This window comes from Bradyrhizobium sp. SZCCT0148, assembly GCF_018129985.1.
Lineage (GTDB): Bacteria > Pseudomonadota > Alphaproteobacteria > Rhizobiales > Xanthobacteraceae > Bradyrhizobium > Bradyrhizobium japonicum_H.
This window is the reverse complement of sequence record NZ_JAFCKT010000004.1, coordinates 171,985-227,860: the sequence shown is the minus strand read 5'-3', so window position 1 is coordinate 227,860 and position 55,876 is coordinate 171,985. Positions and strand designations below refer to the sequence as shown.

The following is a 55,876-nucleotide window of genomic DNA, read 5'->3' as shown; positions in this document are numbered from 1 at the left end:
GCCACGGACCAGGGCTCGCCAGGGATGTTGAACAGGATCGAGGTGATGGCACCGCCGAACAAAGCGCCCCAATAGATGCAGGACAGCATGATGATCGCGGATGTCGGCGGCATGCTGAAGGTCAGCGGAAGCAGGATCGCCACGCCGTTGGCACCGCCTAAGCCAGGCAGCACGCCGATGATGACCCCGAGCGTAATGCCGACGATCATCAGCATGATGTTGTAGGGCTGCAGGGCGACCGCAAAGCCGTGAAACAGATTGGCCAACTCTTCCATACGATACGTCCTGAAGCAGGAATGATAAGGGGACGGCGCCTACAAGCCGAGCCATTCTTCGAACGGGCCCTTGGGAAGCGGGACCAGGAACCAGCGCTCGAACACGAGATAGGTCACCACCGGCATGCCGACCGCGACCGCGATGGTCGTCAGCCAGCGATAGCCGCCGAGCCAGCGCATGAACCAGGCGATGAACACCGTCGAGGCCACGTAGAGGCCGACGAACGGCATCGAGGCAACATAGATCGCGGTGGGCACGAGGACGCTCATCACCTGGCGAAGCTGTCCCCAGTCCGCGAAGACCCGGCCATCGTCGTCGCGTTGCGCGTTCCAGAGGTTGATGGCGCTCGCGCCGACGATGGCGGCACCGACATAGAAGGGGAAGAAGCCGGCGCGCGGGCCCTCCGCGCCCCAGTTGATGCCGGCCTTTACGCTGCCGAAGATCACGACCAGTCCAAAGGCGCCGATCAGCAGCGCCATGCCGAATTCGAGCGTCTTGTGCGCCGGGCCAGATTCGGAGCCGGATCGTTCTGTCATCGGGGTCTCCAGGTGGAATCGCGGTCGTTTGCGGTCGCGGCCAAGGCGAGGACCGCTATCGTCCTTGGCCGTCGTCGGCGTCGGGGATCAATTCGCCGTTGCGATGAAGCCGGCTTCCTTCATCAAGCCCTCGTGGCGCTTTTCCTCCGCCTCGATCCACTTGGCATAGTCGGCCCCGGCCAGGAAGGTCGTGTTGAAGGCGCCGCTCTTCATGAAGTCCTGCCATTCAGGCGTGGCACGGACCTTCTTGAACAGCTCGACATAATATTCGACCTGATCCTTCGTGGCCTTGGGCGACATAAAGATGCCGCGCAGCATGAGATATTCCATCGCGAGGCCCTGCGACGCGCAGGTCGGGATATCCTTCCACGCCTTGCCGTCGGCGATCGGTTCGTCATAGGCCATCGGCTGGGTGTCGAAGACGCAGAGCGGGCGGAGTTTGCCGCCACGCCATTGCGCGACGGCCTCGATCGGATTGTTGACGGTTGAATCGACGTGATTGCCGACGAGCTGAACGGCGACCTCGCCGCCGCCCTTGTAGGGAATGTAGGTGAACTTCGCATCGGTCGCCTTCTCGATGCCGACCGTAATGATCTGGTCTTCCTGCTTCGAGCCGGTACCGCCCATCTTGAATGAGCCGCTCGGAGCTTTCTTCGCGGCGTCGACGTAGTCCTTGACGCTATTGTACGGTTTCTCGGCGTTCACCCAGAGCACGAATTCGTCGAGCGCCAGCATCGCTACCGGGCTCAAGTCTTTCCAGTTGAACGGAATGCCCGTTGCGAGCGGCGTCGTGAACAGGTTCGAGAGCGTGATGATGATCTTGTGAGGATTGCCCGCCGATGTCTTCAGGTCGAGGAAGCCTTCGCCGCCCGCGCCGCCGGCCTTGTTGATGACGACCATCGGCTGCTTCATGAGATTGTGCTTGGTGACGATGCCCTGGATGGTGCGGGCCATCTGATCGGCGCCGCCGCCGGTGCCAGCGGGCACGATGAACTCGACCGGACGGACGGGCTCCCAGGCCGCACGGCTGGCGGCGCTGTTGGCGCACGACATCACGATTGCCGCCAGCGCGACATTCAGAACGAATGGCTTCATCTTGCTTCTCTCCCTGTCGAATCCATGACGCCGCCGCTCTTTGTCGGCTGGTGTCAGCCCATCCCGGTTCACATGCGTGGGGTCACCTTTTGCGGTCGATCTCCCATCGTAGTCCGCGCCTTGCACCTTCGGTTGTGCAATCGTTCCGTTGCAGATGGTATGCGAGATGCCAGCCGCCGAACAATTGGTCAGCGGGATACGCCGACGGACGAATCGTCGCAGTTGCGTCGCGAGCGAGACGAGGATTCTGAAGAAGTGCAGGCGCGAAAAGAAAAGGCCCCGACGAGCGGGGCCATTTGATCAAACTCTGTCATACGTTCTGTCAGCAATTTGCCGACCGGTGCGCCGTTTCCCGCGCGGGTAAAGACTTCTTACAAGCCGAAACGCGGCAGGTCGCCATTGTGATTCGAGATCTCGGCGCTCGCCATCAGGAAACGATCGACAGCGGCCATGAAGCGCGCGAACAGCGAGGCGGAGGGGGCGAGAGCGATGGTGGCGGTCTTGGACATCTGAATTCCCTTTCTCAAGACAGTCAGTAGTGCTGTCTCATCTCGAAGGGCAATCTACGTATACCAGATGCCAGTGTCCATGCATGCCATCGCATGGCAGCATGCGCGCTGCCGCATTGCAGCATAATGAGCCGCTAAAAGGGCCGTATCGGGCTTAAAGTTGCTAACAGGACGCTGAAACCGCTACGGCTGCGAAAATGCCTCAGACAACGTCTCGGGAAAGCATCGAAACAGATGTGCTTCGTCACGTGCGGGCAGGCAGATTCTGACGCGGTGCAGCAAAACCAGCCTTGGCAGGCCAGACCAAAGCCGTTAGTGGTTCGCCCCCTTTCCAGTCAATGATCAGAGTGGTTCATGTCGAGCGCCTCGCCCGCCGTCTCGATCGGCATCGATTTCGGGACGAGCAACACCGTCGTCGCAATTGCTGCGGACGATCGCCGGGTCGAGGCCATCCGCTTCGACCACGGCGGACAGCGCCACAGCGTCTACGTGTCAGCTCTGTGTTTCTGGGAGGACCGGCCGGGCGCCGGCGCCCAGGCCGAGGGCGGCCCCTGGGCGATCGAGACATTCCTCGAAGGACGCCACGTCTACCGCTTCCTGCAATCGTTCAAGACCTTTGCCGCGAGTTCCAGCTTCCAGACCACGCAAGTGTTCCGGCAGCGGTTCAAGTTCGAGGATATCCTGGCGGCATTCCTGCGGACATTGGCGCGCCATGGCGGCGAGAAGTTCGGTTTCGAGACATCCAACATTACGGTCGGCCGCCCGGTGCGCTTTGCCGGCGGCAATCCCGACGAGGCGCTGGCGATGCAGCGCTACCGCGCCGCGTTCGAGCGGCTGGGCGCCGGCCACGCGCGCTATGTCTACGAGCCCGTCGGCGCGGCGTTCTCCTTTGCCCGCCGGCTGGAGCGTGATGCCACCGTGCTGGTTGCGGATTTCGGCGGGGGCACCAGCGATTTCTCGGTGATGCGCTTCTCGCGGTCAGGCGGAGCCCTCCGCGCCGATCCGCTCGGACACGCCGGCATCGGCATCGCCGGCGACACGTTCGACTATCGCATCGTCGACCACGTCGTCTCGCCGAGACTCGGCAAGGGCTCCAGCTTCCGCTCGTTCGACAAGGTGCTGCCGATCCCCAGCGGCCACTACACCAACCTCGCGCGCTGGCATCAACTGGCGATGATGAAGAGCAACGGCGATCTGCGCGAGCTCAGGGAGCTCGCGCGCACCGCCTTGAAGCCGAAGCTGCTCGAGGACTTCATCACCATCGTCGATTTCGACCTCGGCTTTTCGCTGTACCGCGCGGTGTCTGATGCCAAGGTCGCACTGTCGGCGCAAGACAAGGTGGATTTTCGCTTCAAGGGCGGTGGTGTCGATATCGGCTCGGCCATCACGCGGAAGAGTTTCGAAGCCTGGATTGCCGACGACATCGCCCGCTTGGGAGCCACCGTCGACAAGGTGCTGGCCGAGGCCGGCGTCACTGCGCGCGAGATCGAAAAGGTGTTCCTGACCGGCGGCACGTCCTTCGTGCCGGCCGTCCGAAAGCTGTTCGCCGAGCGGTTCGGCAACGAACGGCTGATGTCGGGCGACCAGTTCGAGTCGATCGCCTATGGCCTCGCGCTGATCGGACACAGTCCCGACCCGGACCGCTGGACGGCCAGCGGCGGGATCGCGCCGAAGGCGGGCGTGTAGGGCCTTTCGCGCGATCTGAGTGCGCGCCTCGTCCTTCGAGACGACCGCTTCGCGGTCTCCTCAGGATCAGGCTAAGCGGCATCGGCGCTCGTTGAAACTGGTGCCGCGCACTCGGTCCTCATCCTGAACGCCCGCCAACGGCGGGCGTCTCGAAGGATGGCCACAAACATGGTGCCCGCCCGATCCGCACGCTACTGATTGATCTCGGGCTCGACCAGTTTCGCCAGATTGCGCAGGGATTCCTGCCAGCCGAGATAGCAGGCCTCCGGCGGAATCACGTCGGGGATGCCGGCCTGCGTGATGTCCACTTCGGTGCCGACCGAAACCTTCTTGAGGATCACGGCGACCTCGATCTCACCGGGCAGGTTGGGATCGTCGAACCTGTCGGTGTAGCGCAGGCGTTCGCCGGGAACGAGCTCGAGATATTCACCACCGAACGAATGGCTGTTGCCTGTGGTGAAGTTCCGGAACGACATCTTGAATGTGCCGCCGACCTTGGGCTCAAACTGATGCACGGTGCAGGTGAAGCCGTTCGGCGGCAGCCATTTCGCCATCGCATCGGCCTCCAGGAAGGCGCGATAGACTTTTTGCGGGCTGGTGGCGAGAACGCGGTGCAAACGGATCGTGCTGGGCATGGTTGTTATCCTCAGTAATTGATGGGCCCAATGGTATCTCAAGATTGGCGTCTCAAGATTGGCGTCTGGGGCCCCTTCATGTCACGAGGACGACCGCGGAGCCGCCGATCCGACAGGCGTCCTGGATTTTTTTGGGGGGGCGTCCGGCCGGTTCTAGCTGGCCGCGACATCCTGCGGCGTCATCGTGAATGACAGCCTGAAGCGGCCAACCAGGATATCCTCGCGAGCGCCGGCTGCGCGAAGTGATGACGGCGAGAACTGACCGGCGGTCATGTTCTCGACCACATCCGCATCGTAACCCGACAGCAGCACAATCCAGTCGGCGGCGCCGTCCTTGCCGCGGATCTGCTGCTCCGTCGTGGGCGCGCTCGTGCGAGGCGTGTCGGTGAGGAGGAGATGGCCGCCTGTCAGCCCAGGCTGCTGCGCCAATGCGCCGAGCGTTTCCGAAAGGCGCGACTGCAACTCCGCATCCCGTCCGGCTTCCGGTGACAACCTGATGGTCGCGAGCGAGCTCGCAACGCCGCCGCCGAAGCTCGCCGCCACCCGGCACTGGCTGCGGACCATGCCGAGATGATGCGGCATCATCTTGGTCGACCATGGCGTCGGCGCGTTTAGCCGGTCGAGATATCCAGTCGAGGTGAGGACCTCGTACTTTTCGAGTTCGTAGAGCACGAAGAAGCCTTCCGCGTCCGTCGTGCTGGTCCAGCGCGAGCCGCGCCGGAAGCCTAAAATGCTCATCCGCTCCGGAAAGTGCTCATGCGAGTGCCAGTCGCCGAACTCCGCGCGCTGGTCGGGACGGATACTCCACCACATTGCGACGGCAGCCTTGCCCAATAGTGACATCGTGACCTCATTCCGGCTGCAAGATCAGCCCCAGCATTCAGCCCATCAACAAGAGCCACAATTCCGCTGCCGTTCCTCGTTCAATTCCGGCGTGAAAGAGAGGGCTCCGTTGCGCAGGGCATTTTGGACTTTTGCCACCATTCTCTGCTGTCTTGCTTCGTCTGCCAAGGCTGCGGGCATTCAACTGCTCCAATCCGATCCGGCGCTGTCAGGCGCGATCTGGTATCCATGCGCGGCCGAGCCGACGCATGTGGCGCTGGGCAATCTTTCAGTCGGCGCCGATTTCGATTTGAAAGGCGTGAAGGATTGCCCCGTCATGGGTGCGAGGCTGCCGCTCGTGATCTACTCGCACGGTAGGGGTGGGTTCTTCGGCCAGCAGCACGATACCGCCGGGGCACTGGCCGATGCCGGCTTCGTCGTCGCCGCCATCAATCATCCCGGTGACACCGCCAACGACTCCTCGCGGCGCAACACCTTGTCCGTGTGGCAATCGCGCCCGGCAGATATCGTGCGCCTGCTCGATTTCATGCTGAAGGAGTGGAAGGATCGTGCAGTGATCGATCCCGCCAAAGTTGGCTTCGCCGGCTTCTCGCTGGGCGGTGCTACCGGCTTCGTGCTGATGGGGATCAGGCCGGATTTTGCGCGGATCGCGGGCCTCTGCAAGGAGACCACCGGCGCCTGCGCTGAGTTGCACAATGGTGTGACGCCGCCAGAGCCGATCCACGATGCGCGTATCCGCGCGGCCGTGATCATTGATCCCGCGCCGGGCCTCCTGACGCGGGAGAACCTCGCAGTGGTCAAGGTGCCTTTCCAGTTTTGGCGGTCGCAGTTCGGCGGCCCCGGTGTCGGCGACGGTTCAGGAACCGAGCGCGTTGCCGAAGGCTTGCCCGGCAAGCCGGAGATTCATGTCGTGCCGGCTGGCCACTTTGCGTTTCTCGCTCCGTGTTCTCCTGAACTCGCGGCGGCCGTCCCGCGCATCTGCACGGATGTGCCGGCGGGGTTCGACAGAGCGGGGTTTCACCGCGAGTTCAACGGCGGTCGTGACATTCTTCCGTGAGCAGCTTGATCACTGAGCGTTTCGCCAGGAGCGGACTCGGGTCGTTACCCCAACCTGAGACCGTCCCGCCAGTCCCTGGTGCAAATAAGCTTGGCGAAGCCTTGCAAATGGTGATGGTGAGGTATACCGTGAATCTGTTCGTTCAGCCGCTGTGCCTTGTTGAATGCGCCCGCGGGCTCCTTTTCCAGAGACATCGACGAGTTGAATTGGTTCTGCGTGAACGTCACGTGGGCTTTTGCGCTTGTGCGCTTTGGAGAAGAAAATGACGACAGGTACCGTGAAGTGGTTCAACGGCCAGAAAGGCTTTGGATTCATTCAGCCCGACGACGGCGGCAACGATGTGTTCGTTCACATCAGCGCTGTCGAGCGTGCTGGTCTTGCGGGTCTCGCTGAGGGCCAAAAGGTCAACTTCGAGGCCAAGACCGACAAGATGCGGGGCAAAGTCAGCGCTGAGAACCTCTCGCTGGCTTGAGCTCTCTGGTGCCGTTTCACGGATGTACTGAAACGGTGACGCTGCCCGCTCGATCGTAAGGATTGAGCGGGTTTTGTCTGTTGTGGAGCAGGGCGAAGGATGAGCGCCAAGAAATCGGCCGAACCGTCACCTGAGGGTATCGCGCGTTCCAACCGTCAGCGCCTGGCGGCTGAAGAAGGAGCGCGGGCGATGGCGGATGCCGGAAAGCAGGCGGTCGACGTTCGCAAGAACATGGCGCGGCTTCGGGAATTGCGCGAAGCCAAGGAAGCGGCCGAAGCGACCCTTCGCGCATCGTTGCCGGCACCGACCCCGACGAAGCGCAAGAAGAAGCCGCCGCAATAGTCGACTTCAGCAGCGCTCCTGACGAAACTCTGGAGGGGACCGGTCACATGCTAGAGAGTGCTGGTCGTGCGTAGAGCCAAGTCGGACGCTGGTGGCACGATCACCTTTTTCCTCGCGCTTGGTGCCGGCCGACAGATGTGCCGGCTCGCGACGACGTATCAAACGCAGAAACAGGCTTTCAGCTATCTGCAGAAGCACCGCACCGAGTTCGAGCGGATCGCGCGGACCCGGCTGGCATCCGGGGAGTTCGAGGACGGCATCGTCGTTCTCTCGATGCTGTAGGTCGAAAAGGATATCGGCAGCTTTCAGTCAGCCGGATGTCAGACCGTCATCAGCGACAGGGCGCTTCCCTATTTGGGGAGCTCCTTCGACTCTGCCTCGCGCGCCAATCTCTCGGCTTTGAGCCGCTCGCGATTCTCACTTTGAGAGTGCTGGTCCTTCGCATAATCATTCATCGGCTTCTGCGTCGTGACAGGCTTGAATGCCTTGTCTGCTTCGCGCTTGGCCCGATCAGAGGATTGGTCTTTCGGCATTTCAACCTCGCGTCGATCAATGGGCATGGATCGATGGACATGGACCGCTAGCGCCTGAGACGACGCCTCCAGCTTATAAGCTGATATGGACTGACCAGTCACCGTCAGAAGGAGTGTGGATCGTTCTTCAGTGTTGGCGGGGCAGGTGCGAGGTTTGTCAACTCGCCGGGGCCGCACCTTTCCCACTTGGCGAACATTCAGGTCGAAGCATTAACGGCTCTGGCCGCGCTCGGTTCCATCTGCCCCAAACAAAAGGCCGCCGAAACCGGCGGCCTTCGTCGCTTGCTGTTACTGTCCGCTTACTCAGCGGCCTGCTTCTGCGGCGGGTCGAGCGCGCCGGACTTGTGGATGTCGGCGACCTGATGGTCGCTGAAGCCGAGCACCGAGCGCAGGATTTCGTCGGTGTGCTCGCCGAGCAGCGGCGAGCGCTCCACGTCGCTCGGTGAATCCGACAGCTTGATCGGGTTGCCGACCGAGAGGTACTTGCCGCGGGTCGGGTGGTCGACCTCGACCACGGTGCCGGTCGCGCGCAGCGATTGGTCCTCGGCGAGTTCCTTCATCGACAAAATCGGACCGCAGGGAATGTCGTCCTTGTTGAGGATTTCCATCGCCTCGAACTTGGTCTTGGTCATCGTCCACTGCTCGATGCGGGCGAAGATCTCGTTGAGGCGCGGCAGGCGCGCCGCCGGCTTGGCGTAGTTGGGATCGGTCTTCCAGTTGGGCTCGCCGATCACGTCGCAGATCTTCTCCCAGACCGGGGCCTGGGTGATGAAATAGATGTAGGCGTTGGGGTCGGTTTCCCAGCCCTTGCACTTCAGGATGCGGCCGGGCTGGCCACCGCCGGAATCGTTGCCGGCGCGCGGCACGGCATCGCCGAACGGAATGCCTTCGCCGAACTGGCTGTATTCCTTGAGCGGGCCGTGGGCGAGGCGCTGCTGGTCACGCAGCTTGACGCGGGCGAGGTTGAGCACACCGTCCTGCATGGCGGCGGTGACGCGCTGGCCCTTGCCCGAATGCGTGCGCTGATAGAGCGCGGTGACGATCCCGAGCGCCAGATGCAGGCCGGTGCCGGAATCGCCGATCTGCGCGCCGGTGACGAGCGGAAGGCCGTCCCGGAAGCCGGTGGTGGAGGCGGCGCCGCCGGTGCACTGCGCGACGTTCTCATAGACCTTGCAGTCTTCGTACGGTCCCGGGCCAAAACCCTTGATCGAGGCGACGATCATCTTCGGGTTGATCTGCTGGATCTTCTCCCAGGGGAAGCCCATGCGGTCGAGTACGCCGGGGCCGAAGTTTTCCACCAGCACGTCGCACTTCTTGATGAGCTCGGTGAGAACTTCCTTGCCCTTGGGGTTCTTGGTGTCGAGCGTGATCGAACGCTTGTTGTGGTTGAGCATGGTGAAATACAGGCTGTCCACGTTCGGGATATCCTGCAGCTGGCCGCGGGTGATGTCACCCACGCCCGGACGTTCCACCTTGATCACGTCGGCGCCGAACCAGGCGAGCAGCTGCGTGCAGGTCGGTCCGGACTGGACGTGGGTGAAGTCGAGAATGCGAACGCCCGTGAGCGCTTTGGTCATGCTGTTGCTCCTGTTACCACTTTGTTTTCGTCATGCCCGCGAAGGCAGGCATCCAAATTCGCTGTCGTTTCAGTTGGGGCTCAGTGCTCGCTACCAATGTGGTCCGGCGATGACTGGATTCCCCGCCTTCGCGGGGAATGACCCGGGCCTTACTTCTTCTTCTGCAGAACGCTCTGCGGATTGAGGTTGCCGATGCGGCCGCTTTCCGAGCCGGCGGCCGGATCAATCACCGCGTTGATGAGTGTCGGCTTGCCGGACTTCATGGCCTCGTTGACGGCGCGCTTGAGTTCGTCGGGCGAGGTGGCGTTGACGCCGACGCCGCCGAAGGCTTCCATCATCTTGTCGTAGCGCGCGCCCTTGACGAACACCGTCGTCGCGGGGTCGGAATTGGCGCCGTTGACGTCGGTGCCGCGATAGATGCCGTCGTTGTTGAAGATGACGACGCAGATCGGAAGGTTGTAGCGGCAGATGGTCTCGACCTCCATGCCGGAGAAGCCGAACGCCGAGTCGCCTTCGACCGCGAGCACGGGGTGACCGGTCTCGAGCGCTGCGGCGATCGCCTGGCCCATGCCGATGCCCATCACGCCCCAGGTGCCGACGTCGAGACGTTTGCGCGGCCGGTACATGTCGATCACGCCACGGGCGAGGTCGAGCGTGTTGGCGCCCTCGTTGACGAGGATCGCCTCGGGATGATCCTTGATGACATTCTTCAAGACCCCGAGCGCGCCGTGATAGTCCATCGGTGATTTGTTGTTCATGAGCTTCGGCGCCATCTTGGCGACGTTCTCTTCGCGCTTGGACGAAATCGCCTTGGTCCATTCGGCGGGCGGGGCGGTCCAGCCCGAAGCCATGGCCTGGTTGAACGCGGACACGACCGATCCGATGTCGCCGACCACGGGGGCGGCGATCTCGACGTTGGAGTCCATTTCGCGCGGCTCGATGTCGACCTGGATGAACTTCTTGGGCGCTTCGCCCCAGTTCTTGCCCTTGCCGTGCGAGAGCAGCCAGTTCAGCCGTGCGCCGATCAGCAGCACGACGTCGGACTCTTTCAGCACCGTCGAGCGGGCAGCGCCTGCGCATTGCGGATGGGTGTCGGAGAGGAGGCCCTTGGCCATGCTCATCGGCAGGAAGGGGATGCCGCTCTTCTCGACGAAGGTCTTGATCTCCTCGTCGGCCTGGGCGTAGGCCGCGCCCTTGCCGAGGATGATGAGCGGGCGCTTGGCACCCTTGAGCACGTCGAGCGCGCGCTTGATCGAAGCCGGCGAGGGGATCTGCGCAGGTGCTGCGTCGATCACCTTGACCAGCGATTTCCGGCCGGCATCGGCGTCCATCACCTGGCCGAACAGCTTGGCCGGCAGGTCGAGATAGACGCCGCCCGGACGGCCCGAGACCGCAGCGCGGATCGCGCGGGCGAGACCGATGCCGATGTCCTGGGCGTGCAGCACGCGATAGGCCGCCTTGCACAGCGGCTTGGCAATCGCGAGCTGGTCCATTTCCTCGTAGTCGCCTTGCTGGAGGTCGACGATCTCGCGCTCGGACGAGCCGGAGATCAGGATCATCGGATAACAGTTGGTGGTGGCGTGGGCGAGCGCGGTGAGACCATTGAGGAAGCCGGGCGCGGAGACGGTGAGGCAGATGCCGGGCTTCTTGGTGAGATAGCCGGCGATGCCCGCCGCATAACCGGCGTTCTGCTCGTGACGGAAAGAGATCATGCGAATGCCGGCTGCCTGCGCCATGCGGCCCAAGTCCGTGATCGGGATGCCCGGCACATTGTAGATGGTGGTGATGCCGTTCAGTTTGAGCGCGTCGATGACGAGATGAAAGCCATCCGTCAGTTCCTGCTCGGTGCCCGGTGCTTCGGACTTGGTCGCGGTGTTCAGCATGGGCCTTTGTCTCCCTGGTCTCAATACTGGGGCGAGTTGTTCGCCCTTCTGGTGAACGTTGCTAGAAGAGTTCCTGGCCGTGCGCTTCGACGTAAGCGGCAAGGCCGAGGGTGTGATCGCGGGCGCGCTTTTCGGCGAGCTCGGTGTCGCGCGCCTCCAGCGCTTCGATCATGCCCATATGTTCGGGCAGCGAAGTCGCGGTGCGGTCCTTGCGTCCGATGGTCAGCTGGCGATAGCCGCGCACGTGCAGCAGGAGGTCGTTGGTGAGGTCGACCAGCACCGGCGATTCCGACAGGGAGATCAGCGCCTGGTGGAAGGCGATGTTGGCACGCGAATATTCCTCGACGTGATCCTCGGGCAGGCGGTCCTTGCCGAAATCCTTGAAGTAGTCGCGCAGCGCCGTGATGTCCTTCTTGCGCGCGGTGGTGGTGATGAGGCGCGCGGCCATGCTCTCCAGCGCCGCCCAGGCGCGAATCATGTCGACGATCTCGCTCTTGGTTCGGCGCACCACCATGATGCCGCGTCGCGGAACCGTCTTCACGAAACCGTCCTGCTCGAGCATCGCGATGGCTTCGCGGATCGGGGTGCGGCTGACACCCAGGCGTTCGGACAGCGCGCGCTCGTCCAGCATCACCGGCTCGGGCGTCGAATAGATGTCCATCTTGAGGATGGCTTCCTTCAAGGCGTCATACGCCTTGTTCTTGAAGCTCGACTCCGGGGCAATACGAACGATTGCGATATCTGCCTCGGCCATGTTCGGCAACGCCTTGGTTGGTTTCCGCAGTGACACGACGAATCTCCTCCAGTGGGAGTCGTCTTTTACAGGATTATTAACGGGAAGGTTTTTGGCATACCAAATGCCAGAATGTCAAGCTGGCGATTTTTTGCAGTATTCTAATAAGCGTCGCGGCTTGACAAGTTGGCTTCTGGCATACCAAATGCCATCGCCAGCCATTTTTGATCCAAGGCGGCGGAGTCTTGTTGCGCTTTATGCCGCTCCGTCCGCGACATGGAACAGAGCGCGGCGCATGGCAAGCATCACGGAGCCGCTATCGACGCGCGCGCTTTGAAAAGAACGAAACTGAGGTCAAGGGAGAAGCCACATGTCCAATTCCAAAGATGCCGTCCGCAAGGTGCTTGACCAGGTCAAGGCGGACAACCGCACCAGCCTGACGGCCCCGGAAGGCAAGCTGGTCTGCGACGCCTACGGCATTCCGGTTCCGAAGGAGGGCGTGGCGAAGTCGGCCGGTGAGGCCGGCAAGATGGCTTCCTCGATGGGCTTCCCGGTGGTGATGAAGATCGTCTCGCCGGACATTCTCCACAAGACCGAAGCCGGCGGCGTCATCGTCGGCCTCAAGACCGCCGAAGACGCCGAGAAGGCTTACGAGACCATTCTGTCCAACGCCAGGAAGTACAAGGCCGACGCCAAGATCGACGGCGTCCAGGTGCAGCAGATGCTGGCCGGCGGCACGGAAGTGATCGTCGGCTCGATCACCGACGGCTCGTTCGGCAAGCTGGTCGCCTTCGGCCTCGGCGGCGTGCTGGTTGAAGTGCTGAAGGACATCACCTTCCGCCTGGCGCCCGCGACCAGGGAAGACGCGCTTTCGATGCTCGACGGTATCCAGGCGCACGAGATCCTCAAGGGCGTCCGCGGCGGCGAGGCGGTCAACCGCAACGCGCTTGCTGACGTCATCGTCAAGGTCTCGCAACTCGTTACCGACTTCCCTGAAATCGTCGAGCTCGACCTCAACCCGGTGTTCGCGACGGCGAAGGGCGCAACCGCCGCCGACGTGCGCATTGTCGTCGACTTCGCCTATGTGCCGAAGCCGAAGCCGCGTCCGACCGACGAGATCGTCGCTGCCATGAACCGCATCATGCAGCCTAAGGCGGTGGCTGTGGTCGGCGCTTCGGCCGAGGACGGCAAGATCGGCAACTCCGTGATGAAGAACCTCATCAACGGCGGCTACAAGGGCGACATTTATCCGATCCATCCCAAGGCGGCCGAGATCCTCGGCTACAAGGCCTACAAGAGCGTCAAGGACGTGCCAGGTGTGATCGACACGGCGGTGTTCGCGATCCCCGCGAAGTTCGTTGCCGGCGCGCTCGTCGAATGCGGCGAGAAGAAGATCCCTGGCGCGGTGCTGATCCCGTCGGGCTTCGCGGAGGCCGGCGCGCCGGAATTGCAGGCCGAGATCGTCGAGATCGGTCAGAAGTACAATGTCCGCCTGATGGGGCCGAACATCTACGGCTTCTACTATACGCCGGCCAATCTCTGCGCGACCTTCTGCACGGCCTACGACGTCAAGGGCCACGCGGCGCTGTCGTCGCAGTCGGGCGGCATTGGCATGGCCATCATCGGCTTTTCGCGCTCAGCCAAGATGGGCGTGTCCGCGATCGTCGGCCTCGGCAACAAGTCCGATATCGACGAGGACGATCTGCTCGCCTTCTTCGAGCAGGACCCCAACACCAACCTGATCGCGCAGCACTGTGAAGACCTCAAGGACGGCCGTGCCTTTGCGGAGGCCGCAAAGCGCGTCTCCAAGAAGAAGCCCGTCATCGTGCTCAAGGCCGGGCGTACCTCGGCCGGCGCCAAGGCGGCCTCGTCGCACACCGGAGCGCTCGCCGGCAACGACAAGATCTACGAGGACGTGCTGGCGCAGTCCGGCGTGATCCGGGCCCGGTCCTTGCGTCAGTTGCTCGAATTCGCCCGTGGCGTGCCGGTGCTGCCGACGCCGAAGGGCGAGAATGTGCTGATCATCACCGGTGCCGGCGGTTCCGGCGTGCTGCTGTCGGACTCCTGCGTCGACAACGGCCTGTCGTTGATGTCGATGCCCGCGGATCTGGACGCGGCCTTCCGCAAGTTCATCCCGCCGTTTGGCGCGGCCGGAAATCCTGTGGATATCACCGGCGGCGAGCCGCCGATCACCTACGTCAACACGGTGAAGCTCGGCCTCTCCGACGAGCGCATCCATTCGCTGATCCTCGGCTATTGGCACACCATCGTCACGCCGCCGATGGTGTTTGCCCGCAACATGGTCGAGGTGAAGAAGGAGATGGAGGCCAAGGGCTTCGTGAAGCCGATCGTCGCCTCGCTCGCGGGCGACGTCGAGGTCGAGGAAGCCGCCGAATATCTCTACCAGAACGGCATCCCGGCCTACGCCTATTCGACCGAGCTGCCGGTCGAAGTGCTCGGCGCCAAGTACAAATGGGCACGCGGGGCAGGGCTGCTCTGAGACGAAGACTTCACCTCTCCTCGCATCCGCCTTCGCCGAGGCTTTGGCGGGCAAGCGCGGGGAGAGGTGACAACTGTCAGGTCGCGATGAGCAAGAACGTGATCCGGCGCAAATCGCTCGAGCCTCGATCATCGGAGGCCGACAACGACACGCGCGACGGCGGCGTGCAGTCCGTCGATCGCGCGCTGTCGATCCTGGAAACGCTGGCCGAGGACGACGAAGGTTATCGCCTCAGCGATCTCGCGGTGCGCACCGGCCTGTCGGCGTCCACTGTGCACCGTCTGCTGGCAACGCTGGAGAGCCGCCGCTTCGTGCAGCTCGACCGCACGCAGTCCAAATGGCATGTCGGCTCGCGCGCCTTCACGGTGGGCGCGAGCTTTGCGCGGCGGCGCAATTTCTCTGCGCAGGCGATTCCTTACTTGCGCAGGCTGCGCGATCTCACCCGCGAGACCGCCAACCTCGCCGTGGTCGACGATGAGTTCATCATCGTCCTGACGCGCATGGAAAGTCGCGAGATCATGCGCTCGCTGACCCTGGTCGGCGGCCGCGTTCCCATGGTGACGTCGGGCGTCGGCAAGGCCGTCCTCGCGACCTATTCCGACGAGGACGTCGGCGCCGTCATCCGTCATCACGGCATGCCCCGGTTGACCGAGAAGTCGATCGTGCGACCGAGCGACCTGTTCAAGGAGCTCGACAAGATCCGCAAGCAGGGTTTTGCGCTCGACGACGAAGAAGCCTGCATGGGGCTGCGCTGCGTTGCGGCGGTGGTCTACAACGATTGCGCCGATCCGCTCGCGGCGATTTCAGTCTCCGGCATGACCAGCCGGATGACCGACCAGAGGTTGCCGGACATCGGGCAAATCGTCCGGGATGTCGCGGCCGAACTGACGGCCGCCCTCGGTGGGGTGATCCCGCCGCCCCGCTGACCCCGCGTGTCGTCCAGGGGATGTCGCTGGACAGGCCCGGCCGTTTTGGTTGATATGCGACCAAACGACACAATGCGGCAAACGTCCGCATGAGCCTGGAGAGCGTCCTCATGTTCCATGTTTCCGCGCGCCTTGCCGGCGCAGCCATCGCGCTGACCCTCGCTGCGACGGCGCCCGCTTTTGCCCAGCAGCTCGAGCTCAAGCTGATGGCGCCGGCCGCTCCCGGCGGAGGCTGGGACCAGACCGCGCGCTCCATGCAGCAGGCGCTGGTCGCCGCGGGCGTCGCGCGCAGCGTGCAGGTCGTCAACGTTCCCGGCGCTGGCGGCAGCGTCGGCATCGCGCAATTCGTCAACGGTGCGAAGGGCGATGGCAACCAGCTGATGGTCAACGGTTTCGTCATGGTCGGCGCGCTCGCCATGAACAAGTCGCCGGTGACGCTCGAGCAGGTGACGCCGATCGCGCGCCTCACCGAGGAAATCCAGGTGATCGTGGTGCCCGCGAATTCGCCGATCAAGACCGCGCAGGATCTCGCCGCCGCGGTGAAGGCCGACATCGCCAAGGTCACTTTCGCCGGCGGCTCGGCCGGCGGCGTCGACCATGTGATGGCGGCCCTTTTCGCCGGCGCGGTCGGGGCCGACGCCAAGAAAATCAACTACATCCCGTTCTCCGGCGGCGGCGAGTCGCTGGCGGCGATCCTCGGCGGCAAGGTCACTGCGGGCATCTCGGGCCTCAGCGAATATGAGGGGCAGATCAAGTCCGGCAAGCTGCGCGCGATCGGCGTGACCTCGGAGAAGCGCATCGCGGGCAGCGACATCCCGACCTTCAAAGAGCAAGGCATCGACCTCGTGATCGCCAACTGGCGTTCGGTGGTGGCGCCTCCCGGCATCACGCCCGAGCAGAAGAAGACGCTGAGCGATGCGGTCGAGAAGATGGTGAAGTCGGACGCCTGGAAGGAAATCCTCAAGCAGAAGGGCTGGGAAGACGCCTATCTCGGCGGTGACGCCTTCGCCGACTTCCTGAAGAAGGAAACCGTGCGCGTCACCGACGTGCTGAAATCGGTCGGCCTGGTCAAATCATGACCCGAGATAACGCGTCTGGCGATCCCGCCCAGCCGCCGCGGCGCGTCGATCGCGCCGGCATCGTCATCGCGGCCTTGCTCGCAGGTCTTGCCGCGGTGCTGGTCTTTGACGCGCGCGGCCTGTCATCCACCACGATGTATGGGATGGGGCCGGAGGCGATGCCGGTCGTGGTCGCCTGTGGCCTTGCGCTGCTCGCGATCGGCAATTTCATCGACGCACTGCGCGGCAATCTGCCGGCGCGCGAGAGCGCCGATCCGGTGCCGGTGGTTCTCATCCTCATCGGCCTGGCGCTGCTGATCGCCATCATCGGCTTCGGCGGCGGCTTCATCCTGGCGACCTCGGCGCTGTTCGTGACGACCTCGGCGGCATTCGGCCGCCGAGCCATTCTCGTTGACAGCATCATCGCCGTCGTCATGTCGACCCTGATCTATCTCGCGTTCGACCGGCTGCTCACGCTCAGCCTTCCGACCGGCCCGCTGGAGCGACTGCTGTGATGGACACCTTTGCCGCGCTGGCCCACGGCATGGCGGTCGCCGTTCAGCCGATGAACCTGCTTTACGCGCTGATCGGCGTCTTCCTCGGCACCGCCGTGGGCGTGCTGCCTGGCATCGGCCCGGCGCTGACGGTCGCGCTATTGCTGCCGGTGACCTACAAGCTCGACCCCGGCGGTTCGCTGATCATGTTCGCCGGCATTTACTATGGCGGCATGTATGGCGGCTCGACCACCGCGATCCTGATCAACACGCCCGGCGAGAGCGCTTCGATGGCGACCGCGCTCGAAGGCAACAAGATGGCCAAGGCCGGCCGCGGCGGGCCGGCGCTTGCGACCTCGGCGATCGGCTCCTTTGTCGCTGGCACCATCGCTACCGTCGGGCTCGCCTTCCTCGCGCCGTGGCTGGTCGATTTCGCCGTGCGCTTCGGTCCTGAGGATTATTTCGCGCTGATGTGCGTCGCCTTCGTCACGGTGTCGGCGACCTTCGGCGATTCCCCGGTCCGCGGCTTGACCAGCCTGTTCATCGGCCTGACGCTGGGCCTCGTCGGCATCGACAAGCTCACGGGACAGGCGCGGCTGGCGTTCGGCGTTCCTGAATTGCTCGACGGCGTCGAGGTGACGACGCTTGCGGTCGGTTTGTTCGCGGTCGGCGAGGCGCTCTACGTCGCATCGCGCCGCCACCACAGCGAGGAAAAGCTCGAGCCGGTGCGCGGCTCGCTGTGGATGACGAAGGAAGACTGGAAGCGGTCGTGGAAGCCGTGGCTGCGCGGCACGATGTTCGGCTTCCCGATCGGCGCGCTGCCGGCGGGCGGTGCGGAGATTCCGACCTTCCTGTCCTATTCGACCGAGAAGCGTCTCACAAAATATCCCGAAGAATTCGGCAAGGGCGCGATCGAAGGCGTCGCGGGGCCGGAGGCCGCCAACAACGCCTCCGCCGCCGGCACGCTTGTGCCGCTGTTGACGCTGGGGCTGCCGACCTCGGCCACCGCCGCGATGATGCTGGCAGGCTTCCAGCAATACGGCCTCAACCCGGGACCGCTGCTGTTCGCCGAGCGGCCCGACCTCGTGTGGGGCCTGATCGCGAGCCTGTTCATCGCCAACTGCATGCTGCTGGTGCTCAACCTGCCGCTCGTTGGCCTGTGGGTGCGGCTGCTCGCGATCCCGCAGCCATGGCTCTATGCCGGCATCCTCGCCTTCGCAACCATGGGCACCATTGCCGCCAAGCCGTCGGTGGTTGAATTGTCGATGCTGGCAGGCTTCGGCGTGCTCGGCTTCCTGATGCGCCGGTACGACTTTCCGATCGCGCCCGTTGTTGTCGGCCTGATCCTCGGCCCGATCGCCGAAAGCCAGTTGCGCAGAGCGCTCGCCATCAGCCTCGGCGATCCCATGACGCTGCTGCAGAGCCCGATCTCGGCGACGCTGCTGGCGCTGGCACTGATCGCGCTGCTGGCGCCCTTCGTGCTGAAGGGGCTCGGACGGTTCAAGGCGACCGAGGATTAGTCATCCAGGCGCACGCATTTTTGGATGCTGCGTTCATCTCGTGGGGAAACGTCATGCCGTCAGAACTTCGTTCGCCCCGTCTCGCCGTCCTGATCGACGCCGACAACGCGTCGGCGAAAATCGCCGATGGATTGTTTGAGGAGATCGCCAAGATCGGCGAGGCCAGCGTTCGCCGCATCTACGGCGATTTCTCCAATGCCAGGTCCAGGGGATGGGCCGACATCCTGTCGAAGCACGCCATCATTCCGCAGCAGCAATTCGCTTACACGACGGGAAAGAATGCGTCCGACATCACCCTGGTCATCGACGCCATGGACCTGCTGCACAGCGGCCGGTTCGACGGCTTTTGCCTGGTATCGTCCGACAGTGACTTTACCCGTCTGGCCGCCCGCATCCGGGAGCAGGGCATCGACGTCTTCGGGTTCGGTGAGCAGAAGACGCCGGAGAGCTTCCGGCAGGCCTGCCGCAGGTTTGTCTACACGGAGAACCTGCTGGTCGCCCCGGCGAATACCCAGGAGGCCGCCTCGAGATCGGCGTCGCTTCAGCCGCTTGATGCAGCGACCCCCATCATCAAGAAGGTCATTACCCAGATGGAGAGCGAGGACGGCTGGGTCACGCTCGGGGAGGTCGGTCGCCAGCTGGCCAATCTCGCTTCCGATTTCGATCCAAGAACGTTCGGTTTCCGCAAGTTGAGCGACCTCGTGCGCAAGACGAATTCCTTCGAGATCGACGAGCAGAATGGCAGGTCGATGCGGATCCGGGTCAAGCCCGCTGCCGCACCAGCCCCGAGACGGCGGAACTCGCGCAGACCTGCGAGGTCAGGGACGCCAGGCGGTTCGCCGCCCAAGGCGTAAGCAGGACCCGCCGATACATTTGCGCTTGCCCGGTTTGGTCCAAGGCGTAACCATCGCGTGGTCATAACGCCACGCGAGGGTCCCGATGACCAGACTCAACCGCTTCGCCGTCGACCCGCTACATGCGATGACCCGGCGCCTCGCCGATGTCGCCTCGGCGCGCCTCGCGCCGGATCTGGTCATCACTGGCGGGCGGGTGCTCTCGACCTATTCGGAGCGCATCCATGCGGACCGCGAGGTCTGGATGACCGGTGGCCGCATCGCTGCGGTGAAGCCGGCCGGAACGGCAAAGAAAGTCTGGAGTGATGTCGCGACCTACGATGCGGCCGGCGGCATTATCGCGCCGGGCCTGGTCGATCCACACATCCACATCGAATCCTCGATGGTGACGGCCTGCGCCTACGCGGAGGCGGCGCTGCTCAACGGAACCACGACGATCTTCTGCGATAGCCACGAGATCGGCAACGTCATGGACGTCGCCGGCGTCGAGGCGATGCTGGAGGACGCGCGCGAGGCGCCGCTTTCGATCTTTTTGACGGTGCCGAGCACCGTGCCGGCAACGTCGGCCGAATTGGAGACGGCGGGCGGCGATCTCACGCCGGACAAGATCGCCGGGCTGTTCGACCGCTGGCCCGAAGCCGTGGCGCTCGGCGAGAAGATGGATTTTGTCCCGGTCACGATGGGTGACGAGCGCAGCCACGCCATCCTCGCGGCCGCCTTGAAGCGTGGTCATCCCGTGTCCGGCCACGTTTACGGCCGCGAATTCGTCGCGGCCTACGCGGCGTCGGGCGTCACCGATACCCATGAGGCGATCGACCGCGACATCGCCGACGATCTGCTCGATGCCGGCGTCTGGGTGTTCCTGCGCGGCGGCCCGCCGACGACGCCCTGGCACTCGCTGCCGCAGGCGATCCGGACGATCACCGAGCTTGGCGCCTCGCACAAGCGTACCGCGGTGTGCACCGATGACCGCGATGCCGATGATCTGCTGTTGTTCGGCCTCGACTGGGTGGTGAGAGAGGCCGTGAAGGCGGGCATGTCGCCGGAGCAGGCCTGGTCGATGGGCTCGTTGCACGGTGCTACGCGCTTCAACATGGACGGCGACATTGGCGGGCTCGGCGGCGGCCGCCGCGCCGATCTCGTGCTGATGGACGATCAGCTCAGGCCGCAATGCACCTGGTATGGCGGCGAACTCGTGGTCGAGAACCGCAAGATCACGCCGCGTCTCGATCAGGCGCTGTCGCAGCGCTATCAATATCCCAAAGCGGCCTATGCGACGGTGAAGCTACCGGCGGCGATGAATCTGACGCCGGAGCTGCCGGCGAAGGCGTGCACCGTCAACGCCATCAAGACCTCGCTCCCGGGCATCACGCTGGTGCACGAGAAGGTCGCGATCGAGGCTGCCAGGGATTGGCCGTCCTTGTTCGAGCGCTACGGCCTCTGCTTCGTTACGGTCGTCGAGCGCCACGGCAAATCCGCCGGCAATCTTGCCCATGGCCTGCTCAAGGACTTTGGCCTGAAGCGCGGCGCGGTCGCCTCCAGCGTCGGACACGACAGCCACAACATCATCGTCGCCGGCACCAACGACGCCGATATGCAAGTCGCGGTCGCCGCCATCAAGGACCAGCAGGGCGGCGTCTGCGTCGTCGCCGATGGCAAGGTGAGGGCACTGGTCCCGCTACCGATCGCGGGCCTGCTTTCCGACAAGCGCGTCTCCGAGGTGGCCGAAGAAGTGAGGGCGCTGAAGAAGGAATGGGCGGAGGCCGGCTGCACCATCCCCTACATGGGCTTCAATTTGATTCCCCTATCGGTCATTCCGGAAATTCGCATCACCGACAAAGGCCTCGTGCTGGTGCCGCAGATGGAGCTGGCGCCGCTGTTCGAGTAAGGCGCTTTCACGCATTGCTTCAACTAACCGATTGAGGCTGCCGCAATTTTTCTGCGGCTGCCGCATCGTGGAAAATAAAATCGATCTCGTTGAGACCGTATCTCGCACCTCTAATGATCTCGCTCGCTAACTCAACCTGAGCGAGGTCAGATATGGCGAAGATGCGAGCTATCGATGCGGCCGTGCGAATTCTGGAGAAGGAAGGCATCTCCACCGCCTTCGGTGTGCCCGGCGCCGCGATCAATCCGCTTTACTCAGCGCTGAAGAAACGCGGCTCGATCCGGCACATCCTGGCCCGCCACGTCGAGGGCGCCTCGCACATGGCCGAGGGCTATACGCGTGCCAAGGCCGGCAATATCGGCGTCTGCATCGGGACCTCGGGGCCGGCGGGCACCGACATGATCACCGGGCTATATTCCGCGATCGCCGATTCCATTCCGATCCTCTGCATCACCGGGCAGGCGCCGCGGGCGCGGCTCTACAAGGAAGATTTTCAGGCCGTCGACATCGAGTCGATCGCAAAGCCCGTGACCAAATGGGCCGTCACCGTGCGCGAGCCGGCGCTGGTGCCGCGTGTGTTCAGCCAGGCCTTTCACGTCATGCGCTCGGGCCGGCCGGGGCCGGTGCTGATCGACATACCGCTCGATGTTCAACTGGCCGAGATCGAGTTCGACGATGACACCTATGAGCCGCTGCCCGTCTACAAGCCCGCCGCCACGCGCAAGCAAATCGAGAAAGCGCTGGAGATGCTCAACGTTGCGGAGCGTCCGCTGATCGTCGCGGGCGGCGGCATTATCAATGCCGATGCTTCGGACCTGCTGGTCGAGTTCGCCGAGATCGCCAACGTGCCCGTGGTGCCGACACTGATGGGGTGGGGCGCGATCCCGGACGACCACGTGCTGATGGCCGGCATGGTCGGCCTGCAGACCAGCCACCGCTATGGCAATGCGACCATGCTCGAAGCTGACTTCGTGCTCGGCATCGGCAACCGCTGGGCCAACCGTCACACCGGCTCCGTAGAGACCTACACCAAGGGTCGCACCTTCGTGCATGTCGACATTGAGCCGACCCAGATCGGGCGGGTGTTCAATCCCGATCTCGGCATCGTCTCGGACGCGAAGGCCGCGCTCGAGCTGTTCGTTACCGTCGCCAGGGAGTGGCGTCGGGCCGGCAGGCTCCGCGAGCGCCAGGCGTGGCCCGCGTCTTGCCGCGATCGCAAGAAGACCATGCTGCGCAAGAGCCATTTCGACAACGTCCCGATCAAGCCGCAGCGCGTCTACGAGGAAATGACCAAGGCCTTTGGCCGCGACACCTGCTATGTCACCGTGATCGGCCTGTCGCAGATCGCCGGCGCGCAGTTTTTGGGCGTCTACAAGCCGCGCAACTGGATCAATGCCGGGCAGGCCGGGCCGCTCGGCTGGACGCTGCCTGCCGCGCTTGGCGTGCGCGCGGCGTGCCCGGATCGGGACATCGTTGCGCTCTCGGGCGACTACGACTTCCAATTCCTGATCGAGGAGCTCGCGGTCGGGGCGCAGTTCAATCTGCCCTATATCCACGTCGTCGTGAACAATTCCTATCTCGGCCTGATCCGCCAGGCCCAGCGCGGCTTCGACATGGACTATCACGTCCAGCTGTCCTTCGAGAACGTCAACGCGCCCGAGCTCGGCGGTTACGGTGTCGACCACGTCGCGGTCGCTGAAGGCCTCGGCTGCAAGGCGATCCGCGTCACCGATCCGAAGGACGCACAGGCCGCGTTCGCGACCGCGCGCGAGCTGATAGCCAAGCACCGCGTGCCCGTGGTGGTCGAGTTCATCCTCGAACGCGTCACCAACATCGCGATGGGCACCGAGATCGACAACATCGTCGAGTTCGAGGAGGTGCTGGATCTGCCAATCGACGAGGTCGGCACCACACGCGTGCTGCAGCCGGCGGAATAGGGGGACAAGCACCATGCCGAAATTCGCCGCCAACCTCACCATGCTCTTCAACGAGATGCCGTTACTCGACCGTTTCGCCGCGGCAAAGGCGGCAGGCTTCGCTGGGGTCGAATATCTCTTCCCTTATGATTTCGACAAGGCGCAGCTGCGCGAACAGCTCGAGGCTCACGGGCTGACGCAGGTGCTGCACAATCTGCCGGCAGGGAATTGGGCCGGCGGCGAGCGCGGCATCGCGATCCTGCCCGGTCGCAGCGCCGAATTCCGCGACGGCGTGTTCCGCGCCATCGACTATGCCGGGCCGGAGCGGGCGTTCAACACCATGAAGCCGGTCTCCGACAAGCTGGGCAAGAACGTCACCCGCGTCGGCGCCAATGGCGACGGGCAAACCACGAAGGTCGCCAACCAGATCATCGTCGCGCTGACGATCGAGGCGGTGAGCGGGGCGCTGCTGTTCGCCTCCAAGGCTGGCGCGAACCCAGCGCTGGTGCGACAGGCCCTGATGGGCGGATTTGCCTCCTCGCTCACATTCTCGAAGTTCACGGCGAGCGGATGGTGACGCGCAATTTCGAACCGGGCTTCTACATCGAGCTGCATCAGAAGGATCTCAATCTGGCGCTCGAAGGCGCGCGCACGCTCGGCCTGTCGTTGCCGAGCTCGGCGGTGGCACAGCAATTGTGCTCGGCCTGCAGCGGCGTATGGCGGCAAGAGCTGGGATCATTCCGCGATGGTGCGGGCTCTGGAACTGTTGGCGGGGCCACGAAATTGCGGCAGCCTCAACTGTTACGCCGTAACAGTCTGCAGTTTGTGGCGTTATCGGCACGCGGGAACCGGAACAATGCTGCCGCCGCGCGGTTGAAGGCGCACAACAATCACTGGAGGCTTTCGATGAAGACCCGTCTTGCGATTTCGTTGGTTGCCGCTTCGCTTCTGGCGTCGGGTGCAGCCTTTGCCCAGTCGACGACCGAACAGGGCGCCAGGGACGGCGCGCGTGCGGGTGGCGACATCGGCGGCCCGATCGGCGCGATGGTCGGCGGCACCGTTGGTGCGGCCGTCGGCGCCGGCCTCGAGATTCCGAACGCGATCCTGGGCGGTATCCCGCGCAGCGACTCCGTGGTGGTCGAGGAGCGTGTCGTGGTGGGCGAGCCGCTGCCGCCGACCGTGGTGCTCCGCCCCGTCCCGAACTACACCGAGTATCGCTATGCGGTCGTGAACGATCGCCGTGTGATCGTCGAGCCGCGCACGCGTCGCGTGGTCAAGATTATCGACTGATCAACGTCAAGCCAAGGCGAGAAGAGAAAAGGGCCCTGCGGAGTTTACTCCGCGGGGCCTTCGCTTGCTGCCGAGGGGCTGGCGCGAAAGCGTGACATGACCCATTCAGTGATCGCCGCGAGCGCAAAACCGAGGCAGGCGGTGAATGCATCGACCAGGAAATCCTCCAGCCGGGCGTGGCGTCCGGGTGCCCAAAACTGCATCAGCTCGAGCACGCCAATCAGGACCACCGCGGCTCCCGCGCCCAGCAGGCGCCGCCGCGGATAGGCCAAGCCGAAGGCCAGTCCCACCAGGATGAAGGCGAGCGCATGCTCGCCGTCCTGGCCGAGGTCGGAGTGGGGCCGCAGGCCGGGGGGACCGAGGGTCGCGAAAGTCACGGCGGCGGCGAGGAACCAGGCAAAGGAACGTATCAAAATGGACATACCGTTCGCTTAGCACGGATCGGCAGCGGACCGGTACCGTCCTTACATCAGATCGACGTGTAGTTAATGACGAAAATTAAAGCTGATCGCGCACGCCGAGCCCTTGCATGAAGCGTTCCCGGATCTGCACGGGATCGCGCCGTGTGGCGCCGACGCCAGGCTTGTCGTCGATGCGGACCGCAATCAGGCTAGGCTCGGCGGCGGACATTGCCACTTCGACCAGGCGCTCGAAATCCTCCTCGTCCGCTGCCCAGGCGCTCTTGGCAAGGCCGGAGCCTGCGGCGATGGCAACGATGTCCGCCACGCTGGCCGCGGGCGTCGGCTGTGCTCCGGTAATCTGGTAGATGCCGTTGTCCATCACGATCATGATGAGGTTCTTCGGCTTCAACGTCGCAATTGTCGAGAGCACGCCGAGCTGCATCAACAGCGAGCCGTCGCCTTCGAGCGCGAAGACGCGGCGGTCGGGCTGCGCCAGCGCGACGCCGAGCGCGATCGGGAAGGCGAGGCCCATGCTGCCCAGCATGTAGAAATTCTGCGGGCGGTGGCCGGCGGCCCAGAGATCGAAATTGGTGTTGCCGATGCCGCCGATGATGGCCTCCTCATGCCTGAGCTTGCCGATCAGGCGCGAGGTCACGTCGAAGCGGTTCATCACCTTCGTGTTGCGATTGTCCATCGCTCGCCTCACTTGTCGAAGACCTTGCCGCCTGTGAGCAGCGGGTTGAGGATCAGGGCCACCGGCGCCTGCGTGGTGACGGCCTGCTTGATCGAGCGGTCGGCGATGAATTCGAGCTCGTCGAGCCGGGTGATGGTGTGGTGCTCCAGCGCCAGCGAATCCAGCACCGGACGCATGGTGCGGCAGACCAGCGACTGGCCGTAGTTGAACTCGCCGAGCGTTCCGCGCTCGGAGACGAACATGATCAGCGGGATCTGGTAGGGCACGGCGAGCGAGGCGAGCACGTTGGCGAGCGTGGCAAAGCCGGAGGTCTGCATCAACACCGCACCGCGCCGGCCACCCATCCAGGCGCCGGAGACGATGCCGACGGCTTCCTCCTCGCGCGCGGTGGCGAAGGTGGTGAAGAACGGATCGGTGTGCAGGTTCTTGATCAGCGGCGTCAGCACGCGGTCGGGCACGTAAGGGACGAGGCTGATCTCGTTCCGCTTCAGGGTTTGCAGGACGATGCCGTGCCAGCTGTTGTCGCCCGCCGGCGGCGTCACTTGCCGTTCCGCAATCGCCATCGCGTCCTCCCTTGGCGCATTTTCTTGAGCCGCGCATGCTTCTTGGCTCTGGCGTCGCGGCGATCGGTCGAACTTGACGGAGCGGGCGGGATTGTCAACATGTCCGGGCCGCACCGTGATCTGCACGGAACGGCCTGCCGTGGCCGGCATCGCCGTGCCATAACGGCGGCAATGAGAAAACGGGAGGGGGCACGGACGAGCGCGTATCGCGCTGACCTTGCGGATCTCCACCGATAGCCGGAAGGGTCCTGATGTCCGTCAACAGCAAGCGCGTCTTCTACGTCAAATATCTGGCCAATCCGGTCTATATCGATATCCTGAAGGCGCGGCCTGACGTCCGGCTCGATCGCATCGAGAACGAGAGTCCCGAAGACTTCTACGCGCCGATCATGAGCGCGGCGCATGTCTACCAGATCGGCGCCGCACGGGACGAACTCGCCCCGCATTTCCATGTCGATGCCGCCCTGCTGAAGCGCACGCCGAACCTGCTGCTGGTCTCCAGCAATGGTGCGGGCTTCGACCCTGTCGATGTCGAGGCCTGCACCGACGCGGGCGTGCTGGTCGTCAACCAGTCCGGCGGCAATGCCCATTCGGTTGCCGAGCACGCGCTGGCGATGATGCTGACGCTGTCCAAGCGCATCATCCAGTCCGACCGTCGCCTCCGCCGCGAGCGCGACGTCAACCGTAACGATCTGGTCGGCAACGAGGTCGAACAGAAGACCGTCGGCATCATCGGCCTCGGCAATGTCGGCCGCCGCATCGCCGCGCTGTGCAAGGGCCTGCTCGGCATGAAGGTGCTGGCCTACGACCCATATTTGTCGGCCGACGTGATGGCCGAGCGCGGGGGCGAGAAGGTCGAGCTCGACGATCTGTTGCGCCGTGCCGATTTCGTCTCGATCTCCTGCCCGCTCGACAAGGGAAGCCGCAACATGATCAGCACGCGCGAGTTCGCGCTGATGCAGCCGCATGCGTATTTCATCACCACGGCGCGCGGTTTCATCCACGACGAGGATGCACTGCTCCAGGCACTGCGCGACGAGCGTATCGCCGGTGCCGGCCTCGACGTCTGGTCCAAGGAACCGCCGCCGCCGGATCATCCGCTGCTCCAGTTCGACAACGTGCTGGCGAGCCCCCATACCGCAGGGGTGACCATTGAGGCGCGCCAGAACATGGGCCGTATCGCCGCCGAGCAGGTCCTGGACACGCTCGACGGCAAACGCCCGCCGCGCATCATCAATCCCGAGGTCTGGCCGCGCTATGCAGAGCGCTTCAAGCAAGCGTTCGGCGTGATGCCGGGGTAGGGGCAGCCAGATGGCCATTCCGGGGACAACGACGCGGCGAGGATCGTCCGACCTTGATCCGCGTCAAAATCTCCTTTCCCGGTTCGGCCTAAATGGGACTAGAATGTCGCCGGGGGGCGCAGGAGGTCCCATGTCTATCTATGTGGTCAGGTTCATGAAGAACGTGCTCGGCGAGTACGGCCGGCAGAGCGAGGTTTGCCAGGGGACGCTGGAGATCGACGCCGCCGATGAGGACGAGGCCAGGGAGCAGGCGAAGGCCAGGTTCTGCAAGGACCAGGCGCTTCATCACTGGTCCCTGCATGCCGACCGCATCCATGTGAAGCCGGCTGATTTTCCGTCGTGAGGTCTGTGTTTCGAGCATGATCTTTCGGAAAACCACTGCAATTTTCCGGATCATGGTCTAGCGGCCCGGCGCCGTCACCGGCGGAGGCGCCGTCGATCCGGCACCGAGCGATCGCTGCACCATGACGGTGTCGGACCAGCGGCCATGGCGATAAGCCACGCCGCAGAGCAGGCCGGCGCGCGCGAAGCCGAACCGCTCGTGCAGCGCCAGTGAGGGCGCGTTGTCGGCATCGATATAGCCGATCATCTGGCGGAAGCCGGCAGCCGCACAAGCATCGATCAATTCCAGCAGCAGCAGCCGTCCGATCCCACGGCCGAGCTGCTCGTGGTGAACGTAGATCGAATGCTTGGCGGTGTAGCGATAGGCCGGACGCTTGCGGAACAGCACCGCGTAGGCATACCCGACGACTTCACCGCGAAAGGTCGCGACCAGATGCGGCAGGCGGGTCTGCTTGAGGTTCTTGCGCCGGTCGCGCAAATCGTCCGGCTCGGGTGCGCCGTATCCCTCGACCTCGCGCGCCACGCCATTGCGGACGTGATGGCGGTAGATCGCCAGCATCGCCTCGACATCGCTCTCGCGCGAGGGGCGGACCCGAACCTGTTCGTCGCTTGCGCGCGCAACTGTTTCGTTCATCGGCACCTACTCGGCAACGACGTAAGTGTAGAGCCCGATGCGGCCCTGGGCATCGATTTCCTTGTAGACGCCCTGGATTTCCACATCGAAGCCTGGGAAACTGTTGAAGCAGGCTTCGAACATCTTGAGATAATCCACCATGGGCTTCGCCCGTTCCGTCAGGCGCTCGCCGGGCACGATGGTGGCGATACCGGGGGGATAGACCACGAAGGGTGTGGTCGCGATGCGGCCGGCGATCGCCTCGATCGGGAGGTAGTCGACATCATTCTTGAACAGATAGCGCGCGGCATCGCGCGGCGACATCGCGATCTCCGGCATGTGCTCCGGCATGAACTGTCGCGCCTGGAGCGTGCTGACATCGGCCGCGCGAAAGAAGCGGTGCATCTCGCCGCAGAGATCGCGCAAGCGCACGCCGGCGTAGCGTGACTGCCGTCTCTGGTAAAATTCCGGGATGGCGTCTGCCAGCAGTGCATTGTCGTCGTGCAGCCTCTTGAACGCGACGAGGCCTGAGATCAGCGTGCCGGCCTTGCTCGCCTCGACGCCGGGGGTGAGCAGGAAGAGCAGGGAGTTGAGGTCGTTCTTCTCCGGCACGATGCGGTTCTCGCGCAGATATTGCGCCACGACCGGCGCGGGAATGCCGTGCTCGGCATAGGCGCCGGTGGTGCGGTCGAATCCGGGCGTCAGCAGTGTCAGCTTGTTCGGATCGGTCATGGCGAAGCCCTCGGTGAGGCCGGGGAAGCCATGCCAATTGCTGTCCGGCGAGAGCTGCCACAGCGCGGCATTGGTGGCGAGCTCATCGGTGGAGAGGGTTTCCCAGGCGACGTTATGCGCGGCACCGGGGCGGCCGACATCGGGAATCGCGACGCGGTCGGGAACGAAGGGTTCGAAGAACCAGCGCCGGTCCGGGTTCTGCTCCTTCTCCTCGAACTCCCGGCGCATCGCGCGGATCTTCTTGCGAAGCTCGATGCCGAGGCGGATCGTGTCGTCCCACAGCACCTCTCCGGAGCGGCCCTTCATCATCTGGGCGCCGACGTCGAGCGAGGCGAACAGCGGATAGAATGGTGAAGTGGAGGCGTGTTGCATGAAGCTTTCGTTGAAGCGTCGGTGCTCGACGCGCCGCTTCTGGCCGCGGATGTGGCGGTCCTTGATGTGGATCTGCGAGGCCTGCGAGAAGCTCGCGAGCTGTTTGTGGGTCGACTGCGTCGCGATGATGCCTGGTGCATCCGGCGGAAGGTTCGCCAGCCCCATGGCAAAGCGGCCGGCATAGAGCGGGTGGAACTTCATGAATCCGGCCCAGGCCTCGTCGAACAGGATGTATTCGCAGAGATGGCCGATGCGCTTCAGGATCATCTCGGCGCTGTGGATCGTCCCGTCATAGGTGCACTGTTCGACGACCGCGACGCGGAAGGGGCGCTCCTTGCGCCAGGCCTCCTTGTCGATGACCAGCGGGTGGTTGCGGATAGCCTCGCGCAGCGCTTTCTCGTCGAGCGCGTCCCATCGCATCGGGCCGATCAGGCCCCAGGAATTGCGGATGGTCGGCACGTAAACCGGAACGCCGCCGTTGATCATCAGGGCGCCATGATGGGCGGCCTTGTGATTGTTGCGGTCGAACAGCACGAGGTCACCGTCGGTGACGAGCGCGCCGAGCGCGACCTTGTTCGAGGTCGAGGTGCCGTTCAGCACGAAATAGGTCTTCTCCGCGCCGAAGATCTGTGCGGCTTCCTTCTGGGCCTTCAGCGCCGGTCCTTCATGGGTGAGGAGGTCGCCGAGATCGAGCACGGAATTGTCGAGGTCGTCGCGGAACACGGATTCGCCGAGATGCTCGACGAAGACCCGGCCGATCGGGCTGCGATTGTAGAACACGCCGCCATTGTGGCCCGGGCAGGTCCAGAGCTGATTTCCTTCCTCGGCATAGTCGACCAGGGCGCCGAAGAACGGCGTCTTCAGCGTCTCGGCATATTGCTTGAGCCGGCTGATCAGATTCTTGGCGATGAAGGGCGGGGTTTCCTCCGAGAGGAAGACATAGCCGTCGATGAAGTCGAGCACTTCGACCGGCAGGTCCTCGAAGCGCTTGCGCCGGATCAGGAGGATGATCGGGAAGTCGAGGCCGCGGCGCCGCATCAGGTTGATCAGGGCCGACGTCTTGCCTTCCAGCCCCTTCTTGCCCCAGTCCACCACCATGCAGCCGATCGCGGCATCGGTCTGCACGGCCATCTCGGCATATTCAAGCTTGCGGGCCCGGACCACCTCGAAACCGGAGCGCTGGATCTCCTCGATGATCTGGTTGAAGCGAATGCCCTCGAGGTCATCGGTATCGAACGCAGGTGCGGCGAACAGGAAGTTGAAGCGCTTGAAATAGTCCATGGTCTGTCCCGAATGTGCAGAAGGAAAAGCTCTGTGCACATTCGATGACACCTGGATGACAGGCCTCGAGTGCCGCGGCAAGTCTGGACTGCCGCTTCACTCCAGCAGCTTGTCCAGCGTGATCGGGAAGCGCCGGATGCGCTTGCCGGTGGCATGATAGACCGCATTCGCGATCGCTGCAGGCACGCCGACGATGCCGATCTCTCCGATACCTTTGATGCCCAGCTTATTGATTCGTTCGTCTGGTTCGTCGACGAAGATGACGTCAATATCGTGAACGTCGGCGTTCACCGGGATGTGGTATTCGGCGAAGTTCGGATTCATGATGCGGCCGAAACGGTGATCCATCACCGTCTCCTCGTGCAGCGCCATCCCGATTCCCCACACCACGCCGCCCATGATCTGGCTGCGGCCGGTCTTGGTATTCAGGATGCGCCCGGCCGCGATGGCGCTCACGACGCGGGTGACGCGGATCACGCCGAGCTCCTCATCGACCTTCACCTCTGCGAAGACCGCCGAATGGGTGTTGCGGGCGTGTGATTTATCCTCCGCGAACTCGTTGAGCTTCTCCTTCTCGATCCGTTCGAGGTTGCTGTGGCGCATGACATCCGCAATCGAGACAGCGGCCCCCTTCCTGGTGCGGCTGGCAACCATGCCGTCAGCCAGGGCAACATCGGCAGCGTCGAGCTCGGCGAGCGGCGAGCCCGGTATTGCCTTGGCGAGACCTGCCAGCTCCCTGCGAATCTCTTCTGCGGCTCCCAACACGGCATGCGCGCTGGATGCGGCCATCCAGGAGCCGCCCTCGACGGGAGCTTGCGGCAAGGTCGAGTCGGCGAGCCGAACGCTGATGTTCTCGATCGGCAGCCCGAGGGCATCGGCCGCGACCTGCGCCACGATGGTGTACGTGCCGGTCCCGACGTCGGACGCGGCGCAGGAGATCTCGGCATGGCCGTTGGCCGTCAGCACGATGCGGACGGCCACAGGCATCTGCAGCGCTTCCCACACTCCTGTGGCCATGCCCCAGCCGATCAGTTCCTTGCCGTCGCGCATGGAGCGCGGTGCGGGATCACGGCGGCTCCAGCCGAAGGCTTCGGCGCCGCGGGCGTAACATTCGCGCAGCTGCTTGCTGGTGTAGGGAACATCATCACTCTGGTCGCGATCCGAGTAGCACTTCAGCCGGAGCTCGATTGGATCCAGCTTGAGCGCGATCGCCAATTCGTCCATGGCGCATTCGAGCGCACAGACGCCCGATGCTGCCCCAGGTGCCCGCATGTCGCTGGGCGTCGAAACGTCGAGATGGACGAGCTTGTGCGAGGAGCGGCTGTTGGGGCTTTTATAAAGCTGCTCCGCCCAGCCGGTATCGTTGCGTGAGAAATCCTCATAACGCGAGGTCACCGCAACCGCTTCGTGCGTGACCACATCCAGCGTGCCGTCCGGCTTTGCACCGAGCGCAACGCGCTCGATGGTCATGGGACGATAGCCCAGGCCATACATCTGTTGCCGTGTCAGCACGACGCGAACCGAGCGCTTCAAGGCGAGCGCGGCAAGCGTCGCCAGCACAACCTGATACTGCGGCCGCAGGGCCGAGCCGAACGCCCCGCCGACATAGGGCGAGATCACGCGGATGTCGTCCGGCTTCTTTCCGAAGACGCTGCAGAGAAATTTGTGGACGTTCTGGACGCCTTGCGTTTTGTCATGAACCGCGAGCTTGCCGCCAACGTCCCAGACGACTGTCGTTGCGAAGAGCTCCATGGGATTGTGATGCTCGTTCGGAAGGACGTAGTCAGCTTCATGCCGGACGGCCGCCCGCGTCATTGCTGCTGCGGCATCACCACGCGGCTTGTGCGGCTGCTCCACTTCGGTTGCCCTGTCACGTTCTGACTCGAGGTCAGTCGCGAACGCCTCCTCCTCATATTCGACGTAGAGGCGGGTTGCAGCGAACTTGGCAGTCTCCCAGTCCTCCGCCACGACCAGCGCGATCGGCTGACCGTTGAACTTGATCCTGTCGTCATAGACGGGACGGAAGGTCGAGCCCTTCTCCGGCGCCACCTCGTCCTTCCACGCGTCGTCAGTGTCCGCAAGGGGCGGGCGATTGACGTGCGTGAGCACCTCGAGAACGCCGGCAACTTTCAGCGCTTCGTGAGTGTCGATCCGCACGATGCGGCCGCGCGGTATGGCGGCCTCGACCACGAAGCCATGGGCGAGGCCCTTGGCGCTGAATTCGCCGGCGTACTTCGCGGCTCCGGTGACCTTGGCCCGGCCGTCGACGCGCGACGTTGCTGTTCCGACATAGGCTTTCATCCAGCCCTCATGCGATCTTCTTGTGAGCTTGTGATTGCGGCGTGGCATTCGCGGCCTGCATCAGCGTCCGCACGATGGCGCGACGGGCCAGCTCGATCTTGAATCCATTATGGGAACGGGCAGTCGCTCCCTGCAGCAGCAGATCGGCGGCGTGTCCGAAATGGTCCGGCGTCGCTGCCTTGCCCCGCAATGCTGCTTCCGCCTCGAGGCTTCGCCAAGGCTTATGGGCCACGCCGCCGAGCGCCAGGCGCGCTTCGCTGATCGCGTTGCCCTCCAGTTCGAGCGCGGCTGCGACCGACACCAATGCAAACGCATAGGACAGCCGGTCGCGGATTTTCAGATAGCTGAAGTTCCGGGCAAAGCCATGCGCCGGTAGCTCAATCGCCGTGATGATCTCGCCGCTGCCGAGATTCGTATCGAGATGAGGCTTGTCGTCCGGGAGCCGGTGGAAGTCCGTCAACGCGAGGGTGCGTTGACCCGACGGGCCTGCGATGTGGACCAGCGCGCCGAGCGCAGCCAGGGCCACGCTCATGTCGGATGGATTCGTCGCGATGCAGGATTGGCTTGTGCCGAGGATTGCGTGGTTGCGATTGAGGCCATCGATCGCCGAGCAGCCCGTGCCAGGGCTTCGCTTGTTGCAAGGCGTCGTGGTGTCATAGAAGTAGGCGCAGCGCGTTCGTTGCATCAGATTGCCGCCGACCGAGGCCATGTTGCGCAGTTGCGCGGAAGCACCGGCCAGGATGGCGCTGGCGAGGAGGGGGTAGCGCTGCTCGACCAACGGGTGGTAGGCGAGGTCGGAATTCGGCACCAAGGCGCCGATACGCAGACCGCCGCCGGCGGTCTCTTCAATGTCGCGGAGCGGCAGGCGGGTGATGTCGATGAGCCGCGAGGGCCGTTCGACATTCTCCTTCATCAGATCGATCAGGTTGGTGCCGCCGGCAATCAACTTCGCACCGGGATCGGCGGTTAGCAGGCGAATGGCGTCGGAAACGTCGCTCGCGCGGGAATAATCGAAATTGTTCATGACCGGCTCATTGCCTGCTCGATCGCAGCCACGATGTTGGGATAGGCGCCACAGCGGCAGAGGTTTCCACTCATGAGCTCGCGGATTTCGTCGGCATCTCGCGCACGACCTTCGGCCAGCAGGCCGGCGGCCGAACAAATCTGCCCCGGCGTGCAGTAGCCGCATTGAAAGGCGTCGTGGTCGATGAAGGCCTGCTGCAGGGGATGCAACGTGCCGTCCCTGGCCATGCCTTCGATCGTCGTGATCTCGGCGCCATCCTTCATGACCGCTAGCGTCAGGCAGGAGTTGACCCGTCTTCCATCGACCAGCACGGTACAGGCGCCGCATTGGCCGTGATCGCAGCCCTTTTTGGTCCCGGTCAGCTCCAGGCGGTCACGCAGCGCATCGAGGAGCGTGGTCCACGGCACGACCTCGAGCGCGCGCCTTTCGCCATTGACGACGAGGTTGATCGGAATGCGTTCGGGGATTGTCGTGTCGGCCATATTTTCATTTCCTTGCGGAAGGCCGAGCTGGGCAAATTGTGGGAGTGACGCACGAATGCGCTGCCGCCGCTGGCCGATAGCGCCCAACGGATGACGCGGTGCTTGGTTCCAGACCGATTCCTGCGGCCAGACGGCGAGGTCAGCGCTTGGCTTGGCCGAACACCACCGTCGGCACCGCGCGGTTAACGATTTCGCGCAGTGCAAAGCTCGATTGCACGCGCGCGACGCGCGGCAGGCGGGACAGCTCGGTGCGGTGGATGCGCTCGAAATCCTGGATGTCACGGGCCAGCACGATCAGGATGTAGTCGTCGGTGCCCGACATCAGAAAGCAGCGTATGACGGACGGGCATTTCACCACCTCAGCCTCGAAGGCTTTCAGCGCCTCGTCGCTTTGGCTCTCGAGCGCGATGCGAACCAGCACGGTGGTGGTGAGTCCGAACTGCGAGAGATCGAGTGCGGCCTGGTAGGCCTGGATGTAGCCCTCGTCCTCCAGTGCCTTCTGCCGCCGCGCCAGTGCCGTGCTCGATAGCCCGACCTTGACGGCAAGCTCAGTGTGGCTGGCGCGCGCGTTGGTCGTGAGTTCCGCGAGGATCGCGAGGTCTTTCCGGTCAAGGGCCAAAGTTTCGTTTCCAGCGTGAAAGGGCAGCTTGGCGCCGGAAACCGGCGCGGGCTTGCCGAAACTAGCGGATATTTGCACGAAACCAAACCGGCCTCGTCGATACGATGACAACCGGAATCAAGGCGTTGGCAAAGGAGCCCGGGTAGATGCGCGTCGGTGTGCCCAAGGAGATCAAGGTGCAGGAATATCGCGTCGGACTTACCCCGGGCGCGGTCCGTGAATATGTCGCGGCGGGGCACGACGTGATGGTCGAGACCGGCGCCGGTGGCGGCATCGGCGCATCCGACGAAGTGTATGAGCGGGCAGGGGCTACGATTGCCGGGAGCGCCCGCGACGTCTTTGCCAGGTCCGACATGATCGTGAAGGTGAAGGAGCCGCAGAAGAGCGAATGGGCCCAACTTCGCGAAGGCCAAATCCTGTTCACTTACCTTCATCTTGCGCCGGATCCGGAGCAGGCCAAGGGCCTGCTTGCCTCCGGTTGCACGGCGATCGCCTATGAAACCGTCACGGACGCGAGCGGTCACCTCCCGCTGCTCGCGCCGATGAGCGAAGTCGCCGGCCGCCTCGCCATCGAGGCCGCCGGCGCCGCGCTCAGGCGCTCGGCCGGCGGCCGCGGTCTGTTGCTGGGCGGTGTGCCCGGCGTACAGCCGGCACGCGTCGTCGTGCTCGGCGGCGGCGTGGTGGGAACGCAAGCCGCGCGCATGGCCGCAGGCCTCGGTGCCGACGTCACCGTGATTGACCGTTCCATCCCGCGCTTGCGCGAACTGGACGATCTCTTCGCCGGACGTGTTCGCACCCGCTTCTCGACCATCGAATCGGTCGAGGACGAAGTGTTTGCCGCCGACGTCGTGATCGGTGCGGTGCTGGTGCCGGGCGCCAGCGCACCGAAGCTCGTGACGCGCGCGATGCTGACATCTATGCGGCCGGGCGCGGTGCTGGTCGACGTCGCGATCGACCAGGGCGGCTGCTTCGAGACGTCGCACCCGACCACGCACACCGAGCCGATCTACGAGGTCGACGGCGTCGTGCACTATTGCGTCGCCAATATGCCGGGCGCGGTGCCGGTGACGTCGAGCCAGGCGCTGAACAATGCGACGCTGCCGTTCGGCCTGATGCTCGCCGGCAAGGGATTTGCCGCGGTGCTGGAAAATCCGCATTTGCGCAACGGGCTGAATGTGCATCGTGGGCGCATCACCAACAAGGCGGTGGCGGAGAGTCTCGGGCTCGAGTTTGCCCCGGTGGGGAGCGGGCTGGCGGCCTGACGGCTCTCGGGCCGTCTTGCGAGCGCAGCGAAGCAATCCAGGGTGCCTTCGCGGAAAGATTCTGGATTGCTTCGCTGCGCTCGCATGGACGGTGTGGTGAGGAGGTGCGCCAACCTTACAGCAGCCTGCGCAGTGGAAGCTTACCTCTTCGTCAGCTTGTACTGCCCAAGGTCCGGGTCATGGGTCATGCGCCAGTAGTCCACGAAGCGCCACGGCATCGCCGAGAACACGCGGCCGCTGCTGTTGCGGTAGTAGGTGCTCATCCCCGGATGGGTCCAGATCATGCCCTCGTGCTCGGCATCGACCTTGCGGACGTAGTCGTCGAGCACGTCCTGGCGAACGTCGATCGTGGCCACGTCGTGCTCGATCATGCTGGCGAGGCAGGCTGAGATATAGCGGCTCTGGCATTCCGACTGGAAGATGACGCTGCCGCCATGCGCGGGGCCGGAGTTCGGGCCGAGCATGCAGAAGAAATTGGGGAAGTCGGGCACGGTGAGGCCGAGGAACGCCGTCGGATTGTCGTTGGCCCAGGCCTGGCGCAGATCCTTTCCGTCGCGTCCGCTGATGTTGAGGCGGGCCGCCATCTCCGTCACCTTGAAGCCGGTGGCGACCACGATGACGTCGGCGGGGCGGTGGTGGCCGTTGGCGGTTACGATGCCTGTCTCGTCGAAATGATCGATCGTGTCGGTGACGAGCTCGACGTTGTCCCGCCTCAAGGTCTTGAACCAGTTGTTGTCGAGCAAAATGCGCTTGCCGTAGGGCGGATAGCTCGGCACGCATCTCTCGATCAGGTCCGGCCGGCCCTGCAGTTCCGACAGGATGAAATCGGTCAGCTCCTGGCGGTGCCGGTCGTTGCCCTTGTTGACAGCACGCTCCGGATGCGGCCAGGCCGGGTCCTTGCGCAGGAAAGGAAGCAAGCCGTCGCCATAGCGCCAGAACATGTTGAAGCGGTACCACTGCACATAGAACGGCAGATGCGCCAGCAGCCAGCGCGCGCCCTCGCTGATCTGATCGGCATAGCCCTTCACAGGCCGCGCCCATTGCGCGCTGCGTTGATAGACCGTGACCGAGGCGACGCGGTCCGCGATCGACGGCACCAGTTGCATCGAGGTCGCGCCGGTGCCGATCACGGCGACATGCTTGCCGTCGATGTCGATGTCATCGGACCACAGCGCCGAATGCAGGATCGTTCCCTTGAACTCTTCCTCGCCCTCGAACCGGGCACGGGAGGGGTCGTTGAGCTGGCCGATGGCCGAGACCAATGCGGTGGATTCGAAGATCTCTTCGCCGCTGCTGGTTTTGAGCGTCGAGATCCAGCGCCGCTTGCTGTCGTCCCAGCGCGACGAGGTCAGCTCGGTGTTGACGCGTAGATGCTTGCGGATGCCGTATGCTTCGGCGACCTTCCGGAGATAGCCCAGCAACTCCTCGCGCTGGCAGAAGTAGCGGGTCCATGCATTTCCCGGGCCGAACGAATAGGAATAGGAATGGTTCGGCGTGTCGACGCCGCAGCCGGGATAGCGGTTGATCCACCAGGTGCCGCCGAGCTCGGCGTTCTTCTCGACGATGGTGTAGGGAATGCCGAGATGGCCGAGCGCCACGCCGAGCGCGATGGCGCAGACGCCGGCACCGACGATCAGGACGTGCTGCTCGGCGAGCTTGTCGTTCGAGGGCTGCTTGGTCCAACGCGCCTCGCGCGGCACAAAGCCCATCTCTTCGCGCATCAGCGGGGCATATTCCGGCGCTACGTTCTCGCCGAGGCAGGCGCGCATCATCTTCAGCAGCAGCTCTTCGCCGGGATCGGTAATCACAGGCTTCGGCGTGCCATCGGCAAAGAGGTTGACGACAGCGGCGCGGATCTCGTCCTGGATTTCTTGCGGCACGCCGGCCTCGGGATCGGGGATCAGGCGGATGTCGCGCTTGGGCAAGTACGGCGGCGCGAGCCATTTCTCGTCGCCGGTCATGTGCACCAGCACCATCAGCAGGCAGCGGATGTCGCCTTCGGCGATGGTCGAGGCAAGGTCGAGCGGCCTGTGCGGAGCTTTGATATTCATGGCGTGTCCTGGTCTCCGGACGTGGTGAAGAGGCCGCGCGTCATCAGCTTGCGATAGGCGGAGATGACGTGCTCGGGCACGGCGGTGACGCCGCCGGCCGAATAGGAGTAACGGCGGCTGAGATAGCCGCGTGCGCCCATCAGCATGTGGACGATCGCCTCGAACTCCTCGTCGCTGTAGTCAGCGATGGCACCTGAGCCTCGCGCGCGACGCAAAATGCGCACATAGGCGACCGAGATGTTGTCAAGATGCTTCTGGTAGCCGGTCGGCGCGAAGAATTCGGCCTCGTTGAGGATGCGCAAGAACTCCGGCACCTCGCGGATGAAGTCGAAGAAGGCGGAGAAGCGTGAAATCTCCTGCCGCGCGGCATCCGCCGTGCCGGTGCGGGCGCGGATGAAGCCGACCATGTCGAGGCCGATCTTCGGCAGCAACTGGTCGAGCAGCTCCTGGCGGTTCTCGAAATGATTGTAGAAGGTGCCTTGCGCGACGCCGGCCTGCTCGGTGATGCGGGCGACGGAGGCTTCGGCATAGCCATGCTTGCCGACGATCTTGGTGGCGGCCTCGAAGATCTTCTGCTTGGTCCAGGCGTTGCGCTCGACGCGGTTGAGCTTTGTCACCTTGGCGTTCACTTGAGTCATTCCGACCTCTCCAGCTCGGCGCGCAGCACGCGCTTGAGAATCTTTCCGGATGGGTTGCGCGGGAGGCCGTCGCGGATGATCAGCTGTTTCGGCACCTTGAAGCTGGCAAGCCGGGCGCGACAATGCTCGGTGAGGGCAGGGAGCTCGAGCCTGGCGCCCTCGCTCAGCACGACGATCGCGACGGGCCGTTCGCCCCAGCGGGCGTCGCGCAGGCCGATCACGGCGACTTCGTGCACCTCGGGCAGTTCGTAGATGACGCGTTCGACCTCTGAGGAGGCGATGTTCTCGCCCCCGGAGATGATCATGTCCTTCTTGCGGTCGGTCAGGAACAGAAAGCCATCGTCGTCGAGATAGCCGACGTCGCCGCTGCGGAACCAGTCGCCGAAGAAGGCAGCGGCCGTCTTGTCCGGATCCTTCCAGTAGCCGCGCGTAATCTTTGGGCCGCGCAGGCAGATCTCGCCGTCGACGTTGGCCGGCAACGTGTTGCCGTCCTCGTCGCGGATCTCAATCTCGACATGGGCGATGGCGCGCCCGGTCGAGCCGATCTTCTCGATCTCGCGACCGGCCTCCATGAAGGTATCGCCGCCGACGGTCTCGGTGAGGCCATACGCATCGATATAGCGCGCATTGTGGAAATAGTCCGAGAAGGCGCGGATGCGCAGCTCCGGCGTCTTCTCGCCGCCGCCGATCGCCCATTGCAGGCTGGAGACGTCGTAGCGCTCTCGCGTCGGGCAGGTGAGCATCGCGCTGGTCATGACCGGTGCGAACCAGGCGGCGTTCAGCTCGTCCTCGTCAATCGCCGCAAGCGCGCATTCAGGCTCGAAATTGCGTTCGATGCGGATGAAGCCGCCATGCCAGAGCACGGCGATGCCGGGCAGGTCGAGCGCGCCGACGTGATAGAGCGGGCCGACGACGAGCAGGCGCGTCTCGGCACTCAAACCCAGCGCGATCGTTTGGTCGGCGGACTTCCAGTAGAAATTATCGTAGGTAAGCATCACGCCCTTGGGGCGGTCGGTCGTGCCCGAGGTATACATCAGCCGCATCAGGTCGGATGATGCGCGGTCATGCATCGGCGCGGGCGGCGCATCGCCTGTGAGATGCGTGAGGCTCTGCTGCGCGGCCTCGTCGAGCACGACAATTCTCGTGCCCGCGGCATTCGCGGCCAATTCCTCATCGACGATCAGAAGCCGTGCGCCGGAATTGCCGGTGATGTAGCCGACCTCGTCGCGGGAGAGGCGGAAGTTAATCGGCAAGAACACCGCGCCGAGATGGCTGGTGGCGAAAACGACCTCCAGGAACGCGGCGCTATTTTTCATCAGCACCGCCACGACATCGCCGGCGCCAATGCCCTGTGCGGCGAGCCAGCCTGCCACCCTCCGGACACGCCCGTCGAACGCCGCGTAGGACATCTCCTCGCCGCGATATTTCAGCGCAGGCCGGTCCGGCGAGCGCCGGGCATGGAAGGCGATGAAGCTCGACAGGTTGATCATTGCGCGGATTTTGGGCCGCTTGCGGCCTCGTTGCCTTACTCGATGAATTCTGACTCGTAATTCATCTTTGGCTTGACGTCACCCCCCTACCTCTGAAATCCTTGAGACTATGGAGACGACACGATCTCCGACAGGGATTTGAAACGCCGACCCGACAGAGGGAGGGGAAAATGACGAGAACCCGCACGCCGGGCATCAGCCGCCGTTCAACGCTGGCGCTGATGGGCGCCGGTGCGATGAGTGTTGCCGCGCCCTGGGTGGCGCGTGCGCAAGCCAAGACCATCAAGATCGGCATGCCGACGATCCTGTCGGGCCGCGTGGCGCAGCTCGGCACATCCTCGCGCAATGCGGTGATGCTCGAGGTCGAGAAGGTCAACGCCGCCGGCGGCCTTGCCGGCCGACAGATCGAGATGGTGATCCGCGATTCCAAGGGCCAGCCGCAGGAAGCCGCGCGTGTCGCGCGCGAGCTCGTCAACACCGACGGCTGCGAACTGCTGCTCGACGGTGAGGCGTCCTCGGGATCCTTCGCCGTGCATGAGGTCGCGCGCGATCTCGGCGTGCTCTGCATCCACACCTGCTCGGAAGCGTCATCGCTGACGGCCGATCCGAAGCAGCACATCCCGAACGCGTTCCGCTGCGTGCGCCAGGGTATCCACGATTCCATCGTCGGCGGCAGCTATGCCGCCGCGATCGCCAAGGCCAAGGGCTTGAAGAAATGGGCGACCTGTTCGCCGGACTATGCCTATGGCCGCGACACCACCGGCGAGTTCACGCTGTACTTGAAGCGTTTCGCGCCCGACGTCGAAATCATCAGCGAGTCCTGGCCTAAGCTGTTCCAGCCCGACTACACCGAGGTCGTGACCAAGATCCTGCAGGCCAAGCCGCAGGCGCTTTATTCCTGCCTGTGGGGCGGCGATCTCACCTCCTACATCGACCAGGCCAACATCTACGCGATGTTCAGCCAGATGGAGGTGTTCGCGGTCAACATGGCCGACTACACCGCGCTCACCGTGGTGAAGAACCTGCCCAAGGGCATCCACTCCGGCAACCGTTACATCAAGACCTTTCCGACCACGCCGGAGAACGCGGCCTGGGGCGATGCCTACAAGGCGAAGTACAACGAATATCCGACCAACTGGTCGTGGCAGAACGCGACCGCGGTGATGTTCCTCGCTGAGGCCGCCAAGAAGGCGAACTCCGCCGACGGCAAGAAGCTCGCGGAGGCATTGAAGGGCCTCACCATCAAGTGCCCGTTCGGTGCCGACGGCACCGTGACGATGCGCGGCGACGATCACACGCTGGTCGGCTACGCCATCGGCTGGGGCACCACGATCCCGCAGGAGCCGTATGTGCCGGAGGTCAAGGCCGGCGACTGGAAAACGATCTTCGAGCTCGAGGCCGAGTGGAAGAAGAGCAAGGGCTACACCTGATCCGATACAGCGGAGACGGGCGACCGTCTCCGCCATCTCGTTTTCCGCGCCCTGTCAGGCGCGCCGCAATGAAAGTGCTCCCGTGGATCTCGACGCGCTTGCCGGTTGCCTCTCCAGCTCCGCCTGCCTGGTGACGCAAACCACCAGCGGCCTCATCATCGGCATGCTGCTGTTCCTGGTCGCGGTCGGGCTCACCTTGATTTTCGGCGTCCTCAAGGTGGTCAATTTCAGCCACGGCGCCTTCTACATGTTCGGCGCCTATTTCGCGATGACGGCCTATCAGCTCACCGGCAGCTTTGCGCTGGCGATGCTCGCAGGTGCGGCCGGCACCGCGGCTCTCGGCCTGATCTTCGAGCGCGTCTTCATGAGCCGCGTCTATGGCGCGGACGTCTTGATGCAGCTGCTCGTCTGCTATGCCTTCGTGCTGATCTTCGACGACGTTGTGCGCATCATCTGGGGGCCGGAATTCAAGTCGATGGGTATGCCGGCGGCGTTCCAGGTCATGCCGCTGTTCATCGCCGGCGGCGTGGTGCCGCCTTATTATCTGCTGCTGATCGGCGTCGCGCTCGTTGCGGCTGTCGTGCTCGGTGCGGGCCTGTCGCGCACGCGCATTGGCAAGGTGATCCGCGCGGCTGCGCATAATCCGGGCATGGTCTCGGCGCTCGGTATCAACACCGGCCTGATCTATGGCGGCGTGTTCGCGCTCGGCGGAATGCTGGCGGGGCTCGCCGGCGCGCTCGCAGCGCCGGTGCGCTCGCTGACCCCGGGGATGGGATTTTCGGTACTGATCGAATCCTTCATCGTCACCGTGATCGGGGGCATGGGCTCGATCCTGGGCGCGCTGATCGGCGCGCTGCTGCTCGGCCTGATCAGGTCCTACGGCTCGCTCGGCTTTCCCCTGTTCACGGAAGGCCTGATGTATCTGTTCATGGTGATCGTGCTCGTCTCAAAGCCCACCGGCCTGTTCGGCAAGGAGGCGGCATGACTGAGCTCGAGGCCGGCGGCGCCGGGACGCTGGCGCCTGTGCGCAGCGGCGCTGCGCCTGGGCGCTATCGCGACATCCTGATCGCGCTGATCGCTTTTGCCGTGCTGGCGAGCCTGCCGCTGTTCACGGGCAGCAAGGCGCTGCTCGATTTCGTCATCCGCTGCTCGGCTTATGGTCTGTTCGCGACTTCGCTCAATCTGCTCGTCGGCTACACCGGCCTGACCTCGTTCGGCCATGGCATGTTCTTCGGCCTTGGCGCTTACAGCTTCGGCCTGATCATGCAGAAGCTCGGCGTTCCCATTCCCGTGGCCTTCGTGGCGACGCTGGCGATCACGGCGGTGATCGCAGCCGTGATCGGCGCGATCTGCGTGCGGCTGAAGGAGATCTATTTCGCCTTCGTCACGCTCGCCTTCCAGATGCTGATCCACTCGACCATTCTATCCTGGGCTTCCTTCACCGGCGGCGACCAGGGCCTGCGCGGCGGCATTCCGCGTCCCTCCTTCCTCGGGATCAATCTTGCCAACCACGTTCATCTCTACATCGCAAGCTGCGCGCTGCTGATCCTCGGCCTCCTCGCGATGCGCCAGATCGCACAATCGCCGTTCGGCTTTACGCTGCGCATGATCCGCGACAACGCCGCGCGCGCGAGCTTCCTCGGCATCGACGTCTGGCGCGCCAAGCTCACCGTGTTCGTGCTGGCGGCGCTGTTTGCGTCCATGGGCGGCATGGTGATGGCGCTGTTCGTTTCCGGCGCCTATCCGGAGTTCGCCTATTGGACCATCTCGGGCGAAGGTATCTTCATCAACATGCTCGGTGGCGTATCGACCTTCCTCGGGCCGATGGTCGGGACCGTGCTGCTCTTGCTGCTCAACGACACCGTGACGCGGTTCACCGAATACCATGGCATCGTGCTTGGAATCGTCATCCTGTTCTTCGCGCTGGGCCTGCGCAAAGGCCTGCTGGACTTCGTCGCCGAATGGTTTTCGCAGCGGCGCGACGCAGGCAAGGGGCACTAGCGATGCTCGAGATCCGCAACCTCGCAAAATCCTTCGGCGGCGTGAAGGCGACCAACGACGTCTCGCTCGACTTTCCCGACGGCTCGCTGACGGCCGTGATCGGTCCGAACGGTGCCGGCAAGAGCACCTTCTTCAACCTCATCACCGGCGCGCTGAAGCCTGACAGCGGTGAGGTGCTGCTCGACGGCGTCGACCTCGCCGGCCGCTCCCCGCCGGAGATCGTCCGTCACGGCATCGGCCGAGCCTTCCAGGTCGCCAGCATCTTCAGGTCGCTGACGGTGCAGGAGACCATGTTGGCTGCCGTCAGCGCCGACCAGCGCACCTCGGCGGTGCTGCACAAGCGTTTTCCCTTGCCGGAAACGCGCGATCGCGCCGAGCATGTGATGGAGCTGTTGGGCTTGGCGGGAAAACGCCATCGCACGGCCGCGACGCTGTCGCATGGCGACCAGAAGCTGCTCGATATTGCCCTTGCGCTGGTGCTCGAACCGAAGGTGCTGTTGCTGGACGAGCCCACCGCCGGCATGGGACCGGAAGAGCGCTGGCGCATGATCGACAAGGTGCGCGAGCTCTGGGAGACCCAGAAAATTACCGTCGTTTTCATCGAGCACGACATGGACATCGTGTTCAAGATCGCGCCCAAAATCGTCGTGCTCTGCTATGGCCGCATTCTGGCAACCGGGACGCCCGACGAGATCCGCAACAACAGCGCTGTGATCGAGGCTTATCTGGGTACTGAGCATGCGGGGGCGGCGGCATGAATGCTGTCGTCATTGAGGTCGCCGATCTCGACGTCTACTACGGCACCAGCCAGATTCTGTTCGGTGTCGGCCTCTCGGTGCGGCAGGGCGAGACCATGGCGCTGCTGGGCCGCAACGGCGCCGGCAAGTCCACCACGATGAAGGCGATCATGGGGCTGGCGCCGCCGCGGCGGGGCAAAGTAAGCCTGCGTGGCGCGGTGATCTCCGGCTGGAAGCCGTATCATATCGCGCGCGCCGGCCTCGGCTTCGTGCCGGAGGACCGCCAGATCTTTCCGGAGCACAGCGTCGAGGACAATCTGGTTATCGGCCGCAAGAAGGGACCGGAGGGCCAGGACGAATGGCCGATCAAGCGCATCTACGAGGTCTTCCCGTTGCTGGAGCCGCTGCGCCATCGTATCGCCGGGCGTCTCTCGGGCGGCGAACAGCAGATGCTGGCGATCGCGCGCACGCTGATGGGTAACCCCGCGCTCCTGTTGCTGGACGAGCCCAGCGAGGGGCTCGCGCCGATCATCGTGCAGCGGATCGGCGAGTTGTTGCGGCAGCTCCGAAGCATGGGATCGACCGTGCTGATTGCCGAGCAGAACATGCATTTCTGCCTGGGGCTCGCGAGCCACGCCACGATCATCGACAAGGGCCAGATCGTCTACGCCGCCGGAATCGACGAGCTGAAAGCTGATGAGGCGATCCGCCGGCGTTATTTGGCCCTGTGAGCCTGACGGGCCGTGCCCGAATAGTCGAGAAGAAGAAAACTGTTGTCTGGGGTCTTTCCGGCGGAAGGAGTTTCCCTGCGCAGGAGCAAAAACGCCAATCGCTTCCATTGCCGTTTGAGCGGGAAACGACGACATTCCCATCAGGAATTGATGGATTGACGGTCATGGAACGCACTGGATTTGAGCCCTTCGGCGAGCAATTGGTGTCCGCAACGGACGCCCAGCCGAAATCGCGCGCGTCGAAGCTCCTGCTGCGGGTCGGCACCGGGCTGTTCTGGTCGCTGGTGGCCGGAATCGTGCTGGCGCGTGCAGCATTCTTCGAACCAGGCGTCTATGACGGGTTCAGCCGGGTCGCCTCGCTGGCCAAGAGCCTGATCTTCTGAGGCCGATTTTTCCGGGTTGAGGACAGAACTTCTCTCGGCCCTGATATGTCGAAAGCTTATTCCCCATCGAGCCGGCGCTGCGTATAAATCTTTCTCCCTTGGGAGAGATTTGTGTCGCAGAATCAAGCATCCAGCCCGGCCGATGCCAAGCCGGCCACCGCCGCGAGCCGTATTCTCGGGCTGTTTCCAGGCATCCTCCTCTGTATCGTCGTCGCTGGTGTCTCGGCCCTGCTCGAAAGGGCGGAGCTTGGCGTCTTTGAGCATCCCTATGTCGAGGCGCTGGTGATGGCGATCCTGCTCGGGATGGCCCTGCGCAGCTTCTGGAAACCCGCGCCGCGTTGGCAGGCCGGTATTGCCTTCAGCGCAAAGCAGCTTCTCGAAGTCGCGGTCATGCTGCTGGGGGCCTCGATCAGCTTCGCCGCCATCGCGGCTTCCGGCGTGGCGCTGCTGGCGTCGATCGCAGCCGTCGTGGTGATTGCGCTGTGCGTCTCCTTCGGACTCGGCCGGATGCTGGGCCTGTCGACGCGGCTGTCGATCCTGATCGCCTGCGGCAACTCGATCTGCGGCAATTCGGCGATCGCCGCGGTGGCCCCGATCATCGGTGCCACCAATGACGAGATCGCATCCTCGATCTCCTTCACCGCAATCCTCGGCGTGATGATGGTGCTCGGCCTGCCGCTGTTGATTCCGCTGCTGCAATTGTCTGCCACGCAATACGGCATTCTCGCCGGTCTCACGGTCTATGCGGTGCCGCAGGTACTGGCCGCGACGGTCCCCGCCGGGCTCGTCGCGACGCAGATCGGCACGCTCGTGAAGCTGATGCGTGTGCTGATGCTCGGGCCGGTCGTCGTCGGCCTGTCGCTCGCCGCCTCACGCTGGAAGAGCGATGCCAAGAAGACCAGCGTCGGCTTCTTCCGCCTCGTCCCTTGGTTCATCCTCGGCTTTCTGGCGCTGGCGACTTTGCGGTCCCTCGAAATCGTGCCGGGGACGGTGGTCGGTCCGGTGACCAAGATCACGGGCTTTCTCACCGTGGTGTCGATGGCGGCCCTCGGACTCGGCGTCGACGTCCGCGTGCTCGCCAATGTTGGCGGGCGGGTGACGGCCGCGGTGACGCTGTCCCTGATGCTGCTGCTCGGCATCAGCATCGCCTTGGTGCACTGGTTCAAGTGAGAGAACCGCCGCTCTGGACTTCCAGAGCGAGACGTTTATTGGTCTTCGCCAATGAAGCGGCGGCCAATTGAACGCAGCCGATCCGAGAATGAGCGAGGACGCTGGCCATGACGACACTGTCCGTAAATGACCTTCTCCCCGAGGATGGAACGAAAGGGACTCTGGTCGGCCGCGTCTGGCTGCCGCACGCGAACGGTCCGGCCGTAGTCGCCGTGCGCGGCGACGGCGTCTTCGACGTCACCTCGAAATTCCCCACCGTCAGCGCTCTCTGCGAGGAGGACAATCCGGCCAAGGCCCTGGCTGCGGTCAAGGGTGAGCGGATCGGCGATCTCGATGCCATTGTCGCCAACACGGCCCCCGATACGCGCGATTCGAAAAAGTCTTGGCTGCTTGCGCCGGTTGACCTCCAAACCCTGAAGGCCGCCGGCGTCACCTTTGCCATCTCGATGCTGGAGCGGGTGATCGAGGAGCGAGCAAAGGGCAACCCGGCCTCGGCCGAAGCGATCCGCAAGGAAGTGACGCGGCTGATCGGCGATGATCTGTCCAAGCTCAAGCCGGGTTCAGACCAGGCGATGCATCTGAAGCAGGTGCTGATCGATCAGAACGCCTGGAGCCAATATCTCGAGGTCGGCATCGGCCCCGATGCGGAGGTCTTCACCAAGGCGCCGACGCTATCCTCGGTCGGCACCGGCATGGATGCCGGCCTGCACCCGAAATCGACCTGGAACAACCCGGAGCCGGAGCTCGTGCTATTCGTGTCGAGCCGCGGCAAGATCGTCGGCGGCGCGCTCGGCAACGACGTCAATCTGCGCGACTTCGAGGGCCGTTCGGCGCTGCTGCTGTCGAAAGCCAAGGACAACAACGCCTCCTGCGCAATCGGACCGTTGCTGCGCCTGTTCGACGACAGTTTCACGCTCGACGACGCGCGCAAGCTCGACATCAGCCTGAACGTGACGGGAGCAGACGGCTTCGTTCTCGATGGCCATTCCTCGATCAGCAAGATCAGCCGCGATCCCACCGATCTGGTCGAGCAGACCATCGGCAAGGTGCATCAATATCCCGATGGTTTCGTGCTGTTCCTCGGCACGATGTTTGCGCCGGTCAAGGATCGCGACGCGCCAGGGCAGGGGTTCACCCACAAGCGCGACGACATCGTCACGATCGCAGCGCCGCAACTCGGCAAGCTCGTCAACCGCATGCGGACCAGCGACGAGTGCGAGCCCTGGACCTTCGGCATCGGGGCGCTGATGAAGAACCTGGCGCAGCGTAAGCTGATTTAACACGTCACGTCTGGCGCTGACCTCCCGCGCGAACGTCCACAGGCCGTCATGCCCGTGCTTGTCCCGGGCATCCACGTTCTTTGTCATGCGAGGTGAGGGTGGATGGCCGGGACAAGCCCGGCCATGACGGGTGTCCGTGTCTAGACCCCCTACAATCTCCCTTCATCTCCCCGTTGCATTGGTGGAACAAAATCCCGCGGAGCGTGTCGTAGAACCGTCGCGGCCTCCCTCAGTGCATTTTCCCCCAATAGTCAGATAATATGACTAGTCGGAACCGTTCTTCCGTGAAATAGTCGCGTTCGCCGCCTTTAAAAGCCGGCCTGAGGGTGTCATGCTACCAATCGGCGCCCCGGATAACATCTTGGGAGACTCGCCTGATGATCCTCAAAGCCCTCTTTGCGGCCAGCGCCACGGCCGCCTTGCTGCTCGCGCTGCCGGCAAATGCCGCCGAGCTCACCATCGGCTTCTCGCAGATCGGATCGGAGTCCGGCTGGCGCGCGGCTGAGACGTCGGTCTCCAAGCAGGAGGCCAGCAAGCGCAAGGTCAATCTCAAGATCGCCGACGCGCAGCAGAAGCAGGAGAACCAGATCAAGGCGATCCGCTCCTTCATCGCGCAAAACGTCGATGCCATCTTCCTCGCACCCGTAGTCTCGACCGGCTGGGACTCGGTGCTGAAGGAGGCCAAGGAAGCCAAGATCCCGGTGGTGCTGCTCGACCGCGATATCGATCCCTCCGGCAAGGAGCTCTATCTCACCGCCGTCACCTCCGACAGCGTGCATGAAGGCGAGGTCGCTGGCGACTGGCTCGCCAAAACGGTGGGCAGCAAACCCTGCAACATCGCCGAGCTGCAGGGCACAGTCGGCGCCAGCGTCGCCACCAACCGCAAGAAAGGCTTCGACACCGCGATCGCCAAGCACGCGAACCTGAAGGTGGTGCGCAGCCAGACCGGCGACTTCACACGCGCCAAGGGCAAGGAGGTGATGGAAAGCTTCATCAAGGCCGAGGGCGGCGGCAAGAACCTCTGCGCCGTCTATGCGCACAACGACGATATGATGGTCGGCGCGATCCAGGCGATGAAGGAAGCCGGTCTCAAGCCCGGCAAGGACATCCTCACGGTCTCGATCGACGCTGTCCCCGATATCTTCAAGGCGATGGTAGCCGGCGAAGCCAACGCCACGGTGGAGCTGACCCCGAACATGGCGGGCCCTGCGCTCGATGCCGTCGCAGCCTTCAAGGACAAGGGCACGGTTCCGCCGAAATGGATCCAGACCGAGTCCAAGCTCTATACCGCAGCCGATGATCCGCAGAAGATCTACGACAGCAAGAAGGGCCTCGGTTACTGAGGCGATCCCCCTTCGAAACCGCTTCACGAACGACTAGGCTGGGTGTCCGCTTCAATGGCGGGCACCCGTGGGAGTGAACTTGCCATGCAGAACGGCCCCGATCCCGCGCTGCCCCTTCTCGAGGTGCGCGGGATCAGCAAGAGCTTCGGTGCTGTCCGCGCGCTGCGGGAGGTCGACTTCACGCTACGCGCCGGCGAGATCCATGCGCTGCTCGGCGAGAACGGCGCCGGCAAATCCACGCTGATCAAGGTCGTCACCGGCGTGTTCCCGCGCGATGCCGGCATCGTCAGGATCGGCGGTGAAGAGATCGCGCCGCGTTCAGCGAAGGCGGCAGTGGCTGCGGGCATTGCCACCGTCTACCAGGAGGTCAATCTGCTGCCGAATCTCTCGGTGGCGCAGAACCTGTTTCTCGACCGCCAGCCGATGCGCTTCGGCGTGGTGCGCGAAGGCGAGATGCGCCATCGCGCCAAGGCGCTGCTCGCGGATTTCGGCCTCGACATCGACGTCGCCGCACCGCTCGGCAATTATTCGGTGGCCATCCAGCACGTCACGGCGATTGCCCGCGCGGTGGACCTCTCCGCGCGCGTGCTGATCCTGGACGAGCCGACCGCGAGCCTGGACCGACACGAGGTCGAGATCCTGTTCGGCATCATGCGCCAGCTCGCGAAACGCAGCATCGGCATCGTCTTCGTCAGCCATTTCCTCGACCAGGTCTACGAGATCTCCGATCGCATCACGGTGCTGCGCAACGGCCGCCTGGTCGGTGAGCGCGAGACGGCGTCCTTGCCGCGGCTTGAGCTGATCCGGATGATGCTTGGCCGCGAGCTTGCGGAGACCACAAATGAGCGGGCGGCCGCGAGGGAACATAAGACGCGCGAAATCTGCGCAAGCTTCGAGAATTACGGCAAGGCCGGCTATGTCGCCCCGTTCAATCTCGAGCTGCGCCGTGGCGAGGTCGTCGGCCTTGCCGGCCTGCTCGGCTCGGGCCGCACCGAGACGGCGCGGCTGGTGTTCGGCGCCGAGCGCGCCGATGGCGGGAAGGCGAGGGTGGAGGGTGCGCCGGTGCGGTTGCAGTCGCCACGCGATGGCGTCCGCCACGGTTTCGGCTATTGCCCGGAGGAGCGCAAGACCGAGGGCATCGTCGCCGAGCTCACGGTGCGCGAGAACATCGCCCTCGCGCTCCAGGCCAAGCGCGGCCTGCACCGCCCGCTGTCGCGCCGCGAGCAGGACGAGATCGCGCGCCGCTACGTCAAGATGCTCGACATCCGTCCGCCCGATGCCGAGCGCCCCGTCGGCCTGCTGTCGGGCGGCAACCAGCAGAAGGTTCTGCTGGCACGCTGGCTTGCGACCTCGCCGCGGCTCCTGGTGCTGGACGAGCCGACCCGCGGCATCGACGTCGGTGCGCACGCCGAGATCATCCGCCTGATCCGCGAGCTCTGCGACGACGGCCTCTCGTTGCTCGTGATCTCCTCCGAGCTCGATGAGATCGTGACCTATTCCGACCGCGTGGTGGTGTTGCGCGACCGCGCCCATGTCGAGGAGCTCGCGGGCGAGGCGGTCGACGTCGGCAACATCTTGGCGGCCATTGCCGCCGACAGTGTCGCTGTTGCGCTTGAGGCCCACACATGACAGCGCTGTTGCCGCGCCGCGGCCTTGCCCAGATCCTGGCGTTGATCGTCATCCTTGCGGTCGACCGCGTGGTGTCGCCGCAATTCTTCGACCTGCGCCTCCAGGACGGCCGTCTGTTCGGCAGCCTGATCGACGTGCTCAATCGCGGCACGCCGGTGGCTCTGCTGTCGCTCGGCATGGTGCTGGTGATCGCGACGCGCGGCATCGATCTGTCGGTCGGTGCGGTGATGGCAATCGCGGGCGCGATCGCGGCGAGCCTCGCCGACACTCACAGTCTGGCCGTGGTTCTGGCGGCAGCGCTCGGCGCAGGCCTGATTTGCGGCCTGTGGAATGGATTCCTGGTCGCGGTGCTCGGCATGCAGCCGATCGTGGCGACGCTGATCCTCATGGTGGCGGGACGCGGCATCGCCCAGCTGATCACCGAGGGGCGCATCGTGACCTTCTCGTCGCCCGGTCTGGTCTGGCTCGGCAACGGTGCCATTCTCGGCGTGCCCGTGCCGGTCGCGATTGCGCTCGGCATGCTCATCCTGACCGGCGCGGTCGTGCGCGGTTCCGCGCTCGGGCTGCTGATCGAGGCGACCGGCGGCAATGCGCGCGCGAGCGAGCTTGCCGGCGTCGGCACCCGTGCGATGATCCTGTCGGTCTATGTCTGGTGTGGCGTCTGCGCGGCGCTGGCCGGCGTGATCGCGGCCGCCGACATCATGGGGGCGGATGCGAACAATGCCGGGCTCTGGCTCGAGCTCGATGCGATCCTGGCCGTTGTGATCGGCGGCACGTCGCTGTTCGGCGGCCGCTTCAGCCTCGTGCTTGCCGTGCTCGGCGCGCTGATCATCCAGACCATGAACACCGGCATCCTTTTGTCGGGCTATCCGCCGGAGTTCAACCTGCTGGTCAAGGCGGTGGTGGTGCTCACGGTGCTGCTGTTGCAATCGCCGAAGCTGACCGGGTTTGCCGGCATCGCCGCGCGGTTGCGGAGGACGAAGGCATGAGAGGCCTGCCGCCCGCCCTCATCACGGCGATCGTGCTCGTCGCGGGTTTTGCGGCGTGCGCGGTGCAATTTCCCAACATCGCCTCGACACGTGTCGTCGGCAATCTCCTCACCGACAACGCTTTCCTCGGCATCGTCGCGGCCGGCATGACCTTCGTCATCATCTCCGGCGGTATCGATCTCTCGGTCGGCTCGGTGATCGGCTTCACGACCGTCTTCGTTGCGCTCGCGATCGAGCGCTGGGGTATGCCGCCACTGGTCGCTTTCGTCGCCGTCCTCGCACTCTCGGCAGCTTTTGGAGCGGCGATGGGTGCGGTCATACATGTCTTCGATCTCCCGCCGTTCATCGTGACGCTGGCGGGGATGTTCCTGGCCCGCGGTGCGAGCTTCCTGCTCTCCACCGAATCCATCCCGATCACCGCGCCGATCTATTCCACCGTGTCGGACTTTGCCTTGCGATTGCCAGGCGGCGGGCGGTTGACCGCGATCGCGATCATCATGCTTGTGATCGTCATCGGCGGCGCCTTGTTGCTGCATCTCACGAGATTTGGCGCCAATGTCTACGCGCTCGGCGGCAGCCGGGCGACCGCGAGCCTGATGGGCGTTGCGGTCGGCACGATGACGGTGAAGATCTACATGCTGTCGAGCCTGCTCGCAGGTATTGCCGGCATCGTTTTCTCGTTCTACACCAGCGCCGGATATTCGCTCTCCGCCGTCGGCGTCGAGCTCGACACCATCGCCGCCGTCGTGATCGGCGGCACGCTGCTCACGGGCGGGCAGGGCTCGGTGGTCGGCACTTTCCTCGGCGTGTTGATCCAGGGCCTGATCCAGACCTACATCAATTTCGACGGCACGCTGTCGAGCTGGTGGACCAAGATCGTGACCGGCGTATTGCTGTTCGTCTTCATTGCCTTGCAGCAAGGGCTGGTCGCGCTCGCGCGCCGGCCCGTGGCCAAGAGCGCGGGAGCTGCCACATGACCTCGCGCATCGTCGTCATCCCGACGCGGCGGGCCCACTCCAACCATGCGGAGGTGGCCCGCTCGATCGGCATCGACATCATCGCCGGCCGTTATGCGGAGGGCACGCGCCTGCCGGGTGACGCAGAGATGATCGCGATGTTCGGCGTGTCGCGGCCGGTGCTGCGCGAGAGCGTGAAGACGCTGGTCGCCAAAGGGCTGCTCACCACCAAGGCGCGGGTCGGCACCGTCGTGCGCGAGCGCGGCGCCTGGAACATGTTCGATGCGGACGTGCTGGCGTGGCATCTGGATGCCGGCATCGACAAGCGTTTCCTCAACGACCTCGCCGAGATACGTCTCGCGGTGGAGCCGCGCGCGGCGATGCTGGCGGCCGCGCAGCGGTCGGAGGAGGATCTGACCGAGCTTCGGCGCAGCATGGAGCGCATGCGGCTCGAAGCGTCCGATTCCGTCAGTTTTGCGGATGCCGACCTCGCGCTGCACATCGCCGTGGCACGCGCCTCCGGCAATCTGTTCATGCGGTCGATCGGCCACGTCATCGAAGCCGCGCTTCGCGCCTCGTTCCTGCTGAGCGCTCCCGTGGAATCGGCGGACCGCGATACGGTGCTGCTCTGGCACCAGAAGATCGTCGATGCGATCGCGGCCGGCGATGCCGCTGCCGCCTCGGAGGCGATGGTCCACGTCATTCACAACGGCATGCGCCGTCACGATGGTACGGTGATCGAGACCGCTCCAGCCGCGGCGTTGCCACCCGTGCAGTCCGGAGAGAAATCGTGACCGAACTTCGCATCGCCATCGTCGGCTTCGGCAAGATCGCACGCGACCAGCACCTCAGTGCGATCGCCGCGGTGCCGGGCGCGACGCTGACTGCAATTGCCAGCCGCAACGCCTCGCTGCCGGGGCTGCCGCATTTTGCCACCATCGAGGAGCTGCTGGAAAAGGGGCCGTCGATCGATGCGGTTTCGCTCTGCACGCCGCCGCAGGTGCGCCGCTCCCAGGCCGCCGCGGCGCTCGCGGCCGGCAAGCATGTCATGCTGGAGAAGCCGCCGGGCATGGGTGTTGCCGAACTCGATCCGCTGATCGCGATGGCGGCAGAAGCAAAGCGAACGCTGTTTGCGACCTGGCATTCGCGTCATGCGCCGGCGGTCGAGCCCGCGCGGGAATGGCTCACGGCGCGACGCATCAAATCGGTGCACATCAGCTGGAAGGAGGATGTTCGCGTCTGGCATCCCGGTCAGAGCTGGATCTGGGAACCGGGCGGCCTCGGCGTGTTCGATCCCGGCATCAACGCGCTGTCGATCCTGACCAAGATCCTGCCCAAGCCTGTGTTCGTCACCGCAGCCGAGCTGGCATTCCCCGCCAATTGCCAGGCTCCGATCGCAGCGAGCCTGACGCTGACCGACATCGACGGCCTGCCTGTTACCGCCGAGTTCGATTTCCGCCAGACCGGGCCGCAGAGCTGGGATATCCTCGTCGAAACCGAGCAGGGCCGGATGACGCTGTCCGGCGGCGGCAGGCACATGGCGATCGAGGGAAAGACCGTTGCCGAGGCGCCCGACGAGGAATATCGGGAGCTTTACCGGCGCTTCGTCGCGCTCGCGGCGACCGGCGCAAGCGACGTCGATCTGGCACCGCTCCGCCTCGTCGCCGACGCCTTCCTGCTCGGCAAGCGCACCGTCGTCGAACCGTTCGTGGATTAGACATGGCCGCAGCAAGAATCACGAAAGATCTTTTCGGAACGCTGCCCGACGGCCGCGAGGTCGCGCGCATCGTACTGCGCGGCGAGAGAGGTTTCGAGGCGCGCATCATCACCCATGGCGCGGTGTTGCAGGCGCTGATCGCGCCCGATGCCAGGGGAGGCCACGACGACATCGTTCTTGGGCATGACGCGTTCGCCGGCTATCTTGCGGAACGAAAGTTCTTGGGCGCCACCGTCGGCCGCTACGCCAACCGCATCGCGAAAGGACAGTTTTCGCTCGATGGCGAGACCGTGCAGCTTGCCGTCAACAACGGCCCGAATGCGCTGCACGGCGGGCTCGATGGATTCGATCGCAAACTCTGGGACATCGCGGAAATCGACGACGGCGCCGCGCCCGGGGTGATGCTCACCTACACGAGCCCGCATGGCGAGGAGAATTATCCCGGCAAGCTCGACGTCCGCCTGACCTATCGCATCACCGGCCCGACCGAGCTGTCTCTGACCATGGAGGCGCGGACCGATCGTCCCACCATCGTCAACCTGACCAACCACAGCTTCTTCAATCTGGAAGGCGCGGCGTCAGGCACGCCCATTCTCGATCACAGACTGATGGTCGCCGCCGAGCATTTCCTCGCCATCGACCCCACCGCCATTCCGCTGTCCGGACCGCCGCGCGCGGTGGCCGGCACGCCTTTCGATTTCCGCGAGCCTCGGCCGGTTGG

At 64.2% G+C, this 55,876-nt stretch carries 54 protein-coding genes and 2 pseudogenes (2 of these 56 running past the window's edge); 34 read left to right on the top strand and 22 right to left on the bottom strand.

The window, feature by feature from the left end; all coding sequences use genetic code 11:
• The 4 genes from JQ580_RS15860 to JQ580_RS15845 all read right to left on the bottom strand — a co-directional run.
• Positions 1 to 275: the beginning of a tripartite tricarboxylate transporter permease gene (locus JQ580_RS15860; protein ID WP_212280999.1), read on the bottom strand. It extends 1,225 nt beyond the left edge of the window; only the first 275 of its 1,500 coding nucleotides appear in the window; its start codon is at positions 273 to 275; the stop codon falls past the left edge of the window.
• 39 nt (positions 276 to 314) lie between these two features.
• A complete protein-coding gene (locus JQ580_RS15855) occupies positions 315 to 812 on the bottom strand; it encodes a tripartite tricarboxylate transporter TctB family protein (RefSeq protein ID WP_212280998.1) in 498 nt (165 codons plus the stop codon).
• Between the two features lie 87 nt (positions 813 to 899).
• Entirely contained in the window at positions 900 to 1,907 is a 1,008-nt protein-coding gene (locus tag JQ580_RS15850; RefSeq protein ID WP_212280997.1) for a Bug family tripartite tricarboxylate transporter substrate binding protein, read from the bottom strand.
• 371 nt (positions 1,908 to 2,278) lie between these two features.
• Positions 2,279 to 2,416, bottom strand: a complete 138-nt coding sequence (locus tag JQ580_RS15845; protein ID WP_167443339.1) for a hypothetical protein — start codon at positions 2,414 to 2,416, stop codon at positions 2,279 to 2,281.
• A gap of 354 nt (positions 2,417 to 2,770) precedes the next feature.
• Here JQ580_RS15845 and JQ580_RS15840 point away from each other — a divergent pair, with 354 nt between their 5' ends.
• Positions 2,771 to 4,102, top strand: a complete 1,332-nt coding sequence (locus JQ580_RS15840; RefSeq protein ID WP_212280996.1) for an Hsp70 family protein — start codon at positions 2,771 to 2,773, stop codon at positions 4,100 to 4,102.
• 191 nt (positions 4,103 to 4,293) lie between these two features.
• Here the strand turns inward: JQ580_RS15840 and JQ580_RS15835 are convergent, their stop codons facing one another.
• Entirely contained in the window at positions 4,294 to 4,737 is a 444-nt protein-coding gene (locus JQ580_RS15835; protein WP_212280995.1) for an SRPBCC family protein, read from the bottom strand.
• A 153-nt stretch (positions 4,738 to 4,890) separates the two neighbouring features.
• On the bottom strand, positions 4,891 to 5,580 hold the full coding sequence (locus JQ580_RS15830; RefSeq protein WP_212280994.1) for a hypothetical protein: 690 nt from the start codon (positions 5,578 to 5,580) through the stop codon (positions 4,891 to 4,893).
• Between JQ580_RS15830 and JQ580_RS15825 the strand changes: the two genes are divergently transcribed.
• The 4 genes from JQ580_RS15825 (at position 5,564) to JQ580_RS15810 (ending at position 7,733) form a co-directional block, all read left to right on the top strand.
• Positions 5,564 to 6,637 (top strand): alpha/beta hydrolase family protein, encoded by a 1,074-nt coding sequence (locus tag JQ580_RS15825; RefSeq protein WP_249134200.1) that lies wholly within the window; start codon positions 5,564 to 5,566, stop codon positions 6,635 to 6,637. The two genes, JQ580_RS15830 and JQ580_RS15825, sit on opposite strands and share 17 nt — an antisense overlap.
• A 262-nt stretch (positions 6,638 to 6,899) precedes the next feature.
• Entirely contained in the window at positions 6,900 to 7,109 is a 210-nt protein-coding gene (locus JQ580_RS15820) for a cold-shock protein (protein WP_026201564.1), read from the top strand.
• A 99-nt stretch (positions 7,110 to 7,208) separates the two neighbouring features.
• Positions 7,209 to 7,451 carry a transcriptional regulator gene (locus JQ580_RS15815; RefSeq protein WP_212280993.1) on the top strand — a complete coding sequence of 81 codons (243 nt, stop codon included), beginning with the start codon at positions 7,209 to 7,211 and terminating at the stop codon, positions 7,449 to 7,451.
• Positions 7,452 to 7,517: 66 nt separating this feature from the next.
• Positions 7,518 to 7,733 carry a hypothetical protein gene (locus tag JQ580_RS15810; protein WP_409363204.1) on the top strand — a complete coding sequence of 72 codons (216 nt, stop codon included), beginning with the start codon at positions 7,518 to 7,520 and terminating at the stop codon, positions 7,731 to 7,733.
• Positions 7,734 to 7,801: 68 nt separating this feature from the next.
• On the opposite strand, the gene JQ580_RS15805 is transcribed toward JQ580_RS15810, so the two are convergent.
• The 4 genes from JQ580_RS15805 to JQ580_RS15790 form a co-directional block, all read right to left on the bottom strand.
• Entirely contained in the window at positions 7,802 to 7,984 is a 183-nt protein-coding gene (locus tag JQ580_RS15805) for a hypothetical protein (RefSeq protein WP_212280991.1), read from the bottom strand.
• A gap of 299 nt (positions 7,985 to 8,283) precedes the next feature.
• On the bottom strand, positions 8,284 to 9,561 hold the full coding sequence (frc, locus tag JQ580_RS15800) for a formyl-CoA transferase (protein ID WP_212280990.1): 1,278 nt from the start codon (positions 9,559 to 9,561) through the stop codon (positions 8,284 to 8,286).
• 149 nt (positions 9,562 to 9,710) lie between these two features.
• The gene (gene oxc / locus JQ580_RS15795) at positions 9,711 to 11,444 is read right to left on the bottom strand and encodes an oxalyl-CoA decarboxylase (RefSeq protein ID WP_212280989.1); all 1,734 of its coding nucleotides are present in this window, start codon (positions 11,442 to 11,444) and stop codon (positions 9,711 to 9,713) included.
• 61 nt (positions 11,445 to 11,505) lie between these two features.
• The gene (locus tag JQ580_RS15790; RefSeq protein ID WP_199580991.1) at positions 11,506 to 12,198 is read right to left on the bottom strand and encodes a GntR family transcriptional regulator; all 693 of its coding nucleotides are present in this window, start codon (positions 12,196 to 12,198) and stop codon (positions 11,506 to 11,508) included.
• Positions 12,199 to 12,547: 349 nt separating this feature from the next.
• Here JQ580_RS15790 and JQ580_RS15785 point away from each other — a divergent pair, with 349 nt between their 5' ends.
• The 11 genes and pseudogenes from JQ580_RS15785 (at position 12,548) to JQ580_RS15735 (ending at position 24,623) form a co-directional block, all read left to right on the top strand.
• Positions 12,548 to 14,677, top strand: coding sequence for an acetate--CoA ligase family protein (locus JQ580_RS15785; RefSeq protein ID WP_212280988.1), 2,130 nt, complete (start codon positions 12,548 to 12,550; stop codon positions 14,675 to 14,677).
• Between the two features lie 86 nt (positions 14,678 to 14,763).
• Entirely contained in the window at positions 14,764 to 15,603 is an 840-nt protein-coding gene (locus JQ580_RS15780; protein WP_212280987.1) for an IclR family transcriptional regulator, read from the top strand.
• 110 nt (positions 15,604 to 15,713) lie between these two features.
• The gene (locus JQ580_RS15775; protein ID WP_212280986.1) at positions 15,714 to 16,682 is read left to right on the top strand and encodes a Bug family tripartite tricarboxylate transporter substrate binding protein; all 969 of its coding nucleotides are present in this window, start codon (positions 15,714 to 15,716) and stop codon (positions 16,680 to 16,682) included.
• Positions 16,679 to 17,176: a tripartite tricarboxylate transporter TctB family protein gene (locus JQ580_RS15770; protein ID WP_212280985.1), complete on the top strand. Its 498-nt coding sequence runs from the start codon at positions 16,679 to 16,681 to the stop codon at positions 17,174 to 17,176. The genes JQ580_RS15775 and JQ580_RS15770 overlap by 4 nt, the downstream gene beginning before the upstream one ends.
• Positions 17,176 to 18,675 (top strand): tripartite tricarboxylate transporter permease, encoded by a 1,500-nt coding sequence (locus JQ580_RS15765; RefSeq protein ID WP_212280984.1) that lies wholly within the window; start codon positions 17,176 to 17,178, stop codon positions 18,673 to 18,675. The genes JQ580_RS15770 and JQ580_RS15765 overlap by 1 nt, the downstream gene beginning before the upstream one ends.
• A gap of 53 nt (positions 18,676 to 18,728) precedes the next feature.
• Positions 18,729 to 19,529 (top strand): NYN domain-containing protein, encoded by an 801-nt coding sequence (locus tag JQ580_RS15760; protein ID WP_212280983.1) that lies wholly within the window; start codon positions 18,729 to 18,731, stop codon positions 19,527 to 19,529.
• 85 nt (positions 19,530 to 19,614) lie between these two features.
• On the top strand, positions 19,615 to 21,417 hold the full coding sequence (locus tag JQ580_RS15755; protein ID WP_212280982.1) for an adenine deaminase C-terminal domain-containing protein: 1,803 nt from the start codon (positions 19,615 to 19,617) through the stop codon (positions 21,415 to 21,417).
• A 152-nt stretch (positions 21,418 to 21,569) separates the two neighbouring features.
• On the top strand, positions 21,570 to 23,354 hold the full coding sequence (gene gcl / locus JQ580_RS15750) for a glyoxylate carboligase (protein ID WP_212280981.1): 1,785 nt from the start codon (positions 21,570 to 21,572) through the stop codon (positions 23,352 to 23,354).
• 13 nt (positions 23,355 to 23,367) lie between these two features.
• Positions 23,368 to 23,649, top strand: a pseudogene (locus tag JQ580_RS15745) (TIM barrel protein); the annotation flags it as partial.
• Positions 23,650 to 24,145 (top strand): annotated as a pseudogene (locus tag JQ580_RS15740) (NAD-binding protein); the annotation flags it as partial.
• Between the two features lie 94 nt (positions 24,146 to 24,239).
• Positions 24,240 to 24,623 (top strand): DUF1236 domain-containing protein, encoded by a 384-nt coding sequence (locus JQ580_RS15735; protein WP_212280980.1) that lies wholly within the window; start codon positions 24,240 to 24,242, stop codon positions 24,621 to 24,623.
• A gap of 44 nt (positions 24,624 to 24,667) precedes the next feature.
• Here the strand turns inward: JQ580_RS15735 and JQ580_RS15730 are convergent, their stop codons facing one another.
• The 3 genes from JQ580_RS15730 to JQ580_RS15720 all read right to left on the bottom strand — a co-directional run bounded on the left by JQ580_RS15730 (position 24,668) and on the right by JQ580_RS15720 (position 26,281).
• Positions 24,668 to 25,045, bottom strand: coding sequence for a VanZ family protein (locus JQ580_RS15730; protein ID WP_212280979.1), 378 nt, complete (start codon positions 25,043 to 25,045; stop codon positions 24,668 to 24,670).
• A gap of 76 nt (positions 25,046 to 25,121) precedes the next feature.
• Positions 25,122 to 25,718, bottom strand: a complete 597-nt coding sequence (locus JQ580_RS15725; RefSeq protein WP_212280978.1) for a thiamine pyrophosphate-dependent enzyme — start codon at positions 25,716 to 25,718, stop codon at positions 25,122 to 25,124.
• 8 nt (positions 25,719 to 25,726) lie between these two features.
• On the bottom strand, positions 25,727 to 26,281 hold the full coding sequence (locus JQ580_RS15720; protein WP_212280977.1) for a thiamine pyrophosphate-binding protein: 555 nt from the start codon (positions 26,279 to 26,281) through the stop codon (positions 25,727 to 25,729).
• Positions 26,282 to 26,532: 251 nt separating this feature from the next.
• On the opposite strand from JQ580_RS15720, the gene JQ580_RS15715 reads away from it, so the two are divergent.
• Together JQ580_RS15715 and JQ580_RS15710 are read left to right on the top strand one after the other, a co-directional pair.
• Positions 26,533 to 27,582, top strand: coding sequence for a hydroxyacid dehydrogenase (locus JQ580_RS15715; protein WP_212280976.1), 1,050 nt, complete (start codon positions 26,533 to 26,535; stop codon positions 27,580 to 27,582).
• A 130-nt stretch (positions 27,583 to 27,712) separates the two neighbouring features.
• Complete coding sequence (locus JQ580_RS15710; protein ID WP_094975039.1) at positions 27,713 to 27,925, top strand: hypothetical protein; 213 nt, start codon at positions 27,713 to 27,715, stop codon at positions 27,923 to 27,925.
• A gap of 57 nt (positions 27,926 to 27,982) precedes the next feature.
• On the opposite strand, the gene JQ580_RS15705 is transcribed toward JQ580_RS15710, so the two are convergent.
• The 6 genes from JQ580_RS15705 to JQ580_RS15680 all read right to left on the bottom strand — a co-directional run bounded on the left by JQ580_RS15705 (position 27,983) and on the right by JQ580_RS15680 (position 35,348).
• Positions 27,983 to 28,558, bottom strand: coding sequence for a GNAT family N-acetyltransferase (locus tag JQ580_RS15705; RefSeq protein ID WP_212280975.1), 576 nt, complete (start codon positions 28,556 to 28,558; stop codon positions 27,983 to 27,985).
• 6 nt (positions 28,559 to 28,564) lie between these two features.
• Positions 28,565 to 30,922, bottom strand: coding sequence for an Orn/Lys/Arg family decarboxylase (locus JQ580_RS15700; protein ID WP_212280974.1), 2,358 nt, complete (start codon positions 30,920 to 30,922; stop codon positions 28,565 to 28,567).
• A 96-nt stretch (positions 30,923 to 31,018) separates the two neighbouring features.
• Positions 31,019 to 33,223 carry a xanthine dehydrogenase family protein molybdopterin-binding subunit gene (locus tag JQ580_RS15695; protein ID WP_212280973.1) on the bottom strand — a complete coding sequence of 735 codons (2,205 nt, stop codon included), beginning with the start codon at positions 33,221 to 33,223 and terminating at the stop codon, positions 31,019 to 31,021.
• 7 nt (positions 33,224 to 33,230) lie between these two features.
• On the bottom strand, positions 33,231 to 34,247 hold the full coding sequence (locus tag JQ580_RS15690) for an FAD binding domain-containing protein (protein WP_212280972.1): 1,017 nt from the start codon (positions 34,245 to 34,247) through the stop codon (positions 33,231 to 33,233).
• A complete protein-coding gene (locus JQ580_RS15685; RefSeq protein WP_212280971.1) occupies positions 34,244 to 34,729 on the bottom strand; it encodes a (2Fe-2S)-binding protein in 486 nt (161 codons plus the stop codon). Before JQ580_RS15685 ends, JQ580_RS15690 begins: the two co-directional genes overlap by 4 nt.
• A gap of 139 nt (positions 34,730 to 34,868) precedes the next feature.
• Complete coding sequence (locus JQ580_RS15680) at positions 34,869 to 35,348, bottom strand: Lrp/AsnC family transcriptional regulator (protein WP_212280970.1); 480 nt, start codon at positions 35,346 to 35,348, stop codon at positions 34,869 to 34,871.
• A gap of 146 nt (positions 35,349 to 35,494) precedes the next feature.
• Between JQ580_RS15680 and ald the strand changes: the two genes are divergently transcribed.
• Positions 35,495 to 36,610, top strand: coding sequence for an alanine dehydrogenase (gene ald / locus JQ580_RS15675; RefSeq protein ID WP_212280969.1), 1,116 nt, complete (start codon positions 35,495 to 35,497; stop codon positions 36,608 to 36,610).
• 140 nt (positions 36,611 to 36,750) lie between these two features.
• Here ald and JQ580_RS15670 read toward each other — a convergent pair whose 3' ends face one another.
• From JQ580_RS15670 to JQ580_RS15660, 3 genes are read right to left on the bottom strand one after another with little or no spacing between them, the layout of a single operon-like run.
• Entirely contained in the window at positions 36,751 to 38,661 is a 1,911-nt protein-coding gene (locus JQ580_RS15670; protein ID WP_212280968.1) for a flavin-containing monooxygenase, read from the bottom strand.
• The gene (locus JQ580_RS15665; RefSeq protein ID WP_212280967.1) at positions 38,658 to 39,299 is read right to left on the bottom strand and encodes a TetR/AcrR family transcriptional regulator; all 642 of its coding nucleotides are present in this window, start codon (positions 39,297 to 39,299) and stop codon (positions 38,658 to 38,660) included. The genes JQ580_RS15670 and JQ580_RS15665 overlap by 4 nt, the downstream gene beginning before the upstream one ends.
• Entirely contained in the window at positions 39,296 to 40,789 is a 1,494-nt protein-coding gene (locus JQ580_RS15660; RefSeq protein ID WP_212280966.1) for an AMP-binding protein, read from the bottom strand. The genes JQ580_RS15665 and JQ580_RS15660 overlap by 4 nt, the downstream gene beginning before the upstream one ends.
• A 170-nt stretch (positions 40,790 to 40,959) precedes the next feature.
• Here JQ580_RS15660 and JQ580_RS15655 point away from each other — a divergent pair, with 170 nt between their 5' ends.
• The 15 genes from JQ580_RS15655 to JQ580_RS15585 all read left to right on the top strand — a co-directional run.
• Positions 40,960 to 42,219: an ABC transporter substrate-binding protein gene (locus JQ580_RS15655; protein ID WP_212280965.1), complete on the top strand. Its 1,260-nt coding sequence runs from the start codon at positions 40,960 to 40,962 to the stop codon at positions 42,217 to 42,219.
• Positions 42,220 to 42,301: 82 nt separating this feature from the next.
• Positions 42,302 to 43,204, top strand: coding sequence for a branched-chain amino acid ABC transporter permease (locus tag JQ580_RS15650; RefSeq protein WP_212280964.1), 903 nt, complete (start codon positions 42,302 to 42,304; stop codon positions 43,202 to 43,204).
• A complete protein-coding gene (locus JQ580_RS15645) occupies positions 43,201 to 44,220 on the top strand; it encodes a branched-chain amino acid ABC transporter permease (protein WP_212280963.1) in 1,020 nt (339 codons plus the stop codon). Before JQ580_RS15650 ends, JQ580_RS15645 begins: the two co-directional genes overlap by 4 nt.
• A 2-nt stretch (positions 44,221 to 44,222) precedes the next feature.
• Positions 44,223 to 44,978, top strand: coding sequence for an ABC transporter ATP-binding protein (locus JQ580_RS15640; RefSeq protein WP_212280962.1), 756 nt, complete (start codon positions 44,223 to 44,225; stop codon positions 44,976 to 44,978).
• Positions 44,975 to 45,688 (top strand): ABC transporter ATP-binding protein, encoded by a 714-nt coding sequence (locus JQ580_RS15635; protein WP_212280961.1) that lies wholly within the window; start codon positions 44,975 to 44,977, stop codon positions 45,686 to 45,688. Before JQ580_RS15640 ends, JQ580_RS15635 begins: the two co-directional genes overlap by 4 nt.
• Positions 45,689 to 45,852: 164 nt before the next feature.
• Positions 45,853 to 46,071, top strand: coding sequence for a hypothetical protein (locus JQ580_RS15630; protein ID WP_018315898.1), 219 nt, complete (start codon positions 45,853 to 45,855; stop codon positions 46,069 to 46,071).
• Between the two features lie 111 nt (positions 46,072 to 46,182).
• Entirely contained in the window at positions 46,183 to 47,241 is a 1,059-nt protein-coding gene (locus JQ580_RS15625) for a YeiH family protein (protein WP_212280960.1), read from the top strand.
• Positions 47,242 to 47,348: 107 nt separating this feature from the next.
• Positions 47,349 to 48,521, top strand: a complete 1,173-nt coding sequence (locus JQ580_RS15620; RefSeq protein WP_212280959.1) for a fumarylacetoacetate hydrolase family protein — start codon at positions 47,349 to 47,351, stop codon at positions 48,519 to 48,521.
• Positions 48,522 to 48,898: 377 nt separating this feature from the next.
• The gene (ytfQ, locus tag JQ580_RS15615; RefSeq protein ID WP_212280958.1) at positions 48,899 to 49,864 is read left to right on the top strand and encodes a galactofuranose ABC transporter, galactofuranose-binding protein YtfQ; all 966 of its coding nucleotides are present in this window, start codon (positions 48,899 to 48,901) and stop codon (positions 49,862 to 49,864) included.
• A gap of 84 nt (positions 49,865 to 49,948) precedes the next feature.
• Entirely contained in the window at positions 49,949 to 51,493 is a 1,545-nt protein-coding gene (locus tag JQ580_RS15610; RefSeq protein WP_212280957.1) for a sugar ABC transporter ATP-binding protein, read from the top strand.
• Entirely contained in the window at positions 51,490 to 52,482 is a 993-nt protein-coding gene (locus tag JQ580_RS15605) for an ABC transporter permease (RefSeq protein ID WP_212280956.1), read from the top strand. Before JQ580_RS15610 ends, JQ580_RS15605 begins: the two co-directional genes overlap by 4 nt.
• The gene (yjfF, locus tag JQ580_RS15600; protein WP_212280955.1) at positions 52,479 to 53,459 is read left to right on the top strand and encodes a galactofuranose ABC transporter, permease protein YjfF; all 981 of its coding nucleotides are present in this window, start codon (positions 52,479 to 52,481) and stop codon (positions 53,457 to 53,459) included. The genes JQ580_RS15605 and yjfF overlap by 4 nt, the downstream gene beginning before the upstream one ends.
• A complete protein-coding gene (locus JQ580_RS15595) occupies positions 53,456 to 54,232 on the top strand; it encodes a FadR/GntR family transcriptional regulator (RefSeq protein WP_212280954.1) in 777 nt (258 codons plus the stop codon). Before yjfF ends, JQ580_RS15595 begins: the two co-directional genes overlap by 4 nt.
• Positions 54,229 to 55,155 carry a Gfo/Idh/MocA family protein gene (locus JQ580_RS15590; RefSeq protein ID WP_212280953.1) on the top strand — a complete coding sequence of 309 codons (927 nt, stop codon included), beginning with the start codon at positions 54,229 to 54,231 and terminating at the stop codon, positions 55,153 to 55,155. Before JQ580_RS15595 ends, JQ580_RS15590 begins: the two co-directional genes overlap by 4 nt.
• Positions 55,156 to 55,157: 2 nt before the next feature.
• Positions 55,158 to 55,876, top strand: the 5' portion of a protein-coding gene (locus JQ580_RS15585; RefSeq protein WP_212280952.1) for an aldose epimerase family protein. Its footprint extends 358 nt past the window's final position; 719 of the gene's 1,077 nt are visible here — the first part of the coding sequence; the start codon lies at positions 55,158 to 55,160; its stop codon lies off the right edge, out of view.

Bases quoted from the DNA above. Each gene is read 5' to 3' on its own strand.
- JQ580_RS15855 (WP_212280998.1), bottom strand. From the start codon at position 812: ATGACAGAACGATCCGGCTCCGAATCTGGCCCGGCGCACAAGACGCTC.
- JQ580_RS15850 (WP_212280997.1), bottom strand. From the start codon at position 1,907: ATGAAGCCATTCGTTCTGAATGTCGCGCTGGCGGCAATCGTGATGTCG.
- JQ580_RS15845 (WP_167443339.1), bottom strand. From the start codon at position 2,416: ATGTCCAAGACCGCCACCATCGCTCTCGCCCCCTCCGCCTCGCTGTTC.
- JQ580_RS15840 (WP_212280996.1), top strand. From the start codon at position 2,771: ATGTCGAGCGCCTCGCCCGCCGTCTCGATCGGCATCGATTTCGGGACG.
- JQ580_RS15835 (WP_212280995.1), bottom strand. From the start codon at position 4,737: ATGCCCAGCACGATCCGTTTGCACCGCGTTCTCGCCACCAGCCCGCAA.
- JQ580_RS15830 (WP_212280994.1), bottom strand. From the start codon at position 5,580: ATGTCACTATTGGGCAAGGCTGCCGTCGCAATGTGGTGGAGTATCCGT.
- JQ580_RS15820 (WP_026201564.1), top strand. From the start codon at position 6,900: ATGACGACAGGTACCGTGAAGTGGTTCAACGGCCAGAAAGGCTTTGGA.
- JQ580_RS15815 (WP_212280993.1), top strand. From the start codon at position 7,209: ATGAGCGCCAAGAAATCGGCCGAACCGTCACCTGAGGGTATCGCGCGT.
- JQ580_RS15805 (WP_212280991.1), bottom strand. From the start codon at position 7,984: ATGCCGAAAGACCAATCCTCTGATCGGGCCAAGCGCGAAGCAGACAAG.
- frc (WP_212280990.1), bottom strand. From the start codon at position 9,561: ATGACCAAAGCGCTCACGGGCGTTCGCATTCTCGACTTCACCCACGTC.
- oxc (WP_212280989.1), bottom strand. From the start codon at position 11,444: ATGCTGAACACCGCGACCAAGTCCGAAGCACCGGGCACCGAGCAGGAA.
- JQ580_RS15790 (WP_199580991.1), bottom strand. From the start codon at position 12,198: ATGGCCGAGGCAGATATCGCAATCGTTCGTATTGCCCCGGAGTCGAGC.
- JQ580_RS15785 (WP_212280988.1), top strand. From the start codon at position 12,548: ATGTCCAATTCCAAAGATGCCGTCCGCAAGGTGCTTGACCAGGTCAAG.
- JQ580_RS15780 (WP_212280987.1), top strand. From the start codon at position 14,764: ATGAGCAAGAACGTGATCCGGCGCAAATCGCTCGAGCCTCGATCATCG.
- JQ580_RS15775 (WP_212280986.1), top strand. From the start codon at position 15,714: ATGTTCCATGTTTCCGCGCGCCTTGCCGGCGCAGCCATCGCGCTGACC.
- JQ580_RS15770 (WP_212280985.1), top strand. From the start codon at position 16,679: ATGACCCGAGATAACGCGTCTGGCGATCCCGCCCAGCCGCCGCGGCGC.
- JQ580_RS15765 (WP_212280984.1), top strand. From the start codon at position 17,176: ATGGACACCTTTGCCGCGCTGGCCCACGGCATGGCGGTCGCCGTTCAG.
- JQ580_RS15760 (WP_212280983.1), top strand. From the start codon at position 18,729: ATGCCGTCAGAACTTCGTTCGCCCCGTCTCGCCGTCCTGATCGACGCC.
- JQ580_RS15755 (WP_212280982.1), top strand. From the start codon at position 19,615: ATGACCAGACTCAACCGCTTCGCCGTCGACCCGCTACATGCGATGACC.
- gcl (WP_212280981.1), top strand. From the start codon at position 21,570: ATGGCGAAGATGCGAGCTATCGATGCGGCCGTGCGAATTCTGGAGAAG.
- JQ580_RS15735 (WP_212280980.1), top strand. From the start codon at position 24,240: ATGAAGACCCGTCTTGCGATTTCGTTGGTTGCCGCTTCGCTTCTGGCG.
- JQ580_RS15730 (WP_212280979.1), bottom strand. From the start codon at position 25,045: ATGTCCATTTTGATACGTTCCTTTGCCTGGTTCCTCGCCGCCGCCGTG.
- JQ580_RS15725 (WP_212280978.1), bottom strand. From the start codon at position 25,718: ATGGACAATCGCAACACGAAGGTGATGAACCGCTTCGACGTGACCTCG.
- JQ580_RS15720 (WP_212280977.1), bottom strand. From the start codon at position 26,281: ATGGCGATTGCGGAACGGCAAGTGACGCCGCCGGCGGGCGACAACAGC.
- JQ580_RS15715 (WP_212280976.1), top strand. From the start codon at position 26,533: ATGTCCGTCAACAGCAAGCGCGTCTTCTACGTCAAATATCTGGCCAAT.
- JQ580_RS15710 (WP_094975039.1), top strand. From the start codon at position 27,713: ATGTCTATCTATGTGGTCAGGTTCATGAAGAACGTGCTCGGCGAGTAC.
- JQ580_RS15705 (WP_212280975.1), bottom strand. From the start codon at position 28,558: ATGAACGAAACAGTTGCGCGCGCAAGCGACGAACAGGTTCGGGTCCGC.
- JQ580_RS15700 (WP_212280974.1), bottom strand. From the start codon at position 30,922: ATGGACTATTTCAAGCGCTTCAACTTCCTGTTCGCCGCACCTGCGTTC.
- JQ580_RS15695 (WP_212280973.1), bottom strand. From the start codon at position 33,223: ATGAAAGCCTATGTCGGAACAGCAACGTCGCGCGTCGACGGCCGGGCC.
- JQ580_RS15690 (WP_212280972.1), bottom strand. From the start codon at position 34,247: ATGAACAATTTCGATTATTCCCGCGCGAGCGACGTTTCCGACGCCATT.
- JQ580_RS15685 (WP_212280971.1), bottom strand. From the start codon at position 34,729: ATGGCCGACACGACAATCCCCGAACGCATTCCGATCAACCTCGTCGTC.
- ald (WP_212280969.1), top strand. From the start codon at position 35,495: ATGCGCGTCGGTGTGCCCAAGGAGATCAAGGTGCAGGAATATCGCGTC.
- JQ580_RS15670 (WP_212280968.1), bottom strand. From the start codon at position 38,661: ATGAATATCAAAGCTCCGCACAGGCCGCTCGACCTTGCCTCGACCATC.
- JQ580_RS15665 (WP_212280967.1), bottom strand. From the start codon at position 39,299: ATGACTCAAGTGAACGCCAAGGTGACAAAGCTCAACCGCGTCGAGCGC.
- JQ580_RS15660 (WP_212280966.1), bottom strand. From the start codon at position 40,789: ATGATCAACCTGTCGAGCTTCATCGCCTTCCATGCCCGGCGCTCGCCG.
- JQ580_RS15655 (WP_212280965.1), top strand. From the start codon at position 40,960: ATGACGAGAACCCGCACGCCGGGCATCAGCCGCCGTTCAACGCTGGCG.
- JQ580_RS15645 (WP_212280963.1), top strand. From the start codon at position 43,201: ATGACTGAGCTCGAGGCCGGCGGCGCCGGGACGCTGGCGCCTGTGCGC.
- JQ580_RS15640 (WP_212280962.1), top strand. From the start codon at position 44,223: ATGCTCGAGATCCGCAACCTCGCAAAATCCTTCGGCGGCGTGAAGGCG.
- JQ580_RS15635 (WP_212280961.1), top strand. From the start codon at position 44,975: ATGAATGCTGTCGTCATTGAGGTCGCCGATCTCGACGTCTACTACGGC.
- JQ580_RS15630 (WP_018315898.1), top strand. From the start codon at position 45,853: ATGGAACGCACTGGATTTGAGCCCTTCGGCGAGCAATTGGTGTCCGCA.
- JQ580_RS15620 (WP_212280959.1), top strand. From the start codon at position 47,349: ATGACGACACTGTCCGTAAATGACCTTCTCCCCGAGGATGGAACGAAA.
- ytfQ (WP_212280958.1), top strand. From the start codon at position 48,899: ATGATCCTCAAAGCCCTCTTTGCGGCCAGCGCCACGGCCGCCTTGCTG.
- JQ580_RS15610 (WP_212280957.1), top strand. From the start codon at position 49,949: ATGCAGAACGGCCCCGATCCCGCGCTGCCCCTTCTCGAGGTGCGCGGG.
- JQ580_RS15605 (WP_212280956.1), top strand. From the start codon at position 51,490: ATGACAGCGCTGTTGCCGCGCCGCGGCCTTGCCCAGATCCTGGCGTTG.
- yjfF (WP_212280955.1), top strand. From the start codon at position 52,479: ATGAGAGGCCTGCCGCCCGCCCTCATCACGGCGATCGTGCTCGTCGCG.
- JQ580_RS15595 (WP_212280954.1), top strand. From the start codon at position 53,456: ATGACCTCGCGCATCGTCGTCATCCCGACGCGGCGGGCCCACTCCAAC.